Genomic DNA, 56,316 nt, shown 5'->3' with positions numbered 1-56,316 from the left:
ACCCTGCCCGGTGCCACCGCCCGAACGACTGTGCCCGGCGCCGCCGCGAGGTCCACGCCCCGGTGCCCCCGCCCGTACTCCGACGCCGGAGGCTCCCAGCCCCGTACGACTGAGGGCCGCACTCCGACCGGCCACGCGCCCGCCACTTTCGGCACCGGCTCCCTGCCAGGGTCGGCCGCGACGGCAGGCAGCACCGCCGCAGTGGTCAGCGCCACGGTCAGCAGCACAAGCACAAGCACAAGCACAACCACAATCACAGGCACACGGCCAAGGCTTCTTCGCATGTGAGACATGCCAGAACCGTCCCGCGCCGGGCCCGTCCGCAGGGATCATGGCCCGGATCTGTGGACGACCATCCGCTTGTGGACAGCGGCGTCACCCACTGCCTCGCGGGTCCCGTACACTTCTTGTGGCGATCCGGGTCACCGGGTCGACTTCGCACGCCCCGACACCAGGCCATCAAAAGCCAGGTGCCAGCGCCTCTCGGTCCTTTGCGGCACGGCGCAGCGCGGGCGTCAGGCGCGACCGTCATCCGGCGGACGCGGCACAACCGAGAACACCTAGGAGTACGGCCATGGCCGTCGTCACGATGCGGGAGCTGCTGGAAAGCGGCGTCCACTTCGGTCACCAGACCCGCCGTTGGAACCCGAAGATGAAGCGCTTCATCTTCACGGAGCGCAACGGCATCTACATCATCGACCTGCTCCAGTCGCTGTCGTACATCGACCGCGCCTACGAGTTCGTCAAGGAGACCGTCGCCCACGGCGGCACGGTCATGTTCGTCGGCACGAAGAAGCAGGCGCAGGAGGCCATCGCCGAGCAGGCGACCCGCGTCGGCATGCCCTACGTGAACCAGCGCTGGCTGGGCGGCATGCTCACCAACTTCTCGACCGTCTACAAGCGCCTCCAGCGCCTGAAGGAGCTCGAGCAGATCGACTTCGAGGATGTGGCCGCGTCCGGCCTCACCAAGAAGGAGCTGCTCGTCCTCTCCCGCGAGAAGGCCAAGCTGGAGAAGACCCTCGGCGGTATCCGCGAGATGTCCAAGGTGCCCAGCGCCGTCTGGATCGTGGACACCAAGAAGGAGCACATCGCTGTCGGCGAGGCCCGGAAGCTCAACATTCCGGTCGTCGCGATCCTCGACACGAACTGTGACCCCGACGAGGTCGACTACAAGATTCCGGGCAACGACGACGCGATCCGCTCCGTCACCCTGCTCACCCGCGTGATCGCTGACGCCGTCGCCGAGGGCCTCATCTCCCGTTCCGGCGTCGCCACTGGCGACCAGAAGCCGGGCGAGAAGGCCGCCGGCGAGCCCCTCGCCGAGTGGGAGCGCGACCTGCTCGAGGGCGAGAAGAAGGCCGACGAGCCCAAGGCTGACGAGGAGGCCAAGGCCGACGAGCCGAAGGCCGCTGAGGCCGAGGCTGACGCCGAGGTTCAGAAGTCCGCCGAGACGGAGAAGGCCGCCGACGCCGAGCAGGCCGAGGCCCCCGCCGAGGTTGCCGCCGCCGAGGCCCCCGCCGCGGAGACCGAGCAGGCCTGACCTTCACAGGTTCGGTAGTTGACGGCGGGGGCCCATCAGGCCCCCGCCGTTCACCCGTAGATCTTTCAGACCTTCGAAAGAGAATTTCAGGATCATGGCGAACTACACCGCCGCTGACGTCAAGAAGCTCCGTGAGCTCACGGGCGCCGGCATGATGGACTGCAAGAAGGCGCTCGACGAGGCTGACGGCAGCGTCGACCAGGCCGTCGAGGCCCTGCGCATCAAGGGCCAGAAGGGCGTCGCCAAGCGCGAGGGCCGCTCCGCCGAGAACGGCGCCGTGGTCTCCCTCATCGCTGACGACAACACCTCCGGCGTGATCGTCGAGCTGAAGTGCGAGACGGACTTCGTCGCCAAGGGTGACAAGTTCCAGGCCGTCGCGGGCGCGCTGGCCGCGCACATCGCCAAGACGTCCCCGGCCGACCTCGAGGCGCTGCTCGCGTCCGAGATCGAGGCCGGCAAGACCGTCCAGGCGTACGTCGACGAGGCCAACGCCACCCTCGGCGAGAAGATCGTCCTGGAGCGCTTCGCGCAGTTCTCGGGCGCCTTCGTGACCGCGTACATGCACCGCACCATGCCCGACCTGCCCCCGCAGATCGGTGTCCTGGTCGAGCTGGACAAGGCCGACGCCGACCTCGCCAAGGGCATTGCGCAGCACATCGCCGCCTTCGCGCCGAAGTACCTCTCCCGCGAGGACGTCCCGGCCGAGATCGTCGAGTCCGAGCGTCGCGTCGCCGAGGAGACCACCCGCGCTGAGGGCAAGCCCGAGGCCGCGCTGCCCAAGATCGTCGAGGGTCGCGTCAACGGCTTCTTCAAGGAGGCCACCCTCCTCGGTCAGCCGTACGCGCTCGACAACAAGAAGTCCGTCCAGAAGGTCCTGGACGAGGCCGGTGTCACCCTGAAGCGCTTCTCGCGCATCAAGGTCGGCATCTGAGTCAGTACCGCGATCGACGGTAGACCCCGCTAGGGTCGACAGCGGTCGCCCGCGTACTCACGCAGTACGCGACGTACGACCGCAGGATCTGACGAGGAGGCCATTGCCGAGCATGGGATGCGAACGACACCCCACCGGCAGTGGCCTTCTTCGTATGTGCGCCGAGCAAAAAGAAGCGAGAACTCCATGACCACCAAGGCCGACACAAACAGTGGCGACGAAAAAGTCCCCGGTCGTTTCCTGCTGAAGCTCTCCGGTGAGGCATTCGCCGGCGGGGGCGGCCTTGGCGTCGACCCCGACGTGGTGCACGCGATCGCCAAGGAGATCGCCGCGGTCGTCCGCGACGGTGCCCAGATCGCGGCCGTCATCGGCGGCGGCAACTTCTTCCGCGGCGCCGAGCTGCAGCAGCGCGGCATGGACCGTGCCCGCTCCGACTACATGGGCATGCTCGGCACGGTCATGAACTGCCTGGCCCTCCAGGACTTCCTGGAGAAGGAAGGCATCGAGTGCCGCGTCCAGACCGCCATCACGATGGGCCAGGTCGCGGAGCCGTACATCCCGCTGCGCGCCGTACGGCACCTGGAGAAGGGCCGTGTGGTCATCTTCGGTGCGGGTATGGGCATGCCGTACTTCTCCACCGACACGACCGCGGCGCAGCGCGCCCTGGAGATCGACGCCGAGGCCCTGCTCATGGGTAAGAACGGCGTCGACGGGGTCTACGACTCCGACCCCAAGACCAACCCGGACGCGGTCAAGTACGACGCGCTCGGCTACGGCGAGGTCATCACCCGCGACCTGAAGGTCGCCGACATGACCGCGATCACCCTGTGCCGCGACAACAAGTTGCCCATCCTGGTCTTCGAGTTGCTCTCCACCGGCAATATCGCCCGTGCCGTCAAGGGTGAGAAGATCGGCACACTCGTGGGTGACGGGGGTACCCGCGCCTGATCCCGGGGACGCCCCCGGGGGATGGACAAAGCCCTGCCGGTCGGACACGGTGCAGGGAAAGAGACGCGACGCAGCCGACACCCCATGGACTCCCCCTACTTCACCGTGTGGGGGCGCCCCAGCCCACTCACAACACCAGGAGCAAGTGGTGATCGAAGAGACCCTCCTCGAGGCCGAGGAGAAGATGGAGAAGGCCGTCGTGGTCGCCAAGGAGGACTTCGCCGCGATTCGCACAGGCCGTGCGCACCCGGCGATGTTCAACAAGATCGTGGCCGACTACTACGGCGCCCTTACGCCGATCAACCAGCTGGCCTCGTTCTCGGTGCCCGAGCCGCGGATGGCCGTGGTGACCCCGTTCGACAAGAGCGCGCTGCGCAACATCGAACAGGCGATCCGCGACTCCGACCTCGGCGTCAACCCCAGCAATGATGGGAACATCATCCGGGTGACGTTCCCCGAGCTGACGCAGGACCGCCGCAAGGAGTACATCAAGGTCGCCAAGACCAAGGCCGAGGACTCCAAGATCTCGATCCGTTCCATCCGCCGCAAGGCCAAGGAATCGATCGACAAGGCGATCAAGGACGGCGACATCGGCGAGGACGAGGGCCGTCGCGCGGAGAAGGAGCTCGACGACACCACGGCGAAGTACGTCGCCCAGGTGGACGAGCTGCTCAAGCACAAGGAAGCCGAGCTGCTCGAGGTCTGAGGGCTCGTGGTCTGAGGACTGAGGAATCCGATCCGTGAACGACTCTTCCTGGGGGGCGCCTCCCAGAGCCGGGTACTGGGGGCCGCCCGACCAGGGCCCTGCTCAAGGGGCTGCCCCGGCAGGTCCCGCGTACGATGCGCATGACGCCCTGTATCCATCAGAGACGCAGCCCATGCCCATCGTGCCCGACATGCCTGACGTGCCTGAAGTACCCCAGGAGCCCATGCCCAGCGCAGCATCACAGCCCGCCCCTGAGACGCCGCGTGCGCCTCGAGCGCCGCAGAAGAAGAGCGCGGGCCGTGACCTCGGGGCGGCCATAGGAGTCGGCGTGGGGCTCGGCGCGATGGTCGTCGCGTCGCTCTTCATCGTGAAGGCCGTCTTCATCGGCGTCATAGCGGTCGCCGTCGTGGTCGGTCTCTGGGAGCTCACCTCGCGGCTCGAGGAGCGCAAGGGCATCAAGGCGCCCCTTGTCCCGCTCGCGGTGGGCGGCGCCGCGATGGTCGTCGCCGGGTACGTCCGCGGGCCCGAGGGCGCCTGGGTCGCCATGGCGCTCACCGCGCTCGCGGTGCTCGTCTGGCGGATGACCGAGCCGCCGGAGGGCTATCTGAAGGACGTCACGGCGGGCGTCTTCGCGGCGTTCTACGTCCCGTTCCTCGCCACGTTCGTGGCGCTGATGCTCACCGCGGACGACGGCCCGAAGCGGGTCCTCACGTTCCTGCTCCTGACCGTGGTCAGCGACACCGGGGCGTACGCGATCGGCTGGCGCTTCGGCAAGCACAAGCTCGCCCCGCGCATCAGCCCCGGCAAGACCCGCGAGGGCCTGGTCGGTGCGGTGACGTTCGCGATGGCGGGGGGTGCGCTGTGCATGGAGTTCCTGATAGACGGCGGCACGTGGTGGCAGGGGCTGCTCATCGGCCTCGCGGTCGCCGTGAGCGCGACCCTCGGTGACCTCGGCGAATCCATGATCAAGCGTGACCTCGGCATCAAGGACATGGGCACGCTGCTCCCCGGCCACGGGGGCATCATGGACCGCCTCGACTCCCTGCTGCCGACGGCGCCGGTGGTGTGGCTGCTGTTGGTCGTCTTCGTGGGATCCGGCTGACCTGCAGACCTGCATACGACATACGTGAGGGGCTCACTGTCCATAGGACGGCGAGCCCCTTTTCGTATCCCGTATTCGTATCCCGTACGGGGCTCATGGGCCGTCTACTTCAGCGTGTGGCACGCCTTCTTGGAGACGTTCTTCCACTGCACGCAGACGAGCGTGCCCTTGCGGAACTTGGGCCCGGTGTTCGCCCCGACCTTGCCCCACTCGACCTCGGCGGCGTTGCCGTGCGGAACCGAGTGCGCCTTGCGCCAGCTCTTGCCCACGTGCGTCGAGCCGCCCGGCTGCTTGTAGAGCCAGCGCGCCTTGCCCGCCTTGTACGGCGACCTGGCCGACTGGACGTAGTTCAGGCCACGCTTGTTGGAGCCCTTCTTGTTCCAGTAGAAGAAGGAGACCGAGTACGCGCAGGTCCTGCCGCTCTGCTGCACGCAGCGCACTTCTTGGTGCTTGCTGACCGCGGCGGCCCCGACTCCCGCCCTTGCCCCTGCCCCGCTCGCTGCCCCGCTCGCTGCCTGGGCCGGTATCGCGGTCGCTGCGGCGAGCGCTGCGGTGGCGCCGATCAGAAGCGCTTTCCCCGTTTGATTCAACACGTGCTGATGACCTCCAGCGGAGTTGATGTTGGCACGGGGATTCTAGTGATCATGTCAGGCACATGACATTGTCCATTTGTGCTACGCCAGGCGGCCCGCACCCATTTCCCGGCTACGCCATCGACGGCAGGGAGCCGGCCAGCGGGGGCAGATCGTCGTAGAACCGCAGGTCGCCGGAGTCGTCCAGGTACGGCAGGAATTCGTTCTGCGGGAGGACCCGGCCCGTCGCGCCGAAGATCGCCGTGCCGCGCTCGCGCACCTCTCGGTCGGCGCCCGCCTTGGCCACCCAGGTGGTCGGATCGGGTCCGAGGAGTTGCCGCAGGTCCTCCGATTCGAAGAGCAGGGCCGCGAGCAACTCGGACTGGTCTCCACCGCCCGGCCTCGGCCGCCCGTCAGAGCCCGCGAGTACTCCGTGCGCGCTGAAGTAGATGTAGGCGCCGCCGAGCCGCTCCCCGGAGGGCATGACCATGTCGAACTCGTCGCCGGGCAGGATGGCCCGCCGGTAGTCGGGGAACTCGGTGTCGTCGACGGCCTTCAGCTGGGTGGCGTCGAGCCAGGTCACCACCAGGGTGGCCCGCGCCGACCGGTCGATGTACGGGGTGGCCGCGACGTAACCGGCCGGGCTGATGTGGCCCGAGCAGCCGATCCCCACACCCCGTACCTCTACCGGCACCATCGGGACGGTCGCCGGGATGCCGAGCCGGGTGAGCTTGTGGCTGACCTGGCCGGGAGAGGCGTTGGAGCCCACCGCGATCACCGGGTGCCGCAGGCCCGCCCCCACCTGGCCGAGCTCCCGCAGCGTCTCGTCGAGGCGTCGTCCCTGGGCCACCGGCCAGTCTCCGAGCCGCAGTTGCCGCACGTCCAGCGGCAGCAGCTCGTCGCCGGAGAGCAGGGCGGGCTCAGTGGCCGGCCGGCCCGGGTAGGTGAGGGGGAGCTTGGCGGGAACGTCGTCCAGGCCCAGCGCTTCGAGGCTTCGGTCCTTCACGGCCAACACCCTTCAGGATCGGATCGTGCGGCGGGCACAGCCTTCCACATCGGGTCTACCCATGTCGGGACAGTGAGGCTGTCGGACGCTGCGGGAACGGCTCGTGCACCTGCCGTGAAGGAATCTGCTCCGTTACGATAACCCCCTTACGGGGAGCATGAGTTGAGACCTTCGGCCTGGCGCTTTCGGCGCCCTTCGACACATCCGCGGCATCGGATATCGGTTCGATGGTGGATCGCAGGGCGGTCGGTCCATGCCCTGATGCTCATGACGCTGGGCGCGCTGACCGGCCTCGCCGTGGCCATAGCGGTGGTATGGACGCTCACTGAGGAGTCGGCGCAGGGGCTCGGGCGGCGGTTCAGCGACGTGGCCGCGCTGCTCGACATCTCCCTGGCGGCGTTGCGAGCCTGTGTCGGCACCGACAATCTCGACCCCGAGCCGGACAACCTCGCACACGCGCTGCTCGCCACGTTCGCCTCGGTGACCGGAGCACTGGTGCCCGCGGTGCTCCTGGGAATCGTGCTGGTGAAGATGTTCGCGCTGCGCCCGTTCATCTGGCGGCGCCGGGCCAGTATCTCGCCGGGGCGCACCGCCGACTTCCCGGTGGCGGAGGGGCACGATCCCGAGGACGCGGTGATCGCGGTCCGCTTCTACAACCACTTCGACAATCTCTCGGTGGTCGATCTGCGGGCCCGCGCACACCTGCGCTACCTGGAGCGATCCCCGTACGGCGACAGTCGCGTCGTCTACAAGAAGTGGCTCCAGGTCCTGGACGAGAAGGGTGAGCGGGCGGACGAGAGGGCGTGGCTCGCGGTGGAGCGCGGGGCCCCGTTCACGGTCTGGATACCCGTCGACGCCCCGCTCGCCGCACTGCCCCTAGACCAGATCCAGGGGAAGGACCTGTCGGACGCGGAGGGGGTGAAGCTGCTGGTCCGGCTGACCGCCCGGACGGTGGGCCTGGGGACCGAGGTCGCCGACGAGCACTGGTTCGACGTGTCCGCCGACTCCGACGACTTCGAGCTGGGCCGCTTTGTCCCGCTGCGCGCGGATGCGGACGCGGACGTCTGGAGCTGGGAGGGGTGGGCGCGTTTTGACGAACTTTTGGCGGACGGGGGCCGCGGGGCCGAGTGACGCCGGGGGGGATCACGCGCTTCCTGATCGCCAGTAGGCCACCCAGTCGTGAGCGAGGCGACCCATGTACTTCTTCCAATGCTGCGGATCGTTGCGGGCGATCTCGTCCCACGTTCGGGCGTTCGCTTCGGAGAACGCGGCGACGGATGCCCGTGGGGCGGCTGCCCATGACGGGAACTGCCAGCGCGCCCATCCGTCCGCAGCTTCCGCCGTGTGACCGGCTTCCATGAGCCGCAGGATGAGAACGGCGGGGTCGATCCATGCGGCGCCGCGCGTCGGCCATGCCCAGTCGATCAAGTGGGCGCGCTCGGTGACGAGCACGTTGTGCGGCGCGAGGTCGGTGTGCAGCAGGGTGCCCCCGACGAACTGCTCGACACCGGCGGGGCCCGCGTAGCCACTCCACCGGTCCTCGGCGCGCTTGAGCGCGATGTCGGGGCACGGCGTGTTCTGAAGCTCGACCAAGGCGCGGGCGACGAGCGGCAGATCGGGGGAACCGGGGGCGTAGTCGGCATGGCGGCCGACGAGGTGCTCGTATCCGAGCAGGTCCCAGCCTGCGACCTGCTCGTGCCAGAGGAGGCGCGGGGAGGCCGGGGGCAGGTACGGGTTGATGGCGGCCTCGCGCTGCTGTGTGCGGACCTGTGGGTGGTCGATGGGCACGCCCTTGATGAACAGGGTTGTGTCGGCGGTGTACGCGGTGGCGGCGATCCCGGAGTTGGCGCCGGCCTCGGCTGTGCGGGTGCGCAGAATCGGACCGGAGCGTTGCTCGACTGCTTCGCGCGCGGGGAGGGGCAGGTCGTCCCAGTGGGCACGGGTTACGGGCATGTGGGGTTCCTGGGGCGGACGGCCGAGCCGCCCTTGACTCTGTGGCGGGTGGGGGCGGCTCGGTGCGCGTGTCGGTTTAGTACGGCTGGTCGTCGTCGGCCTGGCACGAGCAGCCGAGGCTCTCGGAGAATGTGCCGATCTCCTTCGTGATCCGGAACTCGGCATCGCCGATGGGCCGGGATGTGATCGCGACGGGGAACTGTGCGGTCGGGCGGGACGTGATCGCGACCATCACGGGGCCGGGGGACCGGGTCTCTTCCGTACTGTGGAGCTCGACGGTGGTTGCCATGGATTTACCTCACTGGTTCGGGGTCGGGGTGCTGGCAGTACATGTTTCGAGGTGCCTTCGCCTCCTGATAGAGCTTGGCCATGGGGCGGCAAGTGGTGCAGCCGCCCGGGTTGCCGTCGGCGTCCTTCTGACCGAACGTGCAGCCGGCGCAGCCCCCGGTACGAAGCTGTAGGCCGTCAGCGATCTCGCCGAGGCGTTTGAGTCCCTCGATCCCTTCCTGCATCAGGGGAATGTGCGGGTCACGGCCGATCTTGCATATGGACGCGTGGCCGAACGGGTCAGCGTGAAAGAAGGTGTGTCCGGCATTGCAGCCCGTGAATGGCTTCCGCTTGCGCAGGTACTTTGCGGCCTGCTCAGGAATCGGGGTCGCGTCGCCCTGGATCGTGGGCGACATGTTGGTGAACACGAACGCCTGCCCGTAGGGCTCGCTGAGCCGTTCCATGGCGGCGAACTCGGCGACGTTGTCCTTGGTGATCACGATGTTCAACTGCAAGCGAAGTCCAGCCTCGCGGGCGGCGTCGAGTCCCCGGATGAAGCGGCTGAACGCGCCTCGGTTGCGGGTGAATCCGTCGTACGTCTCTTCGGTGGCGCCGTAGACGCTCAGGGACAGGTGGTGCGGCGGGCGTTCGGTGAGCGCCTCAAGAATCCTCCGCTTATGGAGCTGCGATCCATTGGTGGAGATCGTCGGCATGATGCCGAGGTCGTAGGCGTATGAGTACGCCTCGGGGAACTCGCGGTCGATAAGCGGTTCGCCGCCTGTGATCTGGAGCCAGAGCACGCCAGCGTCGCGCATGATGTCGAGTAGGCGGACCTTGTCGGCCCACGGCAGCCCCTCGAACCGCTTCAAGCCGAGGTAGCAGTGTGAGCAGTCGTAGTCACAGCCCTTGTTGATTTCGTAGGACGCGCGGGCCATGCCGAACGGGGAGGGCGCGCGAACCAGGACGGTATCCCGCTGGGGACGATGCGCGGGAAGGGCGAGCCCCCACGCCTGGCGGGCGCCTTCGACGAGCCACTGCGGTACCTCGGAGCCGGCGCTCGCAGCCCTGCTCAGTTCGAGGAACCTGGTGAGTGGGATCTGTACCCCGTTGTCGTTGCCGGGGCGTAAGACCAGGTACTCGTCGAGGAACGGACTAGCGATCAGTTCGTGCTTGGGTGGGGGCATGGTTCCCTTCCGGCGAGCGGAATAGGCGAGTGGCGGCGCTTCCCTGCATCAGTTCGTGGAGGACGGCCCGGGCTTTGCTGCCCATGGCGTCGGCCAAGTGATCGGCCAGCAGCTCGGCCTCTGAGGGCAGCAGGACCATCTCTGTGTCTGCTGTATGTCGACCGTTCTTTGACAGCCAGACCGGAATTCGAATGTGCGCGGCATCGTCCTTGTAGGCCGTGCGACTGGGGATCGGCTCCACGCGCCAACCCCGCGGGGCAGACGGTTTTCTCGGCGACTCCGGTTTAGTCGGCATGGCTTCATCGTCGGCCCGGCGAGGGCGCGGATCTAGCGTTATTCGCGTTGAGGACTAAAGATCAACGGCGGAACGACCAGGCCCAGGTGGTCAATTGATCGCGCGCATCATCTCCGAAAGTGGCGTGTTCCTCGTAGCCGGTAAACCGGTCGAGGAGTGAGTGAATGTCCTTGGGGTCACGAAAGACGGCCGCACCTAGGTCTGTCTCGATCGTTGCTAGACGGTCGTCGTAGATCGTGAACGTACTCAAGGGAGTGTTACTGAACTTCCTCCCCATGGGAAGCACGCCAATCCGTATGTTGGTCTGGAGGGCGAGCGAGGCTAGTCGGTCGATCTGCATGGCCATTGCGTCTGGGGAGATCAGCGGGTATCGGATGGCTTGCTCGGTGAGCAGGAACGTGAAGCGCTTCGAGCGGTCTAGCAGAACGGCCTGCCGTTCAAGCTTCATACCGACGGTCTTGGCCTGTTGGGCCGGTGGCGCGTGCGCGATGCTTTCCCGGATGTAGTCCGGAGTTGCCAGTAGGGCCGTGGTCATCGACAGCAGGAAGTAGCGGAATTCGCTGGTGGTTGCTTCGATTCCTGCAAGTTCTAGCTGCTTCTTGTCCAGCCCCTTCCGGTGCAGAGCCTTGCGATCCTGCCACTCCGTCTGCGCTATGCGAGCCATGGCCATTACTTCGGCTGCGACGGCTGGGGAAATGCTCAGAGCTCTGAGGATCTGCTCGACATCGACCAGGGACGGGCGGAGCTTGTTCCCCTCGATACGGCTGATCTTGGACTGAGACATGTTGCAACGCGCAGCAAGCCGGACCCCAGAGAGTCCGGCTTGATTGCGGAGGTATTTGAGCATGGCTGCCAGTTCGAGGCCAGACTGGTCAAGCTCGTCAGGCTCGATGGCCACCGTTCACGTACTCCTCGAAGGGCACCGACGCGGCCATCGCGATCCGCTGGTATTCGAGGAATGGGGACGCGTCCCCTTCGAACACCTCGCGATTGATCTGTGTGCCGTCGTCCTCATAGTTCATGAGGACGACTTCCACGCGGTCGAACATCCAGAAGTCCGGGGCCCCAGCAAGAGGGTTGGGGCGGTCGGTCACATCGAGGATGCGGATTTCGTCCCCAGCCCGAGCGTGTACCTCGTAGAACCGGGCGAACTCGAACCGCAGGTAGTCGGAGAGCGGCTGCGTCACGATGTGCACGCGCCCGTTGTGCTTGCCCTCGGCGCGCTGCCGTGAGACGCGTTCTGTGTACGAGGACGCGGTGTACGGCGTCATGGGCCGGCCTTCACGGAAGTCTGCGAACTCTTCAGCTTCCTGCGGTACGAGGTACTGCGGAAGCGTCTCAAGCCGCCAGGCTTCTTGATTGATCTCCGCGAACCGACGACGCCACTCGTCACCATCCAAGAGCACGTACGGCCTCCCTCAACACTTCCTCCGGGATCTCCACCAGGGCCTCACCGGACGGCGGGGTGAACGCCTCTGAGACGCTCCCTTGAACGACGACTGAGCCACTTGCCGTCCGGTAGATGTTCGGGCAGTCCTCCTCGCCGCACGTGCCGTTGCCGTTGCCAGTGAGCCGGGTCAATTCCTCGCGTGCCATGGACGATGAACCCCCTTGTCCGGCCCCCTGCGGGCTGGTCTGCATGACGCTACGGGGACGGTCTGACCGGCGTCTATGCGAGTGCGCGTTTATGCGCGTACTCGCATAAAGAGACCCCCTGTCTCCCGAGAAGGACAGCAGGTGTTGCTACGCGATGAGGTGGTCGAACTCGCCCACTTTGACGCCCGCGATGAAGGCTGCCAGATTGGCGCGGCTGGTGACGATGATGCTGTCGGGAACGTCGCTCTCGCGCATCACGATCCCGCCCTCATGCTGCGCCATCTCGACGCAGTTGGGGCCATCGCCACCTGAGAACGACGACTTCTGCCACTGTATGGATCCGCTCATGCCTACGTGTCTCACAGTTCTCGTGCGATGTGATGGATGATGCTTCGCGATTCGTCTGGATCAAGGGACGCGTGCTCGGCGATGTCGAGCAGAGTCGTGTACTTCAACAGGTCGGCCTCGGCATCTAGGAACTGATTCCCCGAGGCACTGTCGAGCTGCACAGTGTCGAGTTGGGGCACAACACCCTTGGCGTACAAGACCGGTTGAGTGACCTCAATGAAGTCCTCGCTCGTGAAGGGGATCACTCGCACGGTAATGGTGGGGCTGTGTGAGGCCGCCATCAGGTGTTCAAGCTGCTCACGAGCAACCTTGCGGCCGCCGAAGCGCATGCGCAGCGCCGCCTCGTGGATGATCGCCATGAACGGTGGTGGGGACTCACGCTCGAAGATGGCCGACCGCTTCATTCGGTGCTCGACGCGTAGTTCGACCTCGTCGAGCGGCAGCTTGGGGCGAACCCCCGAGAACAGGGCGTGTGCATATCGCTCGGTCTGGAGCAGACCGGGAAGAGTGACGCTCTGCATCGATCGGAGCCGCAGGGCATGATGCTCAAGCTCGGCGATGTCCAGGAAGCCAGGGACAAGTGTGCCCCGGTACTCGTCGAACCAGTACTGCCCGCGACGCTCGCGCGCGATGGCGCACAGCGCATCGATCAGTGCCTCGTCGGCGCATTGATAGAACGTGCATAGGCGGCGGATGCGGTCATCGCTGATTCCGACGCGTCCCGCTTCTATGTGGCTGATCTTGGCTTGGTCGGTGGACAGCAGTCCAGCGGACTCACGGGCAGTCTTGCCTGCGCGGTCGCGCAACTTCCGCAGCTCCGCGCCCAATCGGGCCTGACGTGCGGTGGGGTTGTCCCTCGGCGGCATAAGTCCCTTCCCCTTGTCTGCCCTGAGTGTGTCGCGTAGTCGCTCCACTGGTCCACTCGTTAGGGCCATAGATATGGAACACCCTTGCTCCGGAGCATAGTTGCCCCCTACGTTCCCAAGTGGCACCACGCAGCACGCCGGTAATCCCGCAGTGCAGCCGCTGACGCACGCCCTCGTGGGTGCGCCATCCCTCCTTCCTTGGGGCGGCCAGAGCCACGGTGGCGAGCAGCGCACACTACAACCGCGTTGGGAGACGAAAAGATGCCTAAAGCCTTAGCACCCGCTGTGCTTCACGCACCTCAGTCCTCTACGACCTACCGATTGACCGCGGCGAACGTACCGACAGCCGCTGTCGTGCTGCGGAACCTGGTCGTCACTCTGTTCTGCACGACGGGGCACGAGACGCTTGCACAGACCGCACGCCTCTTGACGAGCGAAATCGTCACCAACGTCTATCGCCATACGGCGACGCGCATCGTGCACGTCGAGGTGACGGTCGACGAGCACCAAACCCGGGTCTGTGTGCACGACGACAAGCCGAGCTACAGCCTGACGCCCCAGCCGGTGGTGGACGGCGAGGACGGCCGTGGCCTATTCATCGTCGACGCCTGTGCCGACGCTTGGGGAATCACGCACTTCGGCGAACCAGAGCCGACATCAAAGGCAGTGTGGTTTCGCCTCGTTGAGGGCGAACGAAACTTCTCCTGATCAGCCCGAACATGGTGAATGTATCCGTGAATGGACGACCTCCATGGCCCGCTTCGTGTGGTGTGAGCTGGTCAGAGGGCGTCTGAGAAGCCCCGTTCAGGGCAGGCGAGTTGGTAGTCCCTGCGCTCATGGAGGCCAAGATGGCCGGGGAACGGCGCGCGTATCCGACCGATCTGTCCGACGTGGAGTGGGCAGTACTGGCACTGCTCGAGCCGCCAGCGAAACCGGGCGGGCGGCCGCCGAAGCATCCGCGTCGGGAGATCATCGACGCCCTGGCGTACTGGGTGCGGGCCGGCTGCGCCTGGAGGCTGCTCCCGCATGATTTCCCGCCGTACCAGAGCGTCTATCACTACTGGCGGCAGCGGCGGATCGAGGGCCGCTGGGAAGAGATCCTCGCCGCACTGCGAGCCAGGGAACATCCTGGCCAGGGCCGTGAACCCACCCCGAGCGCCGGAGCGGTGGACAGCCAGAGCGTCAAGGCCACCGAGCGCGGCGGCCGGCACGGCTACGACGGCGGTAAGAAGATCCAGGGGATCAAGCGGCACCTTCTGGTGGACACGCTCGGCCTGGTCCTGGCGGTGTGCGTCAGCCCGGCCAACGTCAGCGACCGCGACGGCGCCGCCGTGCTCCTGGCCCGATGCTCCGGGAACTTCCCGCGGCTGCGGCATCTGTGGGCCGACCAGACCTACCGCGGCCGTGACTTCCTGACCTGGGTCCGCGAGGAAACGGGGATCACGATTCAGATCGTGCAGCGCAAGGACGGCGGTTCCCGCAGCGCCTGGCCAAAGACTGACGCCCCACCCCGGGTGGTGCCCATGTTCGCGGTGGTGCCCCGGCGTTGGGTGATCGAGCGGAGTTTCGCCTGGCTGGGCCGCTACCGGCGACTGTCCAAGGACTACGAGTACCTGGCCGCCAGCCAGGAGAACGCGATCTACCTGGCCACGATCATGCTCCTACTGCACCGAACCGCGAGAGTCCTGCCCTGAACGGGGCTTCTCAGACGCCCTCTAGGTTCGGTCACGTGAGCGGGACCGAGAACGAACACAAAGCGAAGATGGCGCGCCCGCGGATGGCCTCGGGCGCGCTCTTCTTTGATGCCCTGGACCGCGTCATGCTCCTTGAGTCGACGTACAAGGACTACCGGGATATCCCTGGAAGGTATGTCGATGCGGGTGAGTCGCCGCAGCAAGCGTGCGTCCGTGAGGTGCAAGAGGAACTGGCATTGCGCCGGAGACCGGGCGTCTGCTCGTCGTCGACTGGGCTCCCAGCCCTTCCGAAGGTGACAAGGTGCTGTACCTCCTCGATGGCGGCGCACTCTCGCATGAGCTTCAGGCGCAGATCAAGCTGCAAGCTTCCGAGATCAAGGCTTACGGCTTCCACGATGTCGGTGCCGTCGACAACCTCACAATCCCCCGTCTTGCACGCCGTATTTGTGCTGCAATGACCGCTCGGCAGCGGGGTGGCATGGCATACCTGGAGCATGGCGTTCCTCCCGGTCACTAACTGCCCAATCGCCGCGAAGCGGTTCTCCTCAGCTCCGTGCTCGCTATGGGGTGCGTGTGTTCAGCATTGTGAACGCGGGAGAACTTGAGGTGCGATCTCGACTTGAGCATCGCCCGCTCTAAGTCATGGGCCCTCCCTTCCTCGGGTCGGGGAGTCACCTGCTGTCGGCGTAGGCCATGCAGTGATGTCACTTCCGCCGATACTGAATGCATCGCCCAAGCGAATACAGAAATACGTCAAATTATTTCCCGATGAACGGGTGGCCTGATCCAGGCTCCTTGTGGCTGCGAGTAGTTCACTGATATTTCCACGCGATGGGTCTTCACTTAGGAAGTCTCCCAAGTATCGCTCAGCGCTTTCCCAGTTGCATATTGCACAGCAAGCAAGGAAAAGATTTCCCGTGTCTGAGATGTGAGGAGTTTCCCTGGTTGAATCGAGAGAGAGGTGTTCAATCAGCTGTTCGAGCTGATTCTTTCCGTCTGGGTTCCCCAGGGCGTGCAGCGCCACCCCCCTCTCGTACAGGAACCAAGTTTCATCAGGTTTGATCTCAAGGGCACGTGCGAGGGGGGCGATAGCTTCCTCGTAACGACACATGTAGCGGTAGGTTACACCCCGGTTGGCTAGAGACCACGCATGATCTGGTTGCAGCTCCGTTGCTCGAAATGAATCGCGCAGCGCTTCCTCGTAATTCCCCATTAGGCGATAGATGACACTGCGACTACTGAGGGCGTAAAAGGAATTAGGTTCGATTTCGATGGCATGGGTTAATTTAGCGAGGGATTCTTCGTATAGCCCCATCGATTCGTAGACGCGTCCTTGGCTGATGAGGGCCCACGCGTGATTGGGGTTGGCTACGATGGCGCGGGTGAGGTCGGCCAGCGCCTCCTCGTAGCGCTTCATGTAATGGTAGATGTCGCCGCGATTAGTGAGGGCCCAGGGTGAGTTGGGGTCGATTTCGATGGCGCGGGTGTAGTCGGCGAGTGCTTCCTCGTGGCTCCCCATCGAACGGTAGGTGTTGCCACGGCTGATGAGGGCCCATGTGTAAGTGGGGTCGGTTTCGGCGGCGCGGGTGTAGTCGGCGAGTGCTTCCTCGTAGCGCTTCATGGAGTGGTAGGTGCTGCCGCGGTTAGTGAGCGCCCATGTATAGGTGGTGGGGTCGGTTTCGATGGCGTGGGTGTAGTCGGCGAGTGCTTCCTCGTAGCGCTTCATGGACTCGTAGGTGTTGCCACGACTGATGAGCGCCCATGTGTAGGTGGGGTCGGTTTCGATGGCGTGGGTGTAGTCGGCCAGTGCTTTCTCGTAGCTCCCCATGGACTCGTACGTCAGGCCACGATGGGCGCATGCCCATGCATGGGTGGGGTCGATTTCGATGGCGTGGGTGTAGTCGACCAGCGCTTCCTCGTAGCTCCCCATGGACTCGTACGTCAGGCCTCGCCGCGTGAATCCCTTGATTTCAGCAGGCTGAATTTCGATGGAGCGGGTAAAGTCGGAGATCGCCTTTTCCGAGTGGCTCATAAGGCGATGCGTTTCGCCGCGACCGCGCAAAGCAGTGGAATTCTCCGGCTCAAGAGAAAGCGCAGCATTGTAGTCGACCAGGGCCTGGTCGTATTTACCAGCTCTGCGGTGTTCTTGGCCGCGGAGGGAATGGGCCTTGGATCTCCCCAGGGTGTCGAGTTCAGCGCGGGATAGCACCAGCGAAATGGCAGCTATGCCAGGTTGGTCATTCTCTAAAGTTCTCAGGAGTTCCTTTCCCCAATCACTTACAGTGTCGCTATCGGTGTCCTGGCCAGCTTGAATAAAGGTCTGAGCCCATCGGCGAAAGGTGCTCGTGCTGCGGGTGTAAGCGTCCAGCGCTTCACGTAAAGCGCTGGAAAGGGCAGTGCCGGGGTCGGCGCACAATCGATGGTATGTCTCCTGTATTCGGAGACTGCGCCAGTGCGCGTCCTCCCAGTTATTGGTGTTCGGATTAGTGGGGGTTTCGATAAGGGTTCGCCGTTGACGAAAGGAATCAGCCAAGCGAGTGTGATGCACACGCCATCGTGCTGGTGATTGCTGGCGTTGCAAGCGCAGCATCACAGTTCGGACGACCTCGTGGAACGTGCATCGCCCGGCATGATCTGTGACAAAGGGCATTGACTGCAGCCAGCTGAACAGCTCCCCGGCGCCCTCGTCGTCGACAGCCGCGCGGAAAATGTCTTCATCGAGCTCCTGCGGGAGCGCTGCGGCCAAGGCTGCAGCACGACGAGCGGGATCAGACTCCCATTTGAGGAATCTCTCAACTGCAGTTCCGCTTGGATCTCCTACCTCTGCTGCATTCGCTGGCCGTGACTCGGCCAGGGTGGAAATCAGCACGGGTAGCCGTTCGGAGAGTTTAAGTATCACATCGATGACGTGTTCGTCGGTAATTTCCTTGGAGGTCAGAAACTGGCGTGCCTCCACTTCCGTGAACACATTTAGTGGAAGATCCGTAACCAGGTCGAGCCAGTCCCCCCAACGCTGTAGGTTGAGCTGCTGTTGCCCTGAGAGGACCACTAGAACGTTTGCCGGTATCTCGCCGTATCGATCGCTGACCAAAACATGTCGCAGCCATACATCAAGCAGCGGTCCTGTGCGTTCATAGGTGTCGAAGAACAAGACTAACCAAGGGCAGCGTCTTGCAACCTCCGCCAGGTCTTTCAGGAAGACCGGTGTGAGGGCCTGTATTGGAGATAGGACCAGCTGAACATCTTCTTGACTGCGTAGCCGTGCGCTAAGCAGCGCCTTTACGCGGTCTGCCCCAGCGGCTACTTGACTCGGGTCGACCGCACCAGTGAATGCACCAACTCCGGGAATCAGGCCTAGCCCAGCGAGACCAAGCTGCGAAACCACCATGCTCGATGGAGATGGCGGTTGTCCTGCTGGGTCCGCCCCACCTGCAGCGTTGACTGGGTCGGTCCCGGCTGTGGTGGCCCCAGCACTGACTTCATAGTGGCGCTGCCGATACGTTGCCAGTAGCTTGTCGAAGCTCTTCAGTGCTGCACCCTGTTGAGCGAACTGAGCACTGACTGCGGCCATCGCTTCGACCACGTCCACTACTGACTCGTCGACGTACGCGGTCAGCGCTTCTGCTTCACGGGCGGCATTCTCCAATTGTCGAACCAGGGTGGACTTGCCGACGCCAGCCTGGCCATGGATATGGAAGAGGAACTGGGGTGTCTCTTCTGGAGGACGATTCAAAGCGTCCTTGAAAGCTGTAATCTCGCCATGACGACCGACGAAACCGCTCCGGCGCCATTGCCGGATCAGCTCCTGCCGTGTCGGACCCCGACCCGCCACCTGTACACCTTCCTCAAACGGATGGGCGTATCACCAAGGCCATGCTCCACTAGGTGGCTAGCTCCTGTCTCCAGGACACCCAACTACTCATCCGCTGAGATCTGGCAGGTTGGCCGGATCGTTCTCGCAGGCCAGCCAGGGAACCGCCGGGCCGTCTGTGGGCCGTCCAAGGGCGGCCCACAGACACGAGTGGTGACCAACAACGACCACCACCGATAGTCGGTGACCTGGCCGGGGCCCAACCGTCTGCGACACTGGAAGAACCATGCCTGTACCCGGAGAACTCACCTTCGTCGCGCCCCGCGGAGCCAAGAAGCCGCCGCGGCATCTCGCCGACCTCACGCCCGCCGAGCGCAAGGAAGCCGTCGCAGCTGTCGGCGAGAAACCGTTTCGCGCCAAGCAGCTCTCGCAGCACTACTTCGCGCGGTACGCGCACGACCCGGAGCAGTGGACCGACATCCCCGCCGGTTCGCGCCAGAAGCTGCAAGAGGCGCTGCTTCCCGAGTTGATGTCCGTGGTGCGGCACATCAGCTGTGACGACGACACCACCCGCAAGACGCTGTGGCGCCTCTTCGACGGGACGCTCGTCGAGTCCGTGCTCATGCGCTACCCGGACCGCGTGACGATGTGCATCTCGTCGCAGGCCGGGTGCGGGATGAACTGCCCGTTCTGTGCGACCGGGCAGGCCGGCCTCGACCGGAATCTGACGACCGCCGAGATCGTGCACCAGATCGTCGACGGGATGCGCGCGCTCAGGGATGGTGAAATCCCGGGCGGGCCCGCACGGCTCTCCAACATCGTGTTCATGGGGATGGGCGAGCCGCTCGCCAACTACAACCGCGTGGCCGGTGCCATTCGCAGGCTCACCGACCCCGAGCCCGATGGCGTCGGTCTCTCGCAGCGTGGCATCACCGTGTCGACCGTCGGCCTCGTGCCCGCCATCCACCGGTTCGCCGACGAGGGCTTCAAGTGCCGCCTCGCCATCTCGCTGCACGCGCCCGACGACGAGCTGCGCGACACCCTCGTACCCGTCAATACGCGGTGGAACGTGCGTGAGGTGCTCGAGGCGGGCTGGGAGTACTCGGCCAAGTCCGGGCGCCGGCTCTCCATCGAGTACGCGCTGATCCGCGACATCAACGACCAGGCGTGGCGCGGTGACCGGCTCGGGCGGCTGCTCAAGAACAAGCCCGTGCACGTGAACCTGATCCCGCTGAACCCGACGCCGGGTTCGAAGTGGACCGCGTCGCGGCCGGAGGACGAGAAGGCCTTCGTGGACGCCATCGCCGCTCATGGCGTGCCTGTCACGGTTCGTGACACCCGTGGTCAGGAGATCGACGGGGCGTGCGGTCAGCTCGCCGCGTCCGAGCGTTAGTCCGCCGGGCGTTAGTCTGGCCGGAACACAACTTCATAGCCGGAACACATCTTCATATTCCGACAGGGGAGCGCCACAGCGCTGAGAGTGCGGCACCAAGGACAGGTTGGCCGCAGACCCTCTGAACCTTGCCCGGGTCATTCCGGGTAGGAAGTTCGGACATCACTCATGCTGTTGCGCCCTGCCCGCAGCCCCTTCAAGGCTGTGGGCAGGGCCGCGTCTCTTCCTGGTCACTCCAGGAGGAATCAATTCAGTGAGCACCATCAACAACAGCGTCACCAAGAAGGTCGCCGTCACCGCCGTCGCCGTCGGCCTCTCGCTCGTCGCGCTCTCCGCGTGCGGCAGCTCGTCCGGCAGTGGCGACAAGGCCGCCGATTCCAAGAGCGTCACGCTTGTCAGCCATGACTCCTTCAACGTCTCCAAGGACGTACTGAAGGCGTTCGAGAAGAGCTCCGGCTACAAGGTCAACGTCCTCAAGGACGGCGACGCGGGTGCCGCCGTGAACAAGGCGATCCTGTCCAAGGACAACCCGCAGGGGGATGTCTTCTTCGGTGTCGACAACACGCTTCTCTCTCGCGCGCTCGACAACGATCTGTTTCAGTCTTACGAGGCCAAGGGCTCGGATCAGATCGGCTCGCAGTTCCGCGTCGATCAGGGCAAGCATCGCGTCACGCCCGTCGACAGCGGCGACATCTGCGTCAACTACGACAAGAAGTACTTCGCCGACAAGAAGCTCGCCCCGCCGAAGTCCTTCGCCGACCTGGCCAAGCCCGCGTACAAGAACCTGCTCGTGACCGAGAACGCCGCTACCTCGTCTCCCGGGCTCGGGTTCCTGCTCGGCAGCGCCGCACAGTACGGCGATGGGGGCTGGCAGGGGTACTGGAAGAAGCTCAAGGCCAATGGCGTCAAGGTCGTCGACGGCTGGGAGCAGGCCTACAACGAGGAGTTCTCCGGGTCTGCCGGGGGCAAGAAGGCCAAGGGCGAGAGGCCGCTCGTCGTCTCCTACGCCTCGTCGCCGCCCGTCGAGGTGCTCTACGCCAAGCCGCAGCCCAAGGAGGCGCCGACCGGCGTCGCGACCGGCACCTGCTTCCGGCAGGTCGAGTACGCAGGGCTGCTCAGCAATGCCAAGAACGAGAAGGGCGGCAAGGCGCTGCTCGACTTCCTCATCAGCGCCAAGTTCCAGAACGACATGCCGCTGAACATGTTCGTGAACCCGGTGCGGAAGAACGCCGAGCTGCCCGAGCTGTTCGTCAAGCACGGCGTGACCATCGACAAGCCGGAGACCATGGCTCCGAAGAAGATCGCCGACAACCGCGAGCAGTGGGTCAAGTCGTGGACCTCGCTCGTACTGAAGTAAAGAGCCAGGCCCGCAAGAGGGCCGGGCGCGGGGGCGCGGCGCGGCTCGGTCTCATGGCCGCGCCCGTCGCGTTCTTCGCGCTCTTCTTCGCCTACCCGGTCGCCGCGATCGTCGCGCGCGGCCTGAAGGTGGGCGGGGAGTGGCGTTTCGGGCGGATCCTCGATGTCCTCGCGCAGTCCGACGTCCGGCACGTGCTCTGGTTCACCACCTGGCAGGCGCTCGCGTCGACCGCGCTCACGCTGCTCATCGCGCTCCCGGGCGCGTACGTCTTCGCGCGCTTCGAGTTCAGGGGCAAGCAGGTCCTGCGGGCGGTCGTCACGGTGCCGTTCGTGCTGCCGACGGTCGTCGTCGGTACCGCGTTCCTCGCGCTGCTCGGGCGGGGTGGGCTGTTGGACGAGATGTGGGGTGTGCGGCTCGACACGACCGTGTGGGCGATTCTGCTCGCGCACGTCTTCTTCAACTACGCCGTTGTCGTACGGACGGTCGGCGGGCTCTGGTCGCAGCTCGACCCGCGCCAGGAGGAGGCCGCGCGGATGCTCGGCGCCTCGCGGTGGACCGCCTGGCGGACGGTGACGTTGCCCGCTCTCGGTCCCGCCGTCGCCGCGGCGTCCCTCATGGTTTTTCTCTTCACGTTCACCTCCTTCGGTGTCGTGCAGATCCTCGGCGGGCCCGCGTACTCGACCCTCGAAGTCGAGATCTACCGGCAGACCGCCCAGCTCCTCGACCTGTCGACGGCCGCCGTCCTGACGATCGTGCAGTTCGCGGCGGTCGGCCTGATCCTCGCCGTGCACGCGTGGACCGTGCGCAGGCGGGAGACCGCGCTGAAGCTCGTCGACGCGTCAGCTGTGGCGCGACGGCCGCGCGGCGCGGGGCAGTGGGCGCTGCTCACCGGGGTCATGGTCACCATCGCCGTGCTGATACTGCTGCCGCTCGGGGTCCTGATCGAGCGCTCGCTGAGCGGGCCCGACGGCTACGGCTTCACCTACTTCAAGGAGCTGACATCGGCGGAAGGCGGGGCTTTCCTCGTCCCGCCGATCGACGCCGTCTGGAATTCGCTCCAGTACGCGCTCGCCGCCACCGCCATCGCCCTGGTGATCGGCGGGCTCGCGGCGGCGGCGCTCACCCGGAAGGCCGGTCGCCTGGTGCGCGGTTTCGACGCGCTCCTGATGCTGCCGCTCGGGGTCTCCGCGGTGACGGTCGGCTTCGGGTTCCTGATCACGCTGGACAAGCCACCTCTTGACCTGCGCTCCACGTGGATCCTGGTGCCGCTCGCGCAGGCGCTTGTGGGCGTGCCCTTCGTCGTACGCACCATGCTTCCCGTCCTGCGCGCGGTGGACGGACGCCTGCGCGAGGCGGCGGCCGTGCTCGGGGCATCGCCCCTGCGGGCGTGGCGGGAGGTCGACCTGCCGATGGTGCGACGGGCGCTGCTCATCGCCGCCGGGTTCGCCTTCGCCGTGTCCCTGGGCGAGTTCGGCGCGACGGTGTTCATCGCGCGGCCGGACAACCCGACGCTCCCGGTCGCCGTGGCACGGCTCCTCGGGCGGGCGGGTGAGCTCAACTACGGCCAGGCGATGGCTCTTTCGACGATCTTGATGGTGGTGTGCGCGGTGTCCCTGCTGCTGCTCGAACGGCTCCGTACCGACCGCACGACCGGGGAGTTCTGATGATGAGCGCAGGGTCAGATGTGGGTGTGGGTGTGAGTGTGGGGTTGCTGACGCTCGCCGACGCGACCGTGCGGTTCGGGGCGCGAGCCGTCCTTGACGGGGTCGGTCTGGAGGTCTCGCCGCACGAGATCGTGTGCGTCCTCGGGCCCAGCGGCAGCGGCAAGTCGACGCTGCTGCGTGCGGTCGCCGGGCTCCAGGAGCTCGACGCCGGGCAGGTCCTGCTCGACGGCCGCGATCAGCGGGGCGTGCCCGCGCACAAGCGTGGGGTCGGCCTGATGTTCCAGGATCATCAGCTGTTCCCGCAGCGCGACGTGGCGGGCAATGTCGCCTTCGGGCTGCGCATGCACGGGGCGTCGCGGGCTGAACAGGCCGACCGGGTCGCCGAGTTGCTCGATCTCGTCGGCCTTCCGGGTGCGCAGAAGCGTGCCGTCGCCTCGCTCTCCGGCGGCGAGCAGCAGCGGGTCGCTCTGGCGCGGGCGCTCGCGCCGAGGCCGCGCCTGCTGATGCTGGATGAGCCGCTCGGGCAGCTCGACCGGTCGCTGCGCGAGCGGCTTGTCGTCGAACTCCGCGAACTCTTCGACGAGTTGGGTACGACGGTGCTCGCGGTCACGCATGACCAGGGCGAGGCGTTCGCGCTCGCGGACCGGGTCGTGGTGATGCGGGAAGGGCGTATCGCCCAGTCCGGTACGCCTCTTGAGGTCTGGCGGCATCCGGCGGACGAGTTCGTGGCGCGGTTCCTCGGCTTCGACAACGTCGTCGACGCGACGGTCGTGGGTGACGTGGCGGACACCGTCTGGGGGAAGGTGCCGGTGCCGGAGGGCGCGGAGGACGGGCCGTGCCGGCTCCTTGTCCGGCCGACCGGAGTGCGGCTCGTGCCCGCCGACGAGGGAGTGCCGTGCGTGGTGACGGCGCGTACCTTCCGGGGTACCCATGTCGCCGTACATCTGGAGCCCCGGTCGGGGCCGCGCCTTGAGGCGGCCTGTGCGCTGCGGGACGCGCCCGGGGTGGGGGAGACGGTGGGCGTCGCGTTCGATGTGGGGGATGTCGTGCTTCTGGGCTGACCCGGCAGATGTCGTGGTGCTGGGGAGCGGGGGTTGCCGGATTTCTGGCTGGAGCGGGCGTCGGGTGGGTGGAATTTCCCCAGCCCCAGCCCCAGCCCCAGCCCCAGCCCCGCCCCTTCCCGAAAACCCGCTCCGGCGCGGGGGCCTGGGGCGCCGTCGTCACCGGCGAGCGCCAAGTTCGCCCTCAAACACCGGACGGGCCGGACTATCCGCCGGACTGGATGGATGCCAGCGCCGCCGGAGCCTCCTCCACCCCGTCCACCAACGCGATCCGCGCCTCCATCGACCGCCCCCGCGCCAGCGCCCGCAGCAGCGGCCAGGCAGGGAGGTGTTCCGTCCAGTGCGCGCGGTCCACCAGGACCATCGGGGCCGGCTCGCCACGCGACTCGTAGTAGTTCGGTGTCGCCGCGTCGAAGACTTCCTGGACCGTGCCCGCCGCGCCGGGGAGGAAGATTATGCCCGCGTTCGAGCGCGCGAGCAGGCCGTCCTCGCGGGTGGCGTTGGCGAAGTACTTGGCCAGGTGGGTGGCGAAGGCGTTCGGCGGCTCGTGGCCGTAGAACCAGGTGGGGATGCCCACCGAGTCGCCGCCGGAGGGCCAGCGCTCGCGGATCTCGAAGGCGGCCCGCGCCCAGTCGGTGATCGAGGGGGTGAAGGACGGCGCCTTGCCGAGGAGCTCGAGCGCCTCGTCCAGCATCTCGTCGCGGAAGACGGACGCGTACGCCCCCAGGTTCGCCGCCTCCATCGCGCCGGGGCCGCCGCCCGTGGCGACCGTGAACCCGTCGCGGGCGAGCGAGCGCCCGAGCCGGGCGGCACCGGCGTACGCCTCCGTGCCGCGGGCCATCGCGTGCCCGCCCATGACGCCCACCACCCGTGCGCTGACGAGGAGTTCGTCGAGGGCGTCCGAGACCGAGTCGTCGTGGATCGAGCGGAGCATCGAGGAGAAGACGTCGCCGTCGGCCTTGGTCTCCTGGAACCAGGCGTATGCACGGGCGTCGGGAGTCGCCTCGTACCCGCCATCGGCGAGTCCCGCGAACAGTTCCTCCGGCGTGTGGAGAAGTCCGCGGTACGGGTCGAACGGCAGGCCGGGGACGGGTGGGAACACCAGCGCCCCGGCGGCCCGCACCGCGTCCACCGCTTCCTGCTCCATCGCGCAGCCGAGGAACACCGTGCCCGTGGCGTCGCAGTCCCGCAGCGAGGACGTACGCCCCGTCAGGTCTATCGCCTGGACCCGGCATCCGGCGAGCGAACCGTGTGCGGCGATCTCGTCGAACTCCTCGAGCGACTCGATCTCGCGGTCACCGCCCGGGAGTCGGGGGGAGGGGCCGGGGGCGGACGCGGATTCAGGAGTCGGCTGCATCCGCCCATGCTAAGCAGATCGTGTGCTGACTAAGCGGATCGTGTGCTGAGCAGATCGCGCCGGGCGTCGGCCGTGACCCCGCGAGCCCGTCACCGACAGCTCTCAGCCCTGCACCGCGGAGGGGTCCATCCACACGATTTCCCAGGTGTGGCCGTCCAGGTCGTCGAAGGCGCGGCCGTACATCATGCCGTGGTCCTGCGTCTCGCCCGCCGTGCCACCGATCGCCACGGCCTTGTCGACCAGTTCGTCGACCTTCTCGCGGCTCTCGGCGCTCAGACAGAGCAGGGTCTCGCTGGTCGTCGTCGAGTCCGCGATCTCCTTCTTCGTGAAGTCCTGGTAGCGCGGCTTGCTCAGCAGCATCGCGATGATCGTCTCGCTGATCACGACGCAGGCGCAGTCGTCCGTCGAGAACTGCGGGTTGATCGTGTAGCCGAGCTCCGTGAAGAACTTCCTTGAGCTGTCGACGTCGTTCACGGCGAGGTTCACGAAGATCATCTGCTGGTACATGAGGTGTCTCCCGGTGAGGTGAGTCCTGCGAGTCGGCGCGTGCGTTCGTGCCAGTGCCCGTGTCTTACGGAGGGGTAGACGTACGTTCGACGCGGAACTCATCGGCCGTCGCGGGATTTCTTTCCGCACGGTCGGCCGGGTCTCTCACCCCGTGAGCGGCACCGCGGCCAACTCCGCGACCACCCAGGTCAGCGGCCCGAACACGGCCGCGAGTGTGCCCGCCCGCAGCGCCGCCGTGCCGCGCAGCATCGACGTCGGCGCCCCGAGCTGGAGCAGCGCGGACGTCGTGTCCGCGCGGGCGTGCTTGGCCTCGATCGCGACCGTGATCACGGTGAGCGCCGCGCAGCCCGCGACGAGCAGCGATCCGAGCATGGTCAGCGGGCCGATGGCGGGCCGGTCACCGGAGTAGAGGGTGAGCGCCGCGTACGCCCCGGAGCCCACCGCACAGAGCACCCCGAGCGGACGCCCGATCCGCCGCGCGTCCTCCTGCAGCCCGCGCCCGGCGAGCAGCCGCATCGCGCCCGGCCGCACCGATTGCAGGACCCGTCCGCACAGATACGTGAGGCCGGGACCCGCGAGCGCGAGGCCGATCGCCGTGAGCGTCCACCCGGCGAGCACCCCCACGGGGCTGCCGGCCAGGCCGCCCGGCATCGCGAGGTCCGACGCACTCTTCGAGCGGCTCGCGTACGACTCGACGGCGAGGCCCGCCGCGAGCAGCGCGACCCCCCAGGGAAGCCCGCTCGGCGGCGCGGCAGGGCGCGCCGCTCCGTCCTGCTCGTCGCGCGGCTTGGGGGGCCGGGGCCGCAGCGCGGCGGCGCTCGCCGCGGAGGCGGTCAGCGGGACGACGGCGAGGAGGGTGAGCGCGGCGGCGAGGGGCAACGGGTACCGGGCGGCGAGCAGTTCGGCGGCGGCGCCGTCGAACGGCAGGCCCGTCAGATCGCCGCGCAGGTGCAGGAAGAACAGGAGCGCCACCATCGAGCCGAGCGTGCACGCGACGGCCGTGGAGATCGCGGCGAGCACCGTGAGCTTGGCGGGGCCGAGGCCCACCGCCGAGAGCCCGGAGCGCGGCAGGGTCGCCGGGTCGGTGCGGGCGACGGTGACGGCGAAGTAGACGGTGGCGGCGATCGGTGCGACGCACCAGGCGAGGCGCAGCAGGGCGCCGCCCGACGCGTCCGCGTGCCCCATCGCGTACCCCAGCGTGCACAGGAGCAGGAAGCCGGTGCCCGCCGAAGCGGCGGCGACGAGCAGTCTGCGCAGCTGGACCAGGGGGTGGGCCCCGCGGGCTAGACGGAGAGCGAGCACGCGGCCCGGCCTTCCGCGTCGTCGGAGTCGCCATCGGCGGACGCATCACCGGCACCACCGTCCGCAGCAGGCTCTCCGCCCGCCCCCGGCAGATGCACCGTGTTCACGCGCCGCCCGTCGAGCAGCGTGACCGTCCGGTCGGCGAGGGCGGCGACCTCCGCGTCGTGCGTGGCGAGGACGACCGTGATGCCGTGCGAGCGGGCCGCGGTCGTCAGCGTACGAAGGACGTGGGCGCGGTCGGCGCGGTACAGCGGCGCGGTCGGCTCGTCGGCGAAGATCACGGACGGCATCGTGACCAGGGCGCGGGCGATGGCGATGCGCTGGCGCTGGGCCTGGAGCAGCGCGTGGGGCCGCTTGCGGGCGCAGTCGCCGATGTCGAGGCGGTCGAGCCACTCCTGGGCGCTGTTCTTGGACGTCCGGTGCGACGCGCCGCGCAGCATCAGCGGCAGCGCGACGTTCTCGCGGGCGGTGAGCTCGGGCACGAGGTGCGGCTCCGGGTCGATCCAGCCGAAGCGGTCGCGGCGCAGGCGCTCGCGGACCGCCGCGCTCATCGTGTGCACCGGTGCGCTGTTGAACCAGACCTCGCCCCGCTCGGGCAGGAGCTGGCCGCAGAGGCAGCGCAGGAGGGTCGTCTTGCCGCTGCCGCGCGGCCCGGTGACGGCGAGGATCTCGCCCTCGCGCACGCCCAGGGACACGCCGGTGAGCGCGGGCGAGCCGTTGTGTGTGACGTGCAGGGCGCGTGCCCACAGCACGTCGTTGTCCGGCGGGGCCACCATCACGTACACCTCGGTTCAGATCAGTTTGCCTCCCCCGTACGGGGGAACGAAGGCGGGGCCGATCGGTCACTGGGCACGCTAGGGATCCAGGCCGCGCTGCCTGGAAACGACGCGGCCCCCGGGCGCCCGTCTCACTCGAACGGGCGCCCCGGGGGCCGCTGTTGATCACTCGATCACGCGATCACATGATGCTGATCAGAGCTTCGTCCACGCCTCCGTGAGGACCTGGCGCAGTACGCCCTCGATCTCGTCGAAGGTCTCCTGGGTGGAGATCAGCGGCGGGGCGAGCTGGATGACCGGGTCGCCACGGTCGTCGGCGCGGCAGTACAGGCCGTTCTCGAAGAGCGCCTTGGAGAGGAAGCCGTACAGGACGCGCTCGGTCTCCTCGTCGTTGAACGTCTCCTTGGTGGCCTTGTCCTTCACGAGCTCGATGCCGTAGAAGAAGCCGTTGCCGCGGACGTCGCCGACGATCGGCAGGTCGTGCAGCTTGCGCAGGGTCTGGTAGAACGCGTCCTCGTTGTCGAGGACGTGCTGGTTGAGACCCTCCTTCTCGAAGATGTCGAGGTTGGCGATGCCGACCGCGGCCGAGACCGGGTGGCCGCCGAAGGTGTAGCCGTGCAGGAAGGTGTTGTCGCCCTTGTAGAACGGCTCGGCGAGCTTGTCCGAGATGATGCAGGCGCCGATCGGGGAGTAGCCCGACGTCATGCCCTTGGCGCAGGTGATCATGTCAGGGACGTAGCCGAACTTGTCGCAGGCGAACATCGTGCCGAGACGGCCGAAGGCACAGATGACCTCGTCCGACACGAGAAGCACGTCGTACTTGTCGCAGATCTCGCGCACCCGCTGGAAGTAGCCGGGCGGCGGCGGGAAACAGCCACCGGCGTTCTGCACCGGCTCAAGGAACACGGCGGCGACCGTCTCGGGGCCCTCGAAGAGGATCTCCTGCTCGATCTGGTCGGCGGCCCAGCGGCCGAAGGCCACCGGATCGTCGCCGTGGATCGAGGCGCGGTAGATGTTCGTGTTCGGCACCTTGTGCGCGCCCGGGACGAGCGGCTCGAAGGGGGCCTTCAGGGCGGGCAGACCCGTGATGGACAGGGCGCCCTGCGGGGTGCCGTGGTAAGCGACCGCGCGCGAGATGACCTTGTACTTCTGGTGGTTGCCGGTGAGCTTGTGGTACTGCTTCGCCAGCTTCCACGCGGTCTCGACGGCCTCGCCGCCACCGGTGGTGAAGAAGACCTTGTTGAGGTCGCCCGGCGCGTAGTTGGCGAGACGTTCCGCCAGCTCGACGGCGTTCGGGTGGGCGTAGCTCCACACCGGGAAGAAGGCCAGCTCCTGCGCCTGCTTGTACGCCGTCTCTGCGAGCTCGTGACGACCGTGACCGGCGTTGACCACGAACAGGCCGGAGAGGCCGTCGAGGTACTTCTTGCCCTTGTCGTCGTAGATGTAGGTGCCTTCGCCACGCACGATGGTGGGCACGGGTGCGTTCTCGTAGTCCGACATGCGGGTGAAGTGCATCCACAGGTGGTCGTACGCGGTTCGGCTGAGGTCCTTGCTCACGGCTATCGGGTTCCCCACATATAGGTCTGCTTCTTGAGCTTCAGGTAGACGAAGCTCTCGGTGGAGCGCACGCCGGGGAGGGCGCGGATGCGCTTGTTGATCACTTCGAGAAGGTGGTCGTCGTCCTCGCAGACGACCTCCACCATCAGGTCGAAGGAGCCCGCGGTCATGACCACGTACTCACACTCGGCCATGGCCGTCAGCGCCTCCGCGACCGGATCCAGATCGCCCTCGACGTTGATGCCGACCATCGCCTGGCGCCGGAAACCCACGGTGAGCGGGTCCGTGACGGCGACGATCTGCATCACGCCCTGGTCGAGCAGCTTCTGGACGCGTTGGCGCACAGCCGCTTCGGAGAGGCCCACGGCCTTGCCGATGGCGGCGTACGGACGGCGTCCGTCCTCCTGAAGCTGTTCGATGATCCCCAAGGAGACGGCGTCGATGGGAGAAGAGCTGTTCCCGTGCCGGGAACTACCGGAATCTGCGCTGCGACTGGCCACGACCCCATGGTGCACAGGACTCGACAGTTCCGCAAGGTCAGATCGATGAAATTCGTTGTCTGAAGCTTCAATAGTCACGGATTTCGCAGCTACGGGCCCCCGGGTATGTTGAAAGCGTCGGTGTACCGACTAGGGTGGGTGTCTCATCCACTGGACATCTGACTGGAGGGCCGGAAGTGACCACCGAGCTGCGCCGCCTGCGTAACTACATCGACGGAGAATTCCGGGACGCCGCCGACGGCCGGACCACCGAGGTGGTCAACCCCGCCAACGGCGAGTCCTACGCCACCGCGCCCCTGTCCGGGCAGGCCGACGTCGACGCCGCCATGGAGGCTGCCGCCGCCGCGTTCCCCGCCTGGCGCGACCTGACGCCGGCCGAGCGCCAGAAGGCCCTGCTGAAGATCGCCGACGCGTTCGAGGAGCGCGCCGAGGAGCTCATCGCGGCCGAGGTCGAGAACACGGGCAAGCCGACCGGGCTCACGCGGTCCGAGGAGATCCCGCCCATGGTCGACCAGATCCGCTTCTTCGCGGGCGCGGCCAGGATGCTCGAAGGCCGGGCGGCAGGGGAGTACATGGAGGGTCTGACCTCCATCATCCGCCGCGAGCCGATCGGCGTCTGCGCGCAGGTCGCGCCCTGGAACTACCCGATGATGATGGGCGTGTGGAAGTTCGCCCCGGCGCTCGCCGCGGGCAACACCGTCGTCCTCAAGCCCTCGGACACGACCCCCGCGTCGACCGTCCTGATGGCCGAGATCATCGGCTCGATCGTCCCCAAGGGCGTCTTCAACGTCGTCTGCGGCGACCGTGACACCGGCCGCGCGATGGTCGAGCACCACACCCCGGCGATGGCCTCCATCACCGGTTCGGTGCGCGCGGGCATGCAGGTCGCCGAGTCCGCCTCCAAGGACCTCAAGCGGGTCCACCTGGAGCTGGGCGGCAAGGCGCCGGTCGTCGTCTTCGAGGACGCCGACATCGCCAAGGCCGTCGAGGACATCTCGGTGGCGGGCTTCTTCAACGCGGGCCAGGACTGTACGGCCGCCACGCGCGTGCTCGTCCACGAGTCCATCCACGACGAGTTCGTGACCGCGCTCGCCAAGGCCGCCGCCGACACGAAGACCGGCCAGCCGGACGACGAGGACGTGCTCTTCGGCCCGCTCAACAACGCCAACCAGCTGAAGCAGGTCTCCGGCTTCATCGACCGCCTTCCGGCGCACGCCAAGGTCGAGGCGGGCGGTCAGCGCGTCGGCGAGAAGGGCTTCTTCTACGCCCCGACCGTCGTCTCCGGCCTGAAGCAGGACGACGAGATCATCCAGAACGAGGTCTTCGGCCCGGTCATCACCGTCCAGTCCTTCACGGACGAGGCGCAGGCCGTGTCGTACGCGAACGGCGTCGAGTACGCCCTGGCCTCCTCGGTCTGGACGCAGAACCACCCGCGCGCCATGCGCATGGCCAAGGTCCTCGACTTCGGCTGCGTCTGGATCAACACGCACATCCCGCTGGTCGCTGAGATGCCGCACGGCGGCTTCAAGAAGTCCGGCTACGGCAAGGACCTTTCCGCGTACGGCTTCGACGACTACACGCGCATCAAGCACGTGATGACGTCGATCGAGGGTTAGTCACACCCGGCCCCGGGGTAATCCCACTGGGCCCTGGGCTAATTGGGATGCCCGGCAACGCCGCCCCCGCGTACCGTCACGTACGCGGGGGTGGCTCCGCGGTGTGCTTCCTTCTTTCTCTTCTCTGCAAAAGATCCGTAGCGCACCCACTCCCCGCCCCCGCCTTTCTGCCCTACGGGGGGCGTACTACGGGGGTGTGACCTGATGACGACGGCCGATGACCTCGCGGGGCTGCTGCTGCGCCGCAGGCAGAGCGTGTACGTTCCCTCTCCCGCCGTCGCTGCACGGTCCGCCGTGACCGACGCCGCCGTGGTCGTCCTCGAAGCCGAACTCGCCGACCGCGGGCACCTGCTGACCGTCCCGCTGCGCCGGGCACTGACCGCGCTCCCCGTCCCCGGCCTCGCCGCGACCGGCCGCAAGCTGCTCGCCGACGTCGACGCGCTGATGGGCTCCGACCGCCACCACGCCCCGCTGTTCCAGCGCTTCCCGGACGAGATCCCGTACCGGCACGCGCACGAACGCTTCGCCTCCCTCGTCGCCCAGCGCCTCGCCGCCCAGCCGCACCAGCCCTGCATGAACTGTGCAGGCACCAAGGCCCGCGTCCGCGCGCTCGCGCCGTGCGCGCATCTGCTGTGCGACGACTGCCACCGCAAGAAGGAGGACTACGGCTGCTGCGACCTGTGCTGTGTCTGGTACGCCTGCCCCATCTGCGAGAACCGCTACGAGACCGAAGGGCCCACCGACCCCTGGATCGACACGGGCGCGGGGCTCGGCGGCGACGGCGGCGAGATCCTGCGCACGCTGAGCCTGGCGGCCCCCGGCGATACCGCCGCCGAGCTCGCGTCCCTGCTCGCCCGCCGTACGCCTCTCAACCCCCAGGACCACGACGACCTGGTCCTGCTCCTCGGCCACCTGTACCCGGCCGACGCCGCCGACTGGCTCCCGCCCGCCATCCCGCTGCGCGAGAGCAAGGCACTCGCCCTCGCACCGCTGCTCGACGTGCCGGACGTGCCGGACGTGCGCGCGCTCGTGGGGCGGTACGCGGACACCGCCACCGACGTGCTGCGGATCCTCGTCGTACGTTCCGGGGGCGACCCCGACCTGCTCGAACCGCCCCGTCTGCGCGGGCTCCCGCGTCCCGTCCGCCGTGAACTCCTCGCCCTGCTCGACGGGTTCGACCTGCGTCGCCTGGCCGAGGACATGGCCCGCAACCCGAGCGCCTGGAAGCGGGTCGGAGAAATCCTGCACCCCTTCGAGCAGGCCCACCGGCACGCGCGCGTGGCGCTCGCCTTCGCTGTCCTGCGCGGGACGCGTGTAGGCGAATCCGCTCTGTGGGAGGTGCTGCTCGCCGAGGCCGCACGGCACGAGGACGTGCGCCTCGAAGGCGACCGGCTGCGGATCGTCACCTGGCAGGGGCGCGTCGAGGAGGCACTCGCCCGCTGGGACACCACGGCCGCGGCGGGACTCCTTCGCGAGCGCCCCGGTGAACTCCTGCGCCGCCTTGACCTGTTGCTGGCCCGATCGGGCTCGGTGACCTTGCCGGACGCGGTGGCCGATGCGCTCTCGGAGGCCTTGCCCCGCTCCGGACCCGGTCCGCTGCTCGGTGCGTACGGCCGCATGAAGGTCCGTTACGTGCCGGGACACCGCCGCGTCTTCTTCCCGCGCGGGCGCGTCACCCAGGCGTACGCGGTCGAGGACCACCGGCCGCCGCTGGCTTCGCGGGTGGCGGGGCGTGCCGGTGAGCTGATCGAGGCGGAGGCGGTGCGGCGGCTCGCGGAGGGGGATGGCGCGGGAAATGGCGCGGGGGAGGGCGAGCGGTACGACGTGGCCGTCCTCGACGCCTCGCTCGCCGACCTGCCGGTGCCGTTCGCCGAGCGCGCGTCGGCGGCCTCGCTGGTCGCGGTGCCGCGCGGCAGCTCGCTGCCCATGCCCGCCGACAGCGAGAACGTGCGGCTCTTCCTGCACTGGCTGCAGCCCAAGGGCGTACGCGTCGACCTCGACCTGTCCGTCGCGCTCTACGACGACCTGTGGCGCTTCGTCGGCCTGTGCGACTACACGCATCTGACGTACGCGGGCGGCGCCGCCCGGCACTCCGGGGACCTGACGTCGGCGCCCGCCCCGCACGGCGCCACCGAGTATCTGGACCTCGACCTGCCGCGGCTCGCCCACGCGGGGGTGCGCTTCGTCGTGCCCGCGGTCCTCTCGTACAACAACGTGCCTTTCGATGAACTCCCGGACGCCTTCGCGGGGTTCATGGCGGTCGGGGACAGCGGGGGGCGGGTGACGTACGACCCGCGTACGGTCCGGCAGCGGTTCGACCTCGCGGGTGACGCGGCGCTGCGCGTGCCGATGATCGTCGACCTGCGGTCGCGGCGCGCCTGGTGGACCGACGTCACCCTCGCCACGGGGGACGGCAACCACGACGTGTGGCGCTACCGCAGGCAGCTCGGCCGCATGGGCAACGACTTGCTCGACACCTTCCAGCCGTGCGGCCGGGCCACCCTGTGGGACCTGGCCTGCTGGACGGCGGCGGCCCGCACCGAAGGCCCCGTGTACGTGCGCGGCCGGGGCCACGTCCTGTGGGGATACCGACGCGGCGATGACGAGCCGCGCGCCGACTTCGCGCTGCGTGTACGGGACGGCTGGGAGCCGGACGAACTGCGCGCTGAGCCGGAACTCGCGGGCCGCCGGGCGCTCCTGGCGCTCCTGCACGGTGAGTTGGAGGGCACGGAGGCTGTCGCGTCCGGCACGGTGTACCGGCTCTACCCGGGGCCGGTCGACGCGGGCGCGCTGGTGCGGATCACGGCGGGGGACTTGGCGGGGTGGCTGGAGCCCGGGTGATCGACACCCTGTCGCTTCCTGCTTCCCGGATCGACAGGGTGTCGCTTCCCGACCGCTCGGCTCGACGCAGCGTCCATTGCCTGTACGTGACACGCGGGCGCATGCTGCCGGGGTGCGAGCGAACCCCAGTGCCTCCTCAGTCTCCCGAGTCTCCCGCCGGTCCCTGCTGCGTGCCATCGGCGGCGGGGCCGCCGTCAGTACGCTCGCGGGCTGCGGTGTGCCCGCCGCGTACATCGGACCCGGCGAGCGCGCGGCCGGGGACCGCTCACTGCGGGACAAGGCGCTGACCTTCGCCAACTGGCCGCTCTACATCGACACCGACGACGATGACGCGACGAAGCGGCCCTCGCTCGACGCCTTCGAGAAGCGGACCGGCATCGACGTCCGCTACACGGAGGAGATCAACGACAACGACGAGTTCTTCGGCAAGATCAGCCCGTCCCTGATGAACCACCAGGAGACCGGCCGCGACCTCATCGTCATCAGCGACTGGATGTGCGCCCGCTTCGTGCGGCTCGGCTGGGTGCAGGAGATGGACCGCGCCCGGCAGCCGAACGTCACCAAGTACCTCGACCCGCTGCTGCGTTCCCCCAGCTTCGATCCCGGCCGCAAGAACACGGTGCCCTGGCAGTCCGGCATCACCGGCATCGCGTACAACAGGCGCAAGGTCGGCCGGGAGATCAGCCACGTCTCCGACCTGTGGGCCGACGACCTCAAGGGCCGGGTCACGCTGCTGTCCGGGCTCGACGAGTCGTTCGCGCTGCTCATGCAGGGCGACGGCGTCGACATCACCAAGTGGAAGGCCGACGACTTCCACCGGGTGTGCGACCGGGTGGAGAAGCTGGTGGCCTCGAAACACATCCGCCGCTTCACGGGCAACGACTACATCAAGGACTTGTCGAGCGGGGACGTCCTCGCCTGCCAGGCCTACAGCGGCGACGTCATCCAGCTCCAGGCGGACGACCCGGACATCGAGTTCGTGGTCCCCCAGGAGGGCGCAGAGCTGTGGGCCGAGTCCCTGATGATCCCCAACCTGGCCCGCCACAAGCGGAACGCGGAACGGCTCATCGACTACTACTACGAGCCCGAGGTGGCCGCCGAGCTCGCCGCCTGGGTCAACTACGTCTGCCCCGTACCGGCAGCGCGCGACATCCTCGCCTCCTCCAAGGACAAGGAACTGGCCTCGCTCGCCGAGGACCCGCTGATCTTCCCGGACGACGCGATGCGGAAGCGGCTCGCGATCGCGCGGGACATCACGTCGGAGGAGCGGACGGAGTTCGCGAAGAGGTGGAACGCGATCGCGGGGTTGTAGGGGCGGGGGCGTAGGGGATAGAGGATAGGGAAAGGGCTGGTCAGGAGCGGTTTCGGCGTAGGGCCCGCCAGGCGTCCCCGATTGCCTCCACCGACCGGATCCACCGGCCCACCAGCTTGTCCCGCACCCCCGTCCACGCCCATCGCCACTTGAGCCAGGGCGGCAGCTCGCGGAACGGTACGAAGGTCAGCGTGTCGTCGATGGCGTCTCCTGCGAGGCCCGCGTGGCCTTCCGCGCGCAGCGCCTCGTACAGCTCCGGCGTCAGTTCGCCGTTGAGCCGGGCGGCGGCCCCTGCCGCGGTGAACGCGAAGCCATGTTCCGCCCTGTCCGGCAAGTGCATCGCCTTGACGATGCGGGGCGAGGCCTCGGTCAAGGGGCAGTTGAAGGCCAGTCCGATCGCTGCGGAGCCCATGCGGCGGACTCTGCCGCGCTCATACGCGGCGTCCCATTCGCATGGGGCGTGGAACCGCAGCAGGTTCTCGTCGCCGTCCCAGTCCCATCCGGCCGCCACTGCAACTCTCTTTTCTGTCGGCTCCGTCGGCTCCGTGAGCTCTGTCGGTTCCGTCAGCTCGTCGGCGAGCGCTCCCTCGCATTGAACACCCAGGAGTCGCCTTGCGTTCCATAGGTAACTGCGACGTGCGGCCGTCCCGTTCGGGTGCCGCGGAAAAGGAACGAACGTGATGCCCAAGCGAACCGGCCTTCTCGCGGCGCTCGCCGCTCTGCCCGTCGCCCTCCTCACCGTGGCCGTCTCGCCCCCGGTGTTCGCGGCGGACACCCCGGCCTACCAGATCGACCTTGCGCAGCTGAACGACTCCGGCTCCACGGGGACGGCCCTCCTGAGCCTGCGCGGCAACGCGCTGACCGTGTGGATCAAGTCCGAGGGCATGGTGCCGGGCCAGCCCTCAGCGCAGCACCTGCACGGATCCACCGACGGGCACGACTTCCAGTGCCCCGACGACGGCGACGACACCAACGGCGACGGCATCCTCGACAACACCGAGGCCACCGTCCACTACGGCGACATCAACATCTCGCTGACCGTCTCCGGGGGCACCGACGCGGGAAGCGGACTCGCCGTGGACCGGATGCCGGTGGCCGACGCGCAGGGCAAGGTCTCCTACAAGCGGACCATCACCGTCGGGCAGGACGTGGTGGATCACATCAAGGACCTGCACATCGTGCAGCACGGCGTCGACCGCAACGACAACGGCACGTACGACTTCGAGGGCGCCGGCAAGAGCGAACTCGACCCGAAGCTTCCCCAGGAGGCCACCGCTCCGACCGACTGCGGTGTGGTCAAGGGCGCGGCGGTCGGTTCCGTGCCCGTCGGCGGGGTCGAGACCGGCGGCGGGGCTTCCGCGGGCGGCACGAATCCCGGCGCCGTGATCGGTACCGCGGGGGCTGCGGCGTTGACGGCCGCCGGTGTGCTGGTTCTCGCGCGTCGGCGGAGGGCATCGACGCCCGTTGCCGCGGTCGTCAAGACCAGGAATTCCGCGTGAGCCGCTCGGTCCGGCGTGCCTGCGCACCCGTGATCGCCGCCTTCGCGGCGGCTCTGCTGCTCGGCGCATGCGCGGGCCAGGACACGGCCGCCCCGCAGGCGACCCCGGCCCGGAGTACGAAGGGGAGTGCGGCGGAGGAGGGTGGCAGCACACCGTCGACGGGGTCCGGCCAGGTCGCCACCGACCTGGCCCGGTCCGTGCCCGAGCGGGTCGTCATCCCCTCCCTCGGGGTGTCGAGCGAGCTGGAGACGCTGGGGCAGAACGGGGACGGGGCGATGACGACGCCGAAGAACCCCGAACTGGCGGGCTGGTACGAACCGGGCCCCACTCCCGGCTCCCGGGGCCCGGCGGTGATCGCCGGACACGTGACCTGGAACGGCGCTGACGCGGTCTTCAAGGGGCTGAAGACGATGAAGGCCGGAGACACCGTCGAGGTGACACGCGAGGACGGGAAGACGGTCACCTTCACTGTGGACCGCGTCGAGGAGTACCCGAAGAAGGAATTCCCCACCCTGAAGGTGTACGGGGACATCGACCACGCGGGTCTGCGCCTGATCACCTGCGGCGGCGATTTCGACGCGGACCGGCACTACTACCCCAACAACGTCACGGTGTTCGCGAAGATGACGGGCGTGGAGTGAAGGCGGCCATGGCGATCCGCTCGGCGATCGGGTTCATGTCCGTGCCCTTGGCGTCGGTCGCGTTGACCGAGTAGACGAGGGTGCGTGAGCCGTTCTCGGTGGAGGCGATCATGTTCGTGTAGCCGTAGCGGGAGCCGGTCTTGAGCCAGATGACCTTGCCGCCGATCTCGAACCGCTGGAGCCCCGCGCCGAACATGGCTTCCGGGACGCCCGGCCCCAGCTTCGGCAGCGTGAACATCTCCTTCAACTGAGGCTGAGGCACCACCTCTCCGCCGAACAGCGCCTGCGTGAAGACCTCCAGATCGGCGGTGGAAGAGATCATGTCGCCCGCCGCGAAGCGGTCGAACTGGTTCCACTCGGTGACGTCGACCAAGCGAGTGGTGCCGTCAGGCTGCTTCATGCTCTGGTAGCCGCGATTGTGCGGGCCGTGGATGCGGGGATCGGCGCCGGGGAAGTAGGTGTCGCGCAGGTGGAGGGGTCTGAAGATCCGCTGGGCGGCCTGATCGGCGAACGAGTCGCCGGTGACCCGCTCGATCAGCAGGCCGAGCACGGTGTAGCCGATGTTCCGGTAGTGCTGCTCGGCGCCGGGTGCGTGCTCGGGCCCCTTGGCGATGGCCGATGCGACGACCGTCTGCGGCTTCAACGTGTCGAAGCGGTGGGCGTATTCGTCGTCGAAGCCGTCGCCGGACTTCAGACCGCTGGTGTAGTTGAGGAGGCTGCGGACGGGGATGGGCTTGAACCTCTTGTCCTTCTCCTTCGACTTCTGCTTCGGGAACAGGTCCGGCATGTAGTGCTGCACCGGCTTGTCGAGGTCAAGATCTCCATCGGCGGCGAGCTGGAGCGCCACGGCCGCGGTCACGATCTTCGTTATCGACCCGGCGCGGAAGCGTCCGTGCGGATCGGCCTTCCGCTCCGTGACCAGGTCGTGCACGCCGGAACTGCCGCGCCAGGTCCCCTCCGGGCCACCGACACGGACGAGTGCGGCGGTCGCGTCGGCATTCGGGAGCCCCTTGATCGCGTCGCGCAGCGCCTTGCTGTCGGGCGCGGAGGCATCGGTGGGCGCTGTCACGGCCGATGTGCGCGAGTGGGCGAGGGCGGGGGCGGTCGCGGCGCCGGTGAGGCCGAGGACGAGGGCGGCGGCGAGAGCGGTGCGGGCAGTACGGGTACGGATGCGGAACTGCACGGTGCGACTCCAGGTGGCTGCGGTGCGGGACTGGTGTTGTCCATCCTGGTGATCGGCCGTGCGGGGCGGATCCTCACTGGGGAGGGCGGGGGTGCGGTGGGCCCTGAGGGGTCAACACCTATACGTGTCAGGGGCGTTGGTGCTGTCTCCCCTAGGGGCCTCGCCCGGATCGCGCTCGATGAGCGGCCGTCACGTCGCCATCAGCAGGATGACCAGGACGATGCCGACCAAGAGAGCGATGGTCAGCATGCGGCCGACGGGATGCCTCGGATTGAGCCGGTGGCCGCGGTAGCCCCGCTCGTCGCGCTCGTACACGAAGAGCGGTTCTTCCCGCTTGTCGTCCTCGCTGTTCCCCATGCCCCACAAGCTAGTTGAGGGATGGTCCGGCTACGAGAGTGCGCCCCCAGGCCGCGTGAGCAAGGCGTGCAGCGTGTCGACGCGGTTGGTCGTGATCGAGTCGACGCCGATGTCGAGGAGGCGGCGCATCGAGCGCTTCGTGTCCGGGGTCCAGGCCGAGACGAGGAGCCCCTGGCGCCGCACCTGGACGGCCAGTTCGCGGTGGAGCAGAGAAAAGCGGTAGTTGAGCCAGCGCGGCTTGATCGCGTCGAGCACGGCGCGGCGCGGCGGGGCGAGGCTCGTCCAGGTCAGGGCGATCTCGGCGGCGGGATCCGCCGCGCGCACCGCGAGCATCGTCCGGGCGCCCGCGCAGTAGTACGTCCGCTCCGCCGCCCCGCAGTCGGCGACGGCGCCGACGACCGCGCGCACGGACTGCGGCGTCGCGCCCGGCAGATCCACCATGAGCCGACGCCCTTCGGTCGCCGCGACGGCTTCCTCCAGGGTGGGTACGCCGCCTTCGGTGAGGCCGTGCACCTCGTCCGCGGAGAGCGTGGAGAGGGGGCGGTCGATGTCCCACAGGCGCTTGAGGGTCGCGTCGTGCAGCAGGACGGGGACGCCGTCACGGCTGAGGCGGACGTCGATCTCCACCGCGTCCGCGCCCCGCTCCAGTGCGGAGCGCAGGGACGCGACGGTGTTCTCGCGGACGCGGTAGGGATCGCCTCGGTGGGCCACGGCTGTCACGGTGCGCATGGGCCCATTGTGGTGCCGGTTGTGGCGGCGGACCTAGGGAGCGAGCCAGGTCCGCGTGTACGTGTCGATCTCCGCGGCCAGTTTCGCCTTGCCCGCCGGGTCGAGGAAGGACGCATCGACGGCGTTCTTCGCCAGGTCCGCGACGCCCCGCTCGTCGAGGTCGAGGAGGCGGGCGGCGACCGCGTACTCGTTGTTGAGGTCGGTGCCGAACATGGGCGGGTCGTCGGAGTTGATGGTGACCGGGACCCCGGCGGCGACGAACTGCTTGAGGGGGTGCTCGTCGAGGGTGGCGACGGCGCGGGTCGCGATGTTCGACGTCGGGCAGACCTCGAGCGGGATGCGGTGCTCGGCGAGGTGCGCGAGGAGCTCGGGGTCCTGGGCGGCGCTCGTGCCGTGGCCGATGCGCTCGGCGCGCAGGTGGGTGAGGGCGTCCCAGACGGTGCCGGGCCCTGTGGTCTCGCCCGCGTGCGGGACGGAGTGCAGGCCCGCCGCGATCGCGCGGTCGAAGTACGGCTTGAACTGCGGCCGGGGCACGCCGATCTCCGGCCCGCCGAGCCCGAAGGAGACCAGGCCCTCGGGGCGCAGCTTGTCGGTGGTCGCGAGCCGCACCGTCTCCTCGGCGGATTCGAGCCCGGCCTCGCCGGGGATGTCGAAGCACCAGCGCAGTACGACACCGAGGTCCGCCTCGGCCGACTTGCGGGCGTCCTCGATGGCGTCCATGAAGGCGCGGTCGTCGATGCCGCGGCGCACGGAGCTGAAGGGGGTGACGGTCAGCTCGGCGTAGCGGATGTTCTGCCGGGCCATGTCGCGGGCGATCTCGTACGTGAGCAGCCGCACGTCGTCCGGGGTGCGGATCAGGTCCACGACCGAGAGGTACACCTGGATGAAGTGGGCGAAGTCCGTGAACGTGAAGAAGTCGGCGAGGGCCTCCACGTCCGTGGGAACCGTGGAGTCGGGGTGGCGGGCGGAGAGGGCCGAGACGATGCGGGGAGATGCCGAGCCGACATGGTGCACATGCAGTTCTGCCTTGGGCAGTCCGGCGATGAAGGCATGCGGGTCGCGTCGGTCGCGTTGGTCGCGTGGCTCACGGGCGCTGCTCGGATCGGTCACGGTTTCCTCCCCAGGAACGGATGTGATCGGCTGATCGGGTAAGTCGGGATCATCCTAGGCCGGGGGGCTTCGGCCGAGGGCGGTGGCCGTAGCATGACGGAACGTACGAAAGAGGTGAGCGCGGCATGTCCGACGGTTCGGCGGGGTCGGGTGCGTCCGAGGGGCGGGACCGGGACCCTTGGGCTCCGCCGGCGGATGATGCGGGGGCGCTGCCGCTGGAGAAGCGGAATTCTTGGGCGGCGCCGTATGCGCCGTCCGCGCCGTCCGCGTATGAGCAGCCGACGGGACCGGGTGCCGGGCCCTATGCGCCTCCGGCGGGTCCTCCGGCGGGTGGTGAGCCTGTGCCGCCGCCTCCGGTCGGGCCCGAGGGGCCCGGTCAGGTCCCGTACGGGTACCCCGGGTTTCCGGGCGGCCAGCAGGGCTACCAGAGCTATCAGGGGTACCAGGGCTACCAGGGGCAGGGCCCGCCCGGGTACGGCTGGCCCGCGATGCCGATGACGCCTGCCAACGGGATGGGCGTGGCTTCTCTGGTCCTCGGGATCATCGCGGCCGCCGGTTTCTGCCTGTGGCCCCTGGCGCTCGTGCTCGGCATCCTCGCGATCATCTTCGGGGCGATCGGGCGCGGCAGGGCGCGGCGCGGCGAGGCGACGAACTCCGGGCAGGCGCTGGCCGGGATCATCTGCGGTGTCGTGGGCATCGTCCTGGCGGTGGCTCTGCTGGTGGTGTTGATCGTGACGCCGGGCGATGCGTTCGAGGAGGACGGGGCTTCGGGCGACGGCGGATACTCCGCGTCCGTAGCTGTCAGCCCCTGAGCGCGTGCTGGCGGGGGCGCCTCCTGCGTGGGCCTGAACCGCTTCTTACTGGCGGGGCGCCTTCTGCGTCGGCCTGAACCGCCGCTTCGCGGCGGATGTCTCCCACCCACCCGCCCATTACCCCGCGTCTCGAAGCCACTCCCGCGCCTCCATCAACGCGAACCCCAGCAAGTTCGGCCCCCGCCACCTCTCCGGATCCTGGGCTCGCTCATCGTCGGCCGCCAGGCCGATGCCCCAGATGCGGTCCGTCGGGCTCGCCTCGACAAGCACCCGCGACCCCGTGCCCACCAGGAACGAACGGAGCGCATCGGTCGACGCGAACTTGTGGACGCTGCCCTCGACCACGATCCTGAACCGCTCGCGCTCCCATATCGCCCCGTCGAAGCCCCGCACCAGGCGTCCCGCCTTCTTCGCCTCGGCGGGCGTGCGTGCGGTGAGGGCCGCGGTCTCCGCGTCCGCGTCGGAGAAGAGGCGGGCCTTGGCGGCCATCATCCAGTGCTCAGCCGTCCCGTACTCCACCCCGTCCACGGTGAACGGCGACTGCCACCACTGGCTGAAGCAGCTCCCGCCCAGCGACCCGTCCCGGCGCGGGGTGTGACCCCAGAAGTGCAGGTACTCGACCTGTTCCCCCGCACGCACCGCGCGGACCAGCGCGTCCACCGAGTCGATCTTCGTCATGCACGCGAGTCTGGCACGCACCACTGACACTCCGTCCTGGGTTTTCCAGGACGACTCGACACCTGGTCGACAGATTCCGTCGCGTAACCAAAAGGCAACAACGGAATCACTTGTTGGAGTACCTCTGCTCTGTCAGGATCGGCACTCAAATCGATCTGGAGCTACGCCGACCCCTCGTACGGGGACGACGGCGGAGGAGAGCGTCATGCACAACTTCCAGGCGCAGGACCACTTCGCGGCGGGCGCGCAGTACATCGCGGGACGGCTGACCGAGGGCACATCGGGGCGCACGCACGCCGTCGTCGACCCGGCCACCGGCGACGAGGTCCACCGGTACGAACTCGCGGGCGAGAAGGATGTCGACACCGCTGTCGCCGCCGCCGCGCACGCCTTCCCCGAGTGGGCGGGCGCGACCCCCGGTGAGCGCTCCGACGCCATGCACCGCTTCGCGGGCGTACTGGCCGAGCGCGCGGAGGAGTTCGCGCAGGCCGAGTCGCTCCAGTGCGGCAAGCCCATCAAACTCAGCCGGGAGTTCGACGTACCGGGCTCCGTCGACAACGCCGCCTTCTTCGCGGGAGCGGCCCGGCATCTGCAGGGCCAGTCGGCCGGTGAGTACTCCGGCGACCACACCTCGTACGTACGGCGTGAGCCCATCGGTGTCGTCGGTTCCATCGCGCCCTGGAACTACCCCCTCCAGATGGCCGCCTGGAAGGTGCTCCCCGCCATCGCCGCGGGCAACACGATCGTCCTCAAGCCCGCCGAGCTCACCCCCTTCACCTCGCTCCTCTTCGCGCAGGCGGCCACCGAGGCGGGCATCCCGGACGGTGTCGTCAACATCATCAGCGGCGCCGGACGTGACGCGGGCGAGCGGCTCGTGGGGCACCCCGACGTCGCCATGACCTCCTTCACCGGGTCCACCGCCGTCGGCAAGCGCGTCGCGGAGATCGCCACCTCCACCGTGAAGCGGCTGCATCTGGAGCTCGGCGGCAAGGCGCCGTTCGTCGTGTTCGACGACGCCGATCTCGAAGCCGCCGTGCACGGCGCGGTCGCGGGGGCGCTCATCAACACCGGGCAGGACTGCACGGCCGCCACGCGCGCGTACGTGCAACGGCCGCTCTACGACGCCTTCGTAGAAGGTGTCGCCGAGCTCATGCGGAGCGTACGGCTCGGTGACCCCTTCGCCCCCGACACCGACCTCGGGCCGCTCATCTCGCACGTCCACCGCGACCGCGTCGCCGGTTTCGTCGACCGGGCGCGCTCCTACGCGCGCGTGGTCACCGGCGGCGAGGCGCTCGACCACCCCGGGGCCTTCTACAAGCCCACCCTCATCGCCGACGCCGCGCAGGACAGCGAGATCGTGCAGGCCGAGATCTTCGGTCCGGTGCTCGTCGTGCTGCCCTTCGACTCCGACGACGAAGGCATCAGGCTCGCGAACGACACTCCGTACGGTCTCGCCGCATCGGCCTGGAGCCGCGACGTCTTCCGTGCCAACCGGGCGACGCGCGAGATCAAGGCGGGCTGTGTGTGGGTCAACGACCACATCCCGATCCTCAGCGAGATGCCGCACGGCGGATACAAGGCATCCGGCTACGGAAAGGACATGTCCGCCTACTCCTTCGAGGAGTACACCCAGATCAAGCACGTCATGTTCGACAACACCGCGGTCGTCCGCAAGGACTGGCACCGGACGATCTTCGGGGACCGATAGCCGACAGCCGACAGCTGGAAGGCCGCCCCCGACCAGTGGCCGCCCATCCTCCCGAAAGGGCAACCAAGCGCATGGAGCAGTACGAGCCCGACCCTCTCTCCCCGGCCCAACTGGCCGCCATGCACCGCAGCCTCAGGAACGGCAGGGCCGCCCTCACCCGCCGCTCCCTGCTGCGCGCCTCCGCGGGCGGCGCGTTCGCCGTCGGCGGTCTCGGCGCACTCAGCGCCTGCGGGATCCCGGCAGCGAGCAAGGGGCAGGGCGACGTCTCGTCCGACGACCACTCGGCCAAGGAGAAGCAGATCAACTTCTCCAACTGGACCGAGTACATGGACGTCGACGACGATCAACGCCGTCCCACCCTGGACGCGTTCACGAAGCGCACCGGGATCAAGGTCAAGTACACCGAGGACATCAACGACAACGTCGAGTTCTTCGGGAAGATCAAGCCGCAGCTCGCGGCGGGCCAGGAGACCGGGCGCGACCTCATCTGCGTCACGGACTGGCTGGCGGCCCGGCTCATCCGCTTCGGCTGGGTCCAGAAACTCGACCCGGCCAACCTGCCGCACGCGTACACCAACCTGTCGGCCCAGTTCCGCAACCCGGACTGGGACCCGGGGCGGTCCTACTCGTACCCCTGGACCGGTATCTCCACCGTCATCGCGTACAACAAGAAGGCGACCGACGGCGAAGACATCACCTCCGTGTCGCAGCTCCTGGACAACCCCAAGCTCAAGGGGCGCGTCGGCTTCCTCTCCGAGATGCGCGACAGCGTGGGCATGACGCTCATCGACATGGGCAAGGACCCGGCGAAGTTCACCGACGACGACTTCGACGCGGCCATCGCCCGCCTCCAGAAGGCCGTCGACAAGAAGCAGATCCGCCGCTTCACGGGCAACGACTACACGTCGGACCTCGACAAGGGCGACCTCGCCGCGTGTCTGGGCTGGGCGGGCGACATCGTCCAGCTCCAGGCCGACAACCCTGACATCGCCTTCCACATCCCGGACCAGGGCTACATCACGTCCACGGACAACCTGCTCGTCCCGAACAAGGCGCGCCACAAGCGCAACGCCGAACGGCTCATCGACTACTACTACGAGCCCGAGCCCGCAGCCCGGCTCGCCGCGTACATCAACTACGTGTGCCCCGTGGACGGTGTGCGCCCCGAGCTGGCGAAGCTCGACAAGGAAGCCGCCGCGAACCCGCTGATCATCCCGGACAAGGAGATGGCCGCGAAGTCCCACGGGTTCCGCTCGCTGACGCCGAAGGAAGAGACGGCGTACGAGGAGAAGTTCGCCAAGCTGACCGGTGCCTGACCCGATTCCCTCGTCCCGATCCGATCCCCTCGACCCCCTGGACGCACCATGACGACTGCTACTGCCAAAGAACACGGCGGCGACGTCCGCCTCACCGGGATCAGCAAGACGTACGGCTCCTTCACGGCCGTCCGCCCGCTCGACCTCACCGTGCCGCAGGGCTCCTTCTTCGCGCTGCTCGGCGCGTCCGGCTGTGGCAAGACCACCACGCTCCGCATGATCGCGGGCCTGGAGGAGCCCAGCTCGGGCACCGTGCACCTGGGCGAGCAGGACGTCACGGCGCTGCCGCCGTACAAGCGGCCCGTCAACACGGTCTTCCAGTCGTACGCGCTCTTCCCCCACCTCGACATCTTCGAGAACGTCGCCTTCGGCCTCCGCCGGCGCGGCATCAAGTCGGTGAAGGGCCAGGTCGGCGAGATGCTCGACCTCGTCCAGCTCGGCGAGCAGGCCCGCAAGAAGCCGCACCAGCTCTCCGGCGGCCAGCAGCAGCGCGTCGCCGTAGCCCGCGCCCTGATCAACCACCCCAAGGTGCTGCTCCTCGACGAGCCGCTCGGCGCACTCGACCTCAAGCTGCGCCGCCAGATGCAGCTCGAACTCAAGCGCATCCAGACCGAGGTGGGCATCACGTTCATCCACGTCACGCACGACCAGGAGGAGGCCATGACGATGGCCGACCAGGTCGCGGTGATGAACGCGGGCGGCGTCGAACAGCTCGGCGCCCCCGCCGACCTCTACGAGAACCCCCGCACCACCTTCGTCGCCAACTTCCTGGGCACGTCGAACTTCATAGAGGCCGAGATCGCGGGCCGCAGCGGTGACGACCTCACCCTCAAGGCCGGTGACGGCAAGCTCGTCCTGCCCGCCGCGCGATGTACGGCGCCCACCACCACCGGCGGCAAGGTCATCCTCGGCGTACGCCCCGAGAAGATCTCCCTCACGCACGCCGACGACGCGGGGCAGATCCCCGAGGGGCGCAACCGCATCACGGGCCGCATCGCCGACAGCAGCTTCATCGGTGTGTCGACGCAGTACGTCATCCATATCAACAGCCCGCTCTGCGACGCGTTCGAGGTCTACGCCCAGAACATCGAGCGCGACACCCGCCTGGTCCCCGGCACCGAGGTCGTCCTGCACTGGAACCCGGCCCACACCTTCGGCCTCGACCCCGCCCAGGACATCGACGCGGGAGTCGAGAAGGTCGAGGAGGACGCCTCCGCATGACGACGACCCTCACCAAGGCGCCCCCGACACCAGAGCCGGACGAGCCGGACGAGGCGCCGCGCAAGGTCCGCAAGCGCGGCCGTCTCGTCCCCTACTGGCTGCTGCTTCCCGGCATCCTCTGGCTCGTCGTCTTCTTCGCGCTGCCGCTGGTCTACCAGGCGTCGACGTCCGTCCAGACCGGCTCCCTCGAAGACGGCTTCAAGGTCACCTGGCACTTCGCCACCTACTGGGACGCGCTGAGCGACTACTGGCCGCAGTTCCTGCGCTCGGTGATGTACGCGGGCGCCGCCACGGTCCTGTGTCTGCTGCTCGGCTATCCGCTGGCGTATCTGATCGCGTTCCGCGCGGGCCGCTGGCGCAACCTCATCCTCGTCCTGGTCATCGCGCCGTTCTTCACCAGCTTCCTCATCCGTACGCTGGCGTGGAAGACGATCCTCGCGGACGGCGGCCCCCTCGTGGGCGCCCTCAACACGCTGCACGTCCTCGACGTCACCAGCTGGCTCGGCGTCACGGAAGGTGACCGGGTCCTCGCCACACCCCTCGCGGTGATCTGCGGACTCACGTACAACTTCCTGCCGTTCATGATCCTGCCGCTCTACACCTCGCTCGAACGCATCGACGGCAGGCTGCACGAGGCGGCGGGCGACCTCTACGCGAAGCCGTCCACGACCTTCCGCAAGGTGACCTTCCCGCTCTCCATGCCGGGCGTCGTCTCCGGCACGCTGCTCACCTTCATCCCGGCGGCGGGCGACTACGTCAACGCGGACCTGCTCGGCTCCACCGACACCCGCATGGTCGGCAACGTCATCCAGACGCAGTTCCTGCGCATTCTGGACTACCCGACGGCCGCGGCGCTCTCCTTCATCCTGATGGCGGCGATCCTCGTCATGGTCACCTTCTACATCCGTAAGTCCGGGACGGAGGATCTCGTCTGATGGCTGCCTTCTTCCGCTGGTTCCGCGGCAAATTCGTCGTCATCGCGGGTCTGCTCACCCTCGCGTATCTGCTGCTCCCGAACGTCGTCGTGACGGTGTTCTCCTTCAACAAGCCGAAGGGGCGCTTCAATTACGCCTGGCAGGAATTCTCGCTCGACGCCTGGAAGGACCCCTGCGGCGTCGCCGACATGTGCGGATCGCTCAGCTTGAGCCTGCAGATCGCGGCCTGGGCGACCATCGGCGCGACCGTGCTCGGCACGATGATCGCCTTCGCGCTCGTGCGCTACCGCTTCCGGGCGCGCGGCGCTGTCAGCTCGCTGATCTTCCTGCCGATGGCTATGCCCGAGGTCGTCATGGCCGCCTCGCTGCTCACGCTCTTCCTGAACATGGGCGCCCAGCTGGGCTTCTGGACGATTCTCATCGCCCACATCATGTTCTGCCTCAGCTTCGTGGTGACCGCCGTCAAGGCGCGCGTGATGTCCATGGACCCGCGCCTGGAACAGGCCGCGCAGGACCTCTACGCGGGCCCCGTGCAGACCTTCGTCCGGGTCACGCTGCCGATCGCCGCACCGGGAATCGCGGCGGGCGCGCTGCTCGCCTTCGCGCTCTCCTTCGACGATTTCATCATCACGAATTTCAACGCGGGCTCGACCGTGACGTTCCCCATGTTCGTCTGGGGATCGGCGCAGCGCGGTACGCCCGTTCAGATCAATGTGATCGGTACGGCGATGTTCCTTGTCGCCGTGATCCTGGTGCTCGGCGGGATGATCGTCGGAAAGCGCCGCAACAAGCAATCCCGGTAACCCGGTAACCCGGTCCCGGTATCCCGGTAAGAATTCTGAAGGAGTGGAAATCATGGCCCCAGGCGCCATGACCCGTTGGACCAAGTCTCTCGCCGACGCCCAGCCCCTCTCGTACTGGCTGGACGACCCCGGCAAACCCCGTGCCGAGCCCGCCCTCACCGGCGACGAGCAGTGCGACCTGCTCGTCGTCGGCGGCGGCTACAGCGGACTGTGGACCGCGCTGATCGCCAAGGAGCGCGACCCGGACCGCGATGTGGTCCTGGTAGAGGGCCGCGAGGCGGGCTGGGCCGCCTCCGGGCGCAACGGCGGCTTCTGCGCCGCGTCCCTCACGCACGGCATCTCCAACGGCCTGTCCCGCTGGCCCGGCGAGATCGCGAAGCTGGAGGAGCTCGGCGCCCGCAACCTCGACGAGATCGAGGCGGCCGTCAAGCGCTACTCCATCGACTGCGACTTCGAGCGCACCGGAGAGATCGACGTGGCCACGCAGCCGCACCAGCTCACCGAACTGCGCGAGATGTACGAGGAGATGGCGGAGCACGGCCTCGCCGACGGCTCCGAGCTGCTCGACGCGGACGCCCTGCGCGCGCACGTCGACTCACCGACCTTCCTCGGCGGCCTCTGGGACCGCGAGGGCGTCGCCATGCTCCACCCGGCGAAGCTGGCCTGGGGCCTCAAGCGCGCCTGCCTGGAGAAGGGCGTACGCCTCTACGAGCACACGCCCGCGCTCGAACTCGTCTCGTCCGGCGCCGGGATGGCCGTACGCACCCCGTACGGCCGGATCCGCGCCCGCCAGGTCGCGCTCGCCACGAACATCTTCCCCTCGCTGGTCAAGCGCGTGCGGGCGTACACCGTCCCGGTCTACGACTACGCCCTCATGACGGAGCCACTGACCGAGGAGCAGCTCGCGGCCATCGGCTGGAAGAACCGGCAGGGCCTCGGCGACAGCGCCAACCAGTTCCACTACTTCCGGCTCTCCGCCGACAACCGCATCCTGTGGGGCGGCTACGACGCGATCTATCCGTTCGGCGGCAAGCTGCGCGCCGAGCACGACGACCGCCCCGAGACGTACGCGAAGCTGGCGGGCCACTTCTTCACGTGCTTCCCGCAGTTGGAGGGGGTCCGGTTCACCCACGCGTGGGGCGGCGCGATCGACACGTGCTCGCGCTTCTCGGCGTTCTTCGGCACGGCCCACGCGGGACGGGTCGCGTACGCGGCGGGCTACACCGGGCTCGGCGTCGGGGCCACCCGCTTCGGCGCCGACGTCATGCTGGACCTGCTCTCCGGCGAGCGCACGGAACGTACGTCCCTGGAGATGGTGCGCACGAAGCCGCTGCCGTTCCCGCCCGAGCCGTTCGCGTGGACGGGCGTGGCCCTGACCAAGTGGTCCCTGGCCAGGGCGGACGAGAACGGCGGCAGGCGCAATCTGTGGCTGAAGACGATGGACAAGCTGGGCCTGGGCTTCGACAGCTGACCGGTCCGAAGCCGACCGGTCCGAGCAGCTTCGGCACTCGCTCTATCGACTGTTCGTCAACAAGTTCCCGGAACCCGCGTAATGCTCCGGCCCGAGCTCCCTCTCTCCTGTGACAAGTACAGCTGTCGCACAGGAGAGAGGGAGGTCCCGCCATGACTGACGTGACTGGCTCGGGGGCGAAGTCGGCGGTCGAATGGCTCGTGTCGGTGGCGCCGGAACCGGATGCCTGCCGCTGGGAATGGGAGCGCAATCCGCTGGGGGTCGCGCTCCTTCCTGCGGGCAAGCTCTGGGACGTACTCATCCTTCCCGGTGAGCTCGGTTATCCCACGCTCGACGTACTGACCTGCTGCATCGACCGTCCGGGCCCGGTACTCGCCGACTTCGGCGACTCCCGCATGGGGTTCTTCGTGCCCGCGGGCACGGTGGCCCGCTGGATCGGCACGGGGGTGCGCGGCGCGGGCCTCGGCACCTGGATCGTGGTGCCCTACCCGGGGCGTTCCACGGGTGGCGTGCGCTGGCTGGTCCCGCCCGACGGTTCGGGCACGCTGACGGATCCGGCGCTTCTCGAACTCGCGATGCACGAGGCTGCGGCGCAGCTGGCGCCCCGGGAGCAGTCGCGGGAGCAGCCGCGGGGGCAGCCGGGGGAGCCCGAGCGGTTGGGGGAGTAGTTCTTGACGGGACCTTGACAACTTGATTGGTCTGGACCAAATTGAGCGGCCCACCCTCCCATCCCCCCCCATGTCCGGAGGAAGTTGTGGACCGTTCATCGCCGCGTCCCCGCACGCGTCCCCTCACACGTCCTTTCACGCGCCGCATCAGACGTCTCACCGTGGCAGCGGCCACGGCCTGCGCGCTCGCCGCGTCCGGCCTGCTCGCCGCCGAGGCCTCGGCGGGCGCCTCGACGGGCCCCACGGCGGGCCCCACGGCGGGTCCAGTGCCGAAGGCCGCCGCCGACCACGCCCTGGTCGGCTATCTGCACACGAGCTTCGCCAACGGGTCCGGCTACACCCGGCTCTCGGACGTCCCCGACAGCTGGGACATCATCGACCTCGCCTTCGGTGAGCCGACCTCCGCCACGTCCGGCGACATCCGCTTCAGCCTCTGTCCGCAGACCGAGTGCCCCGGCGTCGAGTCCAAGGACGAGTTCAAGGCCGCGGTCAAGGCCAAGCAGGCGGCGGGCAAGAAGGTCCTGATCTCCATCGGCGGCCAGAACGGCCAGGTCCAGCTGACCACCACCCAGGCCCGCGACACCTTCGTCTCCTCGGTCTCCGCGATCATCGACGAGTACGGACTCGACGGCCTGGACATCGACTTCGAGGGCCACTCCCTCTCGCTGAACGCCGACGACACGGACTTCAAGAACCCCAAGACGCCGTCGATCGTGAACCTCATCTCGGCCGTCAAAACTCTCAAGGCCAAGTACGGCAGCGGCTTCACGCTCACGATGGCGCCCGAGACCTTCTTCGTGCAGCTCGGCTACCAGTTCTACGGAACCGGAAAGTGGGGCGGCCAGGACCCCCGCGCCGGCGCCTACCTCCCGGTCATCCACGCCCTGCGCGACGACCTCACGCTGCTGCACGTCCAGGACTACAACTCCGGCCCGATCATGGGCCTGGACAACCAGTACCACTCCATGGGCGGCGCGGACTTCCACATCGCGATGACCGACATGCTGCTCACGGGCTTCCCGGTGGCGGGCGACGCGAACAACGTCTTCCCCGCGCTGCCTCCGGAGAAGGTGGCCATGGGCATGCCCGCCTCGACGAACGCGGGCAACGGCCATGTCTCCACGGCCGAGGTCAACAAGTCCCTGAACTGCCTGACGAAGGGCACCGACTGCGGCTCGTACAAGACACACGGCACCTGGCCGGGACTGCGCGGCCTGATGACCTGGTCGATCAACTGGGACCGTCACAACAACTGGGAGTTCTCGAAGAACTTCGACGGCTACTTCGGCTGAGCCGCGTCCGCTTCCGTTTCTTCTTCGTCTTCCTCGGCGCGGCGTCCGTACCGCGCCACCACGAGCACCATCACCTGAAGCACCATCCCGAACAGGCACCAGCTGGCCACGACGTCCAGCGGCCAGTGATACCCGCGGCGCACGAGCCCGAGTCCGACCCCGAAGTTCAACAGGGCGCAGGCGATGAGCAGTTCACGCCGTGCGTACGTGCCGTGCAGCCAGGGGAGCAGGAGCAGCGCCGCCCCGCCGTAGGCGACCATGGCGGTGGCGGTGTGGCCCGAGGGGTAGTAGCCGCTGCCGTCCATGCCGGGCGGGGCGGTGCGGCCGATCAGTTCCTTGAGCGGGATCACGAGCGCCGGGACCGCCGCAATGGCCACGGCGGCGGCCACCGGGGCCAGCCACCAGCGGTACGTACCGGCAGCGCGGGCGCGCCATCCGGCGTAGGCGATGACCACGGCGAGGAACGGCACGGCGACGGTGACCCCGCCCAGATCGGCGAGGAGTTCCGCCGCACCGTCCGGGAGACGGCTTCCGGTGATCCAGGGGCCGAGCCGCTCGTCCGCTTCGCGCAGGGGGCCGTCGGCGATCACTTGCCAGGTGATGAGCGCGAAGAACAGCGCGCAGAGGCAGAAGAGGAAGAAGAAAGTGGTCGGCCGCCCGGGAACAGGGGGGGTAGTTCCGGGGCGGCCGTCCTGACCGGTGTTCCGCGCGCCCCGGGGGGTGTGGGGCGGGCGGCCATCCGATCGGTGAGGAGTTCCGAAGCCAGAAGCTCCGGGTGTGTGCGCGATGGCACGACCAAGACGGGGCTGGGGAGGCTCCGTCCCGGTGTCGCCCACAGTCCCCTGTGAGCGGGGTGTTTCTCTCATCTGCAGAAACCGTACGTCAGGTGGTGGCGGGCCGACAGGCGGAACGGTAACCCGACATGGGGCCCGCACACCTTCTTCACACGCCCTGACGGTCACCCCAGGTCACGACTCTGGCACCGCACGAGGTACACACACGTCAGGGCGCGCACGTATACATACGGAGCCGGGATCTTTCCCCCTTCGGGGTGATCCCGGCTCCGCTGAGCGCCTGGTGGAGGGGTCGATCAGATGCGGGTGAACGCCGCCTCGATGATGTCCAGGCCCTCGCTGAGCAGGTCATCGCCGATGACGAGGGGCGGCAGGAAGCGCAGGACGTTGCCGTACGTGCCGCAGGTCAGGACGAGCAGGCCCTCCGCGTGGCAGGCCTTGGCGAGCGCGGCCGTCGCCTCGGGGTTCGGCTCCTTCGACGCGCGGTCCTTGACCAGCTCGATGGCGATCATCGCGCCACGGCCGCGGACGTCGCCGACGATGTCGTACTTCTCCGCGATGGCGGCCAGGCGGGCCTTCATCGTCGCCTCGATGGCCTTCGCCTTGGCGTTGAGGTCGAGCTCCTTCATCGTCTCGATGGCGCCGAGCGCACCGGCGCAGGCCACCGGGTTGCCGCCGTAGGTGCCGCCGAGGCCGCCGGAGTGCGCGGCATCCATGATCTCGGCGCGGCCCGTGACGGCGGCGAGCGGCAGGCCGCCCGCGATGCCCTTGGCGGTCGTGATCAGGTCGGGGACGATGCCCTCGTCCTCGCACGCGAACCACTGGCCCGTACGGCAGAAGCCGGACTGGATCTCGTCCGCGACGAAGACGATGCCGTTGTCGTTGGCGTACTTCACGATCTCCGGCAGGAAGCCCTTCGCGGGCTCGATGAAGCCGCCCTCGCCGAGCACCGGCTCGATGATGATCGCGGCCACGTTCTCCGCGCCGACCTGCTTGCCGATCTGGTCGATGACCTGCTTGGCGGCCTCGGGCCCGGCGTTCTCCTCGCCCGTCGGCCAGCGGTAGCCGTAGGCCACCGGGACGCGGTAGACCTCGGGCGCGAACGGCCCGAAGCCGTTCTTGTACGGCATGTTCTTCGAGGTCAGCGCCATCGTGAGGTTCGTACGGCCGTGGTAGCCGTGGTCGAAGACGACGACGGCCTGGCGCTTGGTGTGCGCACGGGCGATCTTGACGGCGTTCTCGACGGCCTCGGCGCCCGAGTTGAACAGGGCGCTCTTCTTGGCGTGGTCACCCGGCGTGAGCTCCGCGAGCTGCTCGGCGACGGCGACGTACCCCTCGTACGGCGTGACCATGAAACAGGTGTGGGTGAAGTCGGCGAGCTGCGCGGTCGCACGGCGTACGACGGCCTCGGCGCTGGATCCGACCGACGTCACGGCGATGCCGGAGCCGAAGTCGATGAAGCGGTTGCCGTCGACGTCCTCGATGATGCCGCCCGCCGCGCGCGCCGCGAAGACGGGCAGCACGGAACCCACGCCGCCGGCGACCGTGGCCGTACGGCGGGCCTGCAGCTCCTGAGACTTCGGCCCGGGAATGGCGGTGACGACGCGGCGCTCCTGCGGAAGTGCGGTCATGGGGTGCTCCTGGGGGTGGGGCGAGGCGGACGCTCGAATGCTTGCTGCTGCTTGTTCTCTTGCTTGCTTTCTTCGCAGGTTAGGGGCGGAGGGTGGGGGCGGGCATGCTCCACGGGGGAGTTGTTGGGCGTGGCGGTTGTCCGTGATGGACATAGCGGCGGATGGGCGGGGTGCGGCTTTCGTCCCCTTCGGTGGCGGGTAAGGGTCACGGTGTTCCCGCAGGTCCCGGGCGCGTATTTCGTGAACTCCCCCTGCGGGGGCACTAGATTGAGCCGCGAACCAGGAGAACGGCAGTCCAGGGGGGCAAGGATCATGGATTCCGACGGCACGCAGGATGCGCACGGCACTCACGCCACCCCCGTGCCGCGCCCGGCGCATGCCCCGCCGCCGCTGCCCTCGGGTCTGCCACCGGTCCCGCGCAGGCCACCGGGCGCCCTGTCGGCTGTCAGCGATTGGCTGTCGGCGCCACGCCCCAAGGCGGGCCTCGGCATCTGGAGATTCCGGCACGTTCCGCCGCCCCAGAGCGGTGAGGATGATCGGCGGATGGACCGCGCCCTTCTCGCGGGGGTGGTGATTTCCCTGCTGATCGGGCTGTTCCTCTGGTCGATGTGGCAGCAGCAGTACATCCCCTACCAGAGGCCGCTTATCTGGCTTCTCACCCCGGAAGGCTGGTTCCACCCGGGGACCATCGACCCGAATGAGGAGATGTGGCAGGGCAATGAATCCTTGCAGGCCATCAGCGGCGTGGTTTTCGGGATGCTGGTATTCGGAGTCGCCCGCCTCGGGAACTGGGCCGGGGCGCTCCGGCATGTCATTGCCCGGAGGGAACAGCCCAGCCGTGCCCTCCGGGCGGCGGTCGGCGCGCTGATCGTGCTGATGTTTGTCTGGCCAGACGCCTTTCCCGTGATCTCCTGGAATCCTCTGCCGGTCGCCACTGCTGTGTGGTCCCTGACTGCGCTGTTCTCGGGCGGGTTCACGATCTTCCAGAACGTGATCGTCACGTACGGCCTCTATGTGTTGATCACAGCGGCGGTCGTCTGGCCGTTCGCGAAACTAGGTGACTGGCCGGGCGTCTTGCGCATGTTGCTCTCCCGCCCGCGGTCCAGCGGGAGCTCTCCGGTTCCACCGCCTCCTCAACGGCCTGCGCCCGTGACATCCCGGGCTCAATGGCCGGAGATCAGGGGGGCCGGCCGGGACAAGGCGGCAGACGTGCTGGCCGCTGCGGTGCTGAGCGGCCAGATGAACGACGTCGACTGTGCGCGGGTGCGCCGCGTGTGGCGTTCGGCCGGTGAGAACTCCGTGTTGCGCGACGCGTTCGACGACACAGTGCTGCGTCAGGGCGGGGCCGCCTGGACACACCCCTCCGGAGCCCGGGATCTACCGTCCCGCACGGCAACCCACGACCT

Annotated in this window: 53 protein-coding genes and 2 pseudogenes (2 of these 55 running past the window's edge); 29 read left to right on the top strand and 26 right to left on the bottom strand. The window is 67.9% G+C overall.

The features are described 5' to 3' along the window. A protein-coding gene (locus ACWFRJ_RS32270) for a peptidoglycan DD-metalloendopeptidase family protein (protein WP_453538901.1) crosses the window boundary here: on the bottom strand, window positions 1-284 show its beginning. The gene continues 475 nt to the left of window position 1, outside the view; only the first 284 of its 759 coding nucleotides appear in the window; it begins with the start codon at window positions 282-284; its stop codon lies off the left edge, out of view. Between the two features lie 290 nt (window positions 285-574). Between ACWFRJ_RS32270 and rpsB the strand changes: the two genes are divergently transcribed. From rpsB to ACWFRJ_RS32245, 5 genes are all read left to right on the top strand, one after another. Further along, the gene (gene rpsB, locus ACWFRJ_RS32265; protein ID WP_453538898.1) at window positions 575-1,540 is read left to right on the top strand and encodes a 30S ribosomal protein S2; all 966 of its coding nucleotides are present in this window, start codon (window positions 575-577) and stop codon (window positions 1,538-1,540) included. 94 nt (window positions 1,541-1,634) lie between these two features. Next, the gene (tsf, locus tag ACWFRJ_RS32260; RefSeq protein ID WP_453538895.1) at window positions 1,635-2,471 is read left to right on the top strand and encodes a translation elongation factor Ts; all 837 of its coding nucleotides are present in this window, start codon (window positions 1,635-1,637) and stop codon (window positions 2,469-2,471) included. A 186-nt stretch (window positions 2,472-2,657) separates the two neighbouring features. Continuing rightward, the gene (gene pyrH, locus ACWFRJ_RS32255) at window positions 2,658-3,419 is read left to right on the top strand and encodes a UMP kinase (protein ID WP_389908935.1); all 762 of its coding nucleotides are present in this window, start codon (window positions 2,658-2,660) and stop codon (window positions 3,417-3,419) included. 148 nt (window positions 3,420-3,567) lie between these two features. Next, window positions 3,568-4,125, top strand: a complete 558-nt coding sequence (frr, locus tag ACWFRJ_RS32250) for a ribosome recycling factor (RefSeq protein WP_351165429.1) — start codon at window positions 3,568-3,570, stop codon at window positions 4,123-4,125. Between the two features lie 34 nt (window positions 4,126-4,159). Continuing rightward, complete coding sequence (locus ACWFRJ_RS32245) at window positions 4,160-5,227, top strand: phosphatidate cytidylyltransferase (protein ID WP_453538890.1); 1,068 nt, start codon at window positions 4,160-4,162, stop codon at window positions 5,225-5,227. A 104-nt stretch (window positions 5,228-5,331) separates the two neighbouring features. Here the strand turns inward: ACWFRJ_RS32245 and ACWFRJ_RS32240 are convergent, their stop codons facing one another. Both ACWFRJ_RS32240 and ACWFRJ_RS32235 read right to left on the bottom strand, forming a co-directional pair. Continuing rightward, the gene (locus tag ACWFRJ_RS32240; protein WP_453538887.1) at window positions 5,332-5,820 is read right to left on the bottom strand and encodes a hypothetical protein; all 489 of its coding nucleotides are present in this window, start codon (window positions 5,818-5,820) and stop codon (window positions 5,332-5,334) included. A gap of 112 nt (window positions 5,821-5,932) precedes the next feature. Further along, window positions 5,933-6,805, bottom strand: a complete 873-nt coding sequence (locus tag ACWFRJ_RS32235; protein ID WP_453538884.1) for a hypothetical protein — start codon at window positions 6,803-6,805, stop codon at window positions 5,933-5,935. A gap of 261 nt (window positions 6,806-7,066) precedes the next feature. Between ACWFRJ_RS32235 and ACWFRJ_RS32230 the strand changes: the two genes are divergently transcribed. Continuing rightward, window positions 7,067-7,936: a hypothetical protein gene (locus ACWFRJ_RS32230; protein WP_453538882.1), complete on the top strand. Its 870-nt coding sequence runs from the start codon at window positions 7,067-7,069 to the stop codon at window positions 7,934-7,936. Between the two features lie 12 nt (window positions 7,937-7,948). Here the strand turns inward: ACWFRJ_RS32230 and ACWFRJ_RS32225 are convergent, their stop codons facing one another. The 8 genes from ACWFRJ_RS32225 to ACWFRJ_RS32190 form a co-directional block, all read right to left on the bottom strand. Continuing rightward, complete coding sequence (locus ACWFRJ_RS32225) at window positions 7,949-8,758, bottom strand: aminoglycoside phosphotransferase (protein ID WP_453538879.1); 810 nt, start codon at window positions 8,756-8,758, stop codon at window positions 7,949-7,951. A 76-nt stretch (window positions 8,759-8,834) separates the two neighbouring features. Beyond that, the gene (locus ACWFRJ_RS32220; protein WP_453538876.1) at window positions 8,835-9,047 is read right to left on the bottom strand and encodes a hypothetical protein; all 213 of its coding nucleotides are present in this window, start codon (window positions 9,045-9,047) and stop codon (window positions 8,835-8,837) included. A gap of 4 nt (window positions 9,048-9,051) precedes the next feature. Next, the gene (locus ACWFRJ_RS32215; protein WP_453538873.1) at window positions 9,052-10,209 is read right to left on the bottom strand and encodes a radical SAM protein; all 1,158 of its coding nucleotides are present in this window, start codon (window positions 10,207-10,209) and stop codon (window positions 9,052-9,054) included. Window positions 10,210-10,565: 356 nt separating this feature from the next. Then, on the bottom strand, window positions 10,566-11,402 hold the full coding sequence (locus ACWFRJ_RS32210; protein ID WP_453538870.1) for a Scr1 family TA system antitoxin-like transcriptional regulator: 837 nt from the start codon (window positions 11,400-11,402) through the stop codon (window positions 10,566-10,568). Beyond that, entirely contained in the window at window positions 11,386-11,910 is a 525-nt protein-coding gene (locus ACWFRJ_RS32205) for a DUF6879 family protein (RefSeq protein ID WP_453538867.1), read from the bottom strand. Before ACWFRJ_RS32205 ends, ACWFRJ_RS32210 begins: the two co-directional genes overlap by 17 nt. Then, entirely contained in the window at window positions 11,894-12,100 is a 207-nt protein-coding gene (locus ACWFRJ_RS32200; protein WP_453538864.1) for a hypothetical protein, read from the bottom strand. The genes ACWFRJ_RS32205 and ACWFRJ_RS32200 overlap by 17 nt, the downstream gene beginning before the upstream one ends. Before the next feature lie 147 nt (window positions 12,101-12,247). Further along, the gene (locus tag ACWFRJ_RS32195; protein WP_453538861.1) at window positions 12,248-12,448 is read right to left on the bottom strand and encodes a DUF397 domain-containing protein; all 201 of its coding nucleotides are present in this window, start codon (window positions 12,446-12,448) and stop codon (window positions 12,248-12,250) included. Window positions 12,449-12,459: 11 nt separating this feature from the next. Continuing rightward, on the bottom strand, window positions 12,460-13,314 hold the full coding sequence (locus tag ACWFRJ_RS32190) for a helix-turn-helix domain-containing protein (protein WP_453538858.1): 855 nt from the start codon (window positions 13,312-13,314) through the stop codon (window positions 12,460-12,462). A 321-nt stretch (window positions 13,315-13,635) separates the two neighbouring features. On the opposite strand from ACWFRJ_RS32190, the gene ACWFRJ_RS32185 reads away from it, so the two are divergent. The 4 genes and pseudogenes from ACWFRJ_RS32185 (at window position 13,636) to ACWFRJ_RS32170 (ending at window position 15,525) form a co-directional block, all read left to right on the top strand. Beyond that, on the top strand, window positions 13,636-14,022 hold the full coding sequence (locus tag ACWFRJ_RS32185) for an ATP-binding protein (RefSeq protein ID WP_453538856.1): 387 nt from the start codon (window positions 13,636-13,638) through the stop codon (window positions 14,020-14,022). A gap of 140 nt (window positions 14,023-14,162) precedes the next feature. Then, the gene (locus ACWFRJ_RS32180; protein ID WP_453538853.1) at window positions 14,163-15,008 is read left to right on the top strand and encodes an IS5 family transposase; all 846 of its coding nucleotides are present in this window, start codon (window positions 14,163-14,165) and stop codon (window positions 15,006-15,008) included. A gap of 68 nt (window positions 15,009-15,076) precedes the next feature. After that, a pseudogene (locus tag ACWFRJ_RS32175) lies at window positions 15,077-15,193 on the top strand (NUDIX hydrolase); the annotation flags it as partial. Between the two features lie 116 nt (window positions 15,194-15,309). Further along, a complete protein-coding gene (locus ACWFRJ_RS32170; RefSeq protein ID WP_453539454.1) occupies window positions 15,310-15,525 on the top strand; it encodes a hypothetical protein in 216 nt (71 codons plus the stop codon). A 123-nt stretch (window positions 15,526-15,648) separates the two neighbouring features. Here ACWFRJ_RS32170 and ACWFRJ_RS32165 read toward each other — a convergent pair whose 3' ends face one another. Continuing rightward, the gene (locus ACWFRJ_RS32165; RefSeq protein WP_453538850.1) at window positions 15,649-18,840 is read right to left on the bottom strand and encodes a tetratricopeptide repeat protein; all 3,192 of its coding nucleotides are present in this window, start codon (window positions 18,838-18,840) and stop codon (window positions 15,649-15,651) included. Window positions 18,841-19,105: 265 nt separating this feature from the next. Between ACWFRJ_RS32165 and rlmN the strand changes: the two genes are divergently transcribed. The 4 genes from rlmN (at window position 19,106) to ACWFRJ_RS32145 (ending at window position 24,294) form a co-directional block, all read left to right on the top strand. Then, the gene (rlmN, locus tag ACWFRJ_RS32160) at window positions 19,106-20,212 is read left to right on the top strand and encodes a 23S rRNA (adenine(2503)-C(2))-methyltransferase RlmN (RefSeq protein WP_453538847.1); all 1,107 of its coding nucleotides are present in this window, start codon (window positions 19,106-19,108) and stop codon (window positions 20,210-20,212) included. Between the two features lie 253 nt (window positions 20,213-20,465). Continuing rightward, window positions 20,466-21,569, top strand: coding sequence for a thiamine ABC transporter substrate-binding protein (locus tag ACWFRJ_RS32155; RefSeq protein ID WP_453538844.1), 1,104 nt, complete (start codon window positions 20,466-20,468; stop codon window positions 21,567-21,569). Continuing rightward, window positions 21,545-23,233: an ABC transporter permease gene (locus ACWFRJ_RS32150; RefSeq protein WP_453538841.1), complete on the top strand. Its 1,689-nt coding sequence runs from the start codon at window positions 21,545-21,547 to the stop codon at window positions 23,231-23,233. The genes ACWFRJ_RS32155 and ACWFRJ_RS32150 overlap by 25 nt, the downstream gene beginning before the upstream one ends. Before the next feature lie 2 nt (window positions 23,234-23,235). Continuing rightward, complete coding sequence (locus ACWFRJ_RS32145; protein WP_453538838.1) at window positions 23,236-24,294, top strand: ABC transporter ATP-binding protein; 1,059 nt, start codon at window positions 23,236-23,238, stop codon at window positions 24,292-24,294. Window positions 24,295-24,499: 205 nt separating this feature from the next. Here ACWFRJ_RS32145 and ACWFRJ_RS32140 read toward each other — a convergent pair whose 3' ends face one another. The 6 genes from ACWFRJ_RS32140 to ACWFRJ_RS32115 all read right to left on the bottom strand — a co-directional run bounded on the left by ACWFRJ_RS32140 (window position 24,500) and on the right by ACWFRJ_RS32115 (window position 30,308). After that, the gene (locus ACWFRJ_RS32140; protein ID WP_453538835.1) at window positions 24,500-25,651 is read right to left on the bottom strand and encodes an LOG family protein; all 1,152 of its coding nucleotides are present in this window, start codon (window positions 25,649-25,651) and stop codon (window positions 24,500-24,502) included. Window positions 25,652-25,753: 102 nt separating this feature from the next. Next, window positions 25,754-26,158 (bottom strand): VOC family protein, encoded by a 405-nt coding sequence (locus tag ACWFRJ_RS32135; RefSeq protein WP_453538832.1) that lies wholly within the window; start codon window positions 26,156-26,158, stop codon window positions 25,754-25,756. 144 nt (window positions 26,159-26,302) lie between these two features. Then, complete coding sequence (locus ACWFRJ_RS32130; protein ID WP_453538829.1) at window positions 26,303-27,460, bottom strand: hypothetical protein; 1,158 nt, start codon at window positions 27,458-27,460, stop codon at window positions 26,303-26,305. Next, entirely contained in the window at window positions 27,442-28,236 is a 795-nt protein-coding gene (locus ACWFRJ_RS32125; protein ID WP_453538826.1) for an ABC transporter ATP-binding protein, read from the bottom strand. The genes ACWFRJ_RS32130 and ACWFRJ_RS32125 overlap by 19 nt, the downstream gene beginning before the upstream one ends. 195 nt (window positions 28,237-28,431) lie before the next feature. Beyond that, on the bottom strand, window positions 28,432-29,811 hold the full coding sequence (locus tag ACWFRJ_RS32120; RefSeq protein ID WP_453538823.1) for an aspartate aminotransferase family protein: 1,380 nt from the start codon (window positions 29,809-29,811) through the stop codon (window positions 28,432-28,434). Next, window positions 29,796-30,308 (bottom strand): Lrp/AsnC family transcriptional regulator, encoded by a 513-nt coding sequence (locus tag ACWFRJ_RS32115; protein ID WP_383273643.1) that lies wholly within the window; start codon window positions 30,306-30,308, stop codon window positions 29,796-29,798. The genes ACWFRJ_RS32120 and ACWFRJ_RS32115 overlap by 16 nt, the downstream gene beginning before the upstream one ends. A 161-nt stretch (window positions 30,309-30,469) precedes the next feature. Between ACWFRJ_RS32115 and ACWFRJ_RS32110 the strand changes: the two genes are divergently transcribed. The 3 genes from ACWFRJ_RS32110 to ACWFRJ_RS32100 all read left to right on the top strand — a co-directional run bounded on the left by ACWFRJ_RS32110 (window position 30,470) and on the right by ACWFRJ_RS32100 (window position 36,062). Beyond that, on the top strand, window positions 30,470-31,909 hold the full coding sequence (locus ACWFRJ_RS32110; RefSeq protein ID WP_453538820.1) for a gamma-aminobutyraldehyde dehydrogenase: 1,440 nt from the start codon (window positions 30,470-30,472) through the stop codon (window positions 31,907-31,909). A 204-nt stretch (window positions 31,910-32,113) separates the two neighbouring features. Continuing rightward, window positions 32,114-34,750 carry an MXAN_6230/SCO0854 family RING domain-containing protein gene (locus tag ACWFRJ_RS32105; protein ID WP_453538817.1) on the top strand — a complete coding sequence of 879 codons (2,637 nt, stop codon included), beginning with the start codon at window positions 32,114-32,116 and terminating at the stop codon, window positions 34,748-34,750. Between the two features lie 112 nt (window positions 34,751-34,862). Further along, complete coding sequence (locus tag ACWFRJ_RS32100; protein WP_453538815.1) at window positions 34,863-36,062, top strand: polyamine ABC transporter substrate-binding protein; 1,200 nt, start codon at window positions 34,863-34,865, stop codon at window positions 36,060-36,062. 40 nt (window positions 36,063-36,102) lie between these two features. Here ACWFRJ_RS32100 and ACWFRJ_RS32095 read toward each other — a convergent pair whose 3' ends face one another. Then, window positions 36,103-36,573 (bottom strand): hypothetical protein, encoded by a 471-nt coding sequence (locus ACWFRJ_RS32095; protein ID WP_453538813.1) that lies wholly within the window; start codon window positions 36,571-36,573, stop codon window positions 36,103-36,105. A gap of 166 nt (window positions 36,574-36,739) precedes the next feature. Here ACWFRJ_RS32095 and ACWFRJ_RS32090 point away from each other — a divergent pair, with 166 nt between their 5' ends. Continuing rightward, window positions 36,740-37,561 (top strand): hypothetical protein, encoded by an 822-nt coding sequence (locus tag ACWFRJ_RS32090; protein ID WP_453538810.1) that lies wholly within the window; start codon window positions 36,740-36,742, stop codon window positions 37,559-37,561. Further along, window positions 37,558-38,202 (top strand): class F sortase, encoded by a 645-nt coding sequence (locus ACWFRJ_RS32085; RefSeq protein WP_453538807.1) that lies wholly within the window; start codon window positions 37,558-37,560, stop codon window positions 38,200-38,202. The genes ACWFRJ_RS32090 and ACWFRJ_RS32085 overlap by 4 nt, the downstream gene beginning before the upstream one ends. Here the strand turns inward: ACWFRJ_RS32085 and ACWFRJ_RS32080 are convergent. The 4 genes from ACWFRJ_RS32080 to ACWFRJ_RS32065 form a co-directional block, all read right to left on the bottom strand. After that, window positions 38,168-39,373, bottom strand: a complete 1,206-nt coding sequence (locus ACWFRJ_RS32080; protein ID WP_453539391.1) for a serine hydrolase domain-containing protein — start codon at window positions 39,371-39,373, stop codon at window positions 38,168-38,170. The genes ACWFRJ_RS32085 and ACWFRJ_RS32080 overlap by 35 nt on opposite strands. Window positions 39,374-39,574: 201 nt before the next feature. Next, complete coding sequence (locus ACWFRJ_RS32075) at window positions 39,575-39,742, bottom strand: hypothetical protein (protein ID WP_453538804.1); 168 nt, start codon at window positions 39,740-39,742, stop codon at window positions 39,575-39,577. A gap of 30 nt (window positions 39,743-39,772) precedes the next feature. Beyond that, window positions 39,773-40,471 carry a glycerophosphodiester phosphodiesterase gene (locus tag ACWFRJ_RS32070; RefSeq protein WP_453538801.1) on the bottom strand — a complete coding sequence of 233 codons (699 nt, stop codon included), beginning with the start codon at window positions 40,469-40,471 and terminating at the stop codon, window positions 39,773-39,775. Between the two features lie 33 nt (window positions 40,472-40,504). Further along, the gene (locus tag ACWFRJ_RS32065; protein WP_453538798.1) at window positions 40,505-41,581 is read right to left on the bottom strand and encodes an adenosine deaminase; all 1,077 of its coding nucleotides are present in this window, start codon (window positions 41,579-41,581) and stop codon (window positions 40,505-40,507) included. Window positions 41,582-41,922: 341 nt separating this feature from the next. Between ACWFRJ_RS32065 and ACWFRJ_RS32060 the strand changes: the two genes are divergently transcribed. Beyond that, window positions 41,923-42,393, top strand: coding sequence for a DUF4190 domain-containing protein (locus ACWFRJ_RS32060; RefSeq protein WP_453538795.1), 471 nt, complete (start codon window positions 41,923-41,925; stop codon window positions 42,391-42,393). Window positions 42,394-42,510: 117 nt separating this feature from the next. On the opposite strand, the gene ACWFRJ_RS32055 is transcribed toward ACWFRJ_RS32060, so the two are convergent. After that, on the bottom strand, window positions 42,511-43,071 hold the full coding sequence (locus tag ACWFRJ_RS32055) for an NADAR family protein (protein ID WP_453538792.1): 561 nt from the start codon (window positions 43,069-43,071) through the stop codon (window positions 42,511-42,513). 205 nt (window positions 43,072-43,276) lie between these two features. On the opposite strand from ACWFRJ_RS32055, the gene ACWFRJ_RS32050 reads away from it, so the two are divergent. The 8 genes and pseudogenes from ACWFRJ_RS32050 to ACWFRJ_RS32015 all read left to right on the top strand — a co-directional run. Beyond that, the gene (locus ACWFRJ_RS32050) at window positions 43,277-44,779 is read left to right on the top strand and encodes a gamma-aminobutyraldehyde dehydrogenase (protein WP_453538789.1); all 1,503 of its coding nucleotides are present in this window, start codon (window positions 43,277-43,279) and stop codon (window positions 44,777-44,779) included. Window positions 44,780-44,850: 71 nt separating this feature from the next. Then, complete coding sequence (locus ACWFRJ_RS32045; RefSeq protein ID WP_453538786.1) at window positions 44,851-46,095, top strand: ABC transporter substrate-binding protein; 1,245 nt, start codon at window positions 44,851-44,853, stop codon at window positions 46,093-46,095. 48 nt (window positions 46,096-46,143) lie between these two features. After that, complete coding sequence (locus tag ACWFRJ_RS32040) at window positions 46,144-47,316, top strand: ABC transporter ATP-binding protein (RefSeq protein WP_453538784.1); 1,173 nt, start codon at window positions 46,144-46,146, stop codon at window positions 47,314-47,316. Continuing rightward, window positions 47,313-48,251, top strand: a complete 939-nt coding sequence (locus ACWFRJ_RS32035; protein ID WP_453538781.1) for an ABC transporter permease — start codon at window positions 47,313-47,315, stop codon at window positions 48,249-48,251. The genes ACWFRJ_RS32040 and ACWFRJ_RS32035 overlap by 4 nt, the downstream gene beginning before the upstream one ends. Next, window positions 48,251-49,054, top strand: coding sequence for an ABC transporter permease (locus ACWFRJ_RS32030; protein ID WP_453538778.1), 804 nt, complete (start codon window positions 48,251-48,253; stop codon window positions 49,052-49,054). The genes ACWFRJ_RS32035 and ACWFRJ_RS32030 overlap by 1 nt, the downstream gene beginning before the upstream one ends. A gap of 52 nt (window positions 49,055-49,106) precedes the next feature. Next, window positions 49,107-50,525 (top strand): NAD(P)/FAD-dependent oxidoreductase, encoded by a 1,419-nt coding sequence (locus ACWFRJ_RS32025; protein ID WP_453538775.1) that lies wholly within the window; start codon window positions 49,107-49,109, stop codon window positions 50,523-50,525. 152 nt (window positions 50,526-50,677) lie between these two features. Further along, a complete protein-coding gene (locus ACWFRJ_RS32020) occupies window positions 50,678-51,193 on the top strand; it encodes a hypothetical protein (RefSeq protein ID WP_453538772.1) in 516 nt (171 codons plus the stop codon). A gap of 287 nt (window positions 51,194-51,480) precedes the next feature. Continuing rightward, window positions 51,481-52,485 (top strand): annotated as a pseudogene (locus ACWFRJ_RS32015) (chitinase); the annotation flags it as partial. On the opposite strand, the gene ACWFRJ_RS32010 reads toward ACWFRJ_RS32015, so the two are convergent. Together ACWFRJ_RS32010 and gabT are read right to left on the bottom strand one after the other, a co-directional pair. Continuing rightward, on the bottom strand, window positions 52,473-53,075 hold the full coding sequence (locus ACWFRJ_RS32010) for a phosphatase PAP2 family protein (RefSeq protein WP_453538770.1): 603 nt from the start codon (window positions 53,073-53,075) through the stop codon (window positions 52,473-52,475). The pseudogene ACWFRJ_RS32015 and the gene ACWFRJ_RS32010 overlap by 13 nt on opposite strands. 500 nt (window positions 53,076-53,575) lie before the next feature. Then, window positions 53,576-54,910, bottom strand: a complete 1,335-nt coding sequence (gene gabT, locus ACWFRJ_RS32005) for a 4-aminobutyrate--2-oxoglutarate transaminase (RefSeq protein ID WP_453538767.1) — start codon at window positions 54,908-54,910, stop codon at window positions 53,576-53,578. 312 nt (window positions 54,911-55,222) lie between these two features. Between gabT and ACWFRJ_RS32000 the strand changes: the two genes are divergently transcribed. Next, window positions 55,223-56,316, top strand: the beginning of a protein-coding gene (locus ACWFRJ_RS32000) for an ATP/GTP-binding protein (protein WP_453538764.1). 1,312 nt of this gene lie beyond the right edge of the window; 1,094 of the gene's 2,406 nt are visible here — the first part of the coding sequence; the start codon lies at window positions 55,223-55,225; the stop codon falls past the right edge of the window.

The organism is Streptomyces sp. NPDC055239 (assembly GCF_053606205.1).
The sequence above is the reverse complement of the archived record's forward strand: the minus strand, read 5'-3'. Positions and strand labels throughout refer to the sequence as shown.

Excerpts from the sequence above, each read along its gene's own strand:
- rpsB (WP_453538898.1), top strand. The coding sequence starts at position 575 with ATGGCCGTCGTCACGATGCGGGAGCTGCTGGAAAGCGGCGTCCACTTC.
- tsf (WP_453538895.1), top strand. The coding sequence starts at position 1,635 with ATGGCGAACTACACCGCCGCTGACGTCAAGAAGCTCCGTGAGCTCACG.
- pyrH (WP_389908935.1), top strand. The coding sequence starts at position 2,658 with ATGACCACCAAGGCCGACACAAACAGTGGCGACGAAAAAGTCCCCGGT.
- ACWFRJ_RS32230 (WP_453538882.1), top strand. The coding sequence starts at position 7,067 with ATGCTCATGACGCTGGGCGCGCTGACCGGCCTCGCCGTGGCCATAGCG.
- ACWFRJ_RS32225 (WP_453538879.1), bottom strand. The coding sequence starts at position 8,758 with ATGCCCGTAACCCGTGCCCACTGGGACGACCTGCCCCTCCCCGCGCGC.
- ACWFRJ_RS32220 (WP_453538876.1), bottom strand. The coding sequence starts at position 9,047 with ATGGCAACCACCGTCGAGCTCCACAGTACGGAAGAGACCCGGTCCCCC.
- ACWFRJ_RS32215 (WP_453538873.1), bottom strand. The coding sequence starts at position 10,209 with ATGCCCCCACCCAAGCACGAACTGATCGCTAGTCCGTTCCTCGACGAG.
- ACWFRJ_RS32200 (WP_453538864.1), bottom strand. The coding sequence starts at position 12,100 with ATGGCACGCGAGGAATTGACCCGGCTCACTGGCAACGGCAACGGCACG.
- ACWFRJ_RS32195 (WP_453538861.1), bottom strand. The coding sequence starts at position 12,448 with ATGAGCGGATCCATACAGTGGCAGAAGTCGTCGTTCTCAGGTGGCGAT.
- ACWFRJ_RS32190 (WP_453538858.1), bottom strand. The coding sequence starts at position 13,314 with ATGCCGCCGAGGGACAACCCCACCGCACGTCAGGCCCGATTGGGCGCG.
- ACWFRJ_RS32180 (WP_453538853.1), top strand. The coding sequence starts at position 14,163 with ATGGCCGGGGAACGGCGCGCGTATCCGACCGATCTGTCCGACGTGGAG.
- rlmN (WP_453538847.1), top strand. The coding sequence starts at position 19,106 with ATGCCTGTACCCGGAGAACTCACCTTCGTCGCGCCCCGCGGAGCCAAG.
- ACWFRJ_RS32145 (WP_453538838.1), top strand. The coding sequence starts at position 23,236 with ATGAGCGCAGGGTCAGATGTGGGTGTGGGTGTGAGTGTGGGGTTGCTG.
- ACWFRJ_RS32140 (WP_453538835.1), bottom strand. The coding sequence starts at position 25,651 with ATGCAGCCGACTCCTGAATCCGCGTCCGCCCCCGGCCCCTCCCCCCGA.
- ACWFRJ_RS32135 (WP_453538832.1), bottom strand. The coding sequence starts at position 26,158 with ATGTACCAGCAGATGATCTTCGTGAACCTCGCCGTGAACGACGTCGAC.
- ACWFRJ_RS32125 (WP_453538826.1), bottom strand. The coding sequence starts at position 28,236 with ATGGTGGCCCCGCCGGACAACGACGTGCTGTGGGCACGCGCCCTGCAC.
- ACWFRJ_RS32105 (WP_453538817.1), top strand. The coding sequence starts at position 32,114 with ATGACGACGGCCGATGACCTCGCGGGGCTGCTGCTGCGCCGCAGGCAG.
- ACWFRJ_RS32075 (WP_453538804.1), bottom strand. The coding sequence starts at position 39,742 with ATGGGGAACAGCGAGGACGACAAGCGGGAAGAACCGCTCTTCGTGTAC.
- ACWFRJ_RS32070 (WP_453538801.1), bottom strand. The coding sequence starts at position 40,471 with ATGCGCACCGTGACAGCCGTGGCCCACCGAGGCGATCCCTACCGCGTC.
- ACWFRJ_RS32055 (WP_453538792.1), bottom strand. The coding sequence starts at position 43,071 with ATGACGAAGATCGACTCGGTGGACGCGCTGGTCCGCGCGGTGCGTGCG.
- ACWFRJ_RS32050 (WP_453538789.1), top strand. The coding sequence starts at position 43,277 with ATGCACAACTTCCAGGCGCAGGACCACTTCGCGGCGGGCGCGCAGTAC.
- ACWFRJ_RS32045 (WP_453538786.1), top strand. The coding sequence starts at position 44,851 with ATGGAGCAGTACGAGCCCGACCCTCTCTCCCCGGCCCAACTGGCCGCC.
- ACWFRJ_RS32040 (WP_453538784.1), top strand. The coding sequence starts at position 46,144 with ATGACGACTGCTACTGCCAAAGAACACGGCGGCGACGTCCGCCTCACC.
- ACWFRJ_RS32035 (WP_453538781.1), top strand. The coding sequence starts at position 47,313 with ATGACGACGACCCTCACCAAGGCGCCCCCGACACCAGAGCCGGACGAG.
- ACWFRJ_RS32030 (WP_453538778.1), top strand. The coding sequence starts at position 48,251 with ATGGCTGCCTTCTTCCGCTGGTTCCGCGGCAAATTCGTCGTCATCGCG.
- ACWFRJ_RS32025 (WP_453538775.1), top strand. The coding sequence starts at position 49,107 with ATGGCCCCAGGCGCCATGACCCGTTGGACCAAGTCTCTCGCCGACGCC.
- ACWFRJ_RS32020 (WP_453538772.1), top strand. The coding sequence starts at position 50,678 with ATGACTGACGTGACTGGCTCGGGGGCGAAGTCGGCGGTCGAATGGCTC.
- gabT (WP_453538767.1), bottom strand. The coding sequence starts at position 54,910 with ATGACCGCACTTCCGCAGGAGCGCCGCGTCGTCACCGCCATTCCCGGG.